58 protein-coding genes and 1 pseudogene (1 of these 59 cut by a window edge) are annotated in these 56,824 nt (G+C 45.7%); 27 read left to right on the top strand and 32 right to left on the bottom strand.

The window, feature by feature from the left end; all coding sequences use genetic code 11:
* A protein-coding gene (locus R2Q26_RS09465; protein WP_317536048.1) for a hypothetical protein crosses the window boundary here: on the bottom strand, positions 1-776 show its 5' portion. The gene continues 37 nt to the left of window position 1, outside the view; 776 of the gene's 813 nt are visible here — the first part of the coding sequence; the start codon lies at positions 774-776; the stop codon falls past the left edge of the window.
* 283 nt (positions 777-1,059) lie between these two features.
* Entirely contained in the window at positions 1,060-1,512 is a 453-nt protein-coding gene (locus R2Q26_RS09460; RefSeq protein WP_317536047.1) for a very short patch repair endonuclease, read from the bottom strand.
* Positions 1,513-1,630: 118 nt separating this feature from the next.
* Here R2Q26_RS09460 and R2Q26_RS09455 point away from each other — a divergent pair, with 118 nt between their 5' ends.
* Together R2Q26_RS09455 and R2Q26_RS09450 are read left to right on the top strand one after the other, a co-directional pair.
* The gene (locus R2Q26_RS09455; protein WP_317536046.1) at positions 1,631-1,849 is read left to right on the top strand and encodes a helix-turn-helix transcriptional regulator; all 219 of its coding nucleotides are present in this window, start codon (positions 1,631-1,633) and stop codon (positions 1,847-1,849) included.
* Between the two features lie 2 nt (positions 1,850-1,851).
* Positions 1,852-2,613 (top strand): hypothetical protein, encoded by a 762-nt coding sequence (locus R2Q26_RS09450; RefSeq protein WP_317536045.1) that lies wholly within the window; start codon positions 1,852-1,854, stop codon positions 2,611-2,613.
* On the opposite strand, the gene R2Q26_RS09445 is transcribed toward R2Q26_RS09450, so the two are convergent.
* Both R2Q26_RS09445 and R2Q26_RS09440 read right to left on the bottom strand, forming a co-directional pair.
* Complete coding sequence (locus R2Q26_RS09445) at positions 2,529-3,785, bottom strand: DNA cytosine methyltransferase (protein WP_317536044.1); 1,257 nt, start codon at positions 3,783-3,785, stop codon at positions 2,529-2,531. The two genes, R2Q26_RS09450 and R2Q26_RS09445, sit on opposite strands and share 85 nt — an antisense overlap.
* Before the next feature lie 136 nt (positions 3,786-3,921).
* On the bottom strand, positions 3,922-5,637 hold the full coding sequence (locus tag R2Q26_RS09440) for an AIPR family protein (protein ID WP_317536043.1): 1,716 nt from the start codon (positions 5,635-5,637) through the stop codon (positions 3,922-3,924).
* A 1,011-nt stretch (positions 5,638-6,648) separates the two neighbouring features.
* Between R2Q26_RS09440 and R2Q26_RS09435 the strand changes: the two genes are divergently transcribed.
* Genes R2Q26_RS09435 through R2Q26_RS09415 form a run of 5 tightly spaced genes read left to right on the top strand, consistent with a single transcriptional unit; the run spans position 6,649 to position 13,514 of the window.
* On the top strand, positions 6,649-7,977 hold the full coding sequence (locus R2Q26_RS09435) for an effector-associated domain EAD1-containing protein (RefSeq protein ID WP_317536042.1): 1,329 nt from the start codon (positions 6,649-6,651) through the stop codon (positions 7,975-7,977).
* Between the two features lie 31 nt (positions 7,978-8,008).
* Positions 8,009-9,289, top strand: a complete 1,281-nt coding sequence (locus R2Q26_RS09430) for a GTPase-associated system all-helical protein GASH (RefSeq protein ID WP_317536041.1) — start codon at positions 8,009-8,011, stop codon at positions 9,287-9,289.
* Positions 9,282-10,247 (top strand): TRAFAC clade GTPase domain-containing protein, encoded by a 966-nt coding sequence (locus R2Q26_RS09425; protein WP_317536040.1) that lies wholly within the window; start codon positions 9,282-9,284, stop codon positions 10,245-10,247. The genes R2Q26_RS09430 and R2Q26_RS09425 overlap by 8 nt, the downstream gene beginning before the upstream one ends.
* Entirely contained in the window at positions 10,234-11,079 is an 846-nt protein-coding gene (locus R2Q26_RS09420) for a hypothetical protein (protein WP_317536039.1), read from the top strand. Before R2Q26_RS09425 ends, R2Q26_RS09420 begins: the two co-directional genes overlap by 14 nt.
* Positions 11,076-13,514, top strand: coding sequence for a hypothetical protein (locus tag R2Q26_RS09415; protein ID WP_317536038.1), 2,439 nt, complete (start codon positions 11,076-11,078; stop codon positions 13,512-13,514). Before R2Q26_RS09420 ends, R2Q26_RS09415 begins: the two co-directional genes overlap by 4 nt.
* Before the next feature lie 88 nt (positions 13,515-13,602).
* Here the strand turns inward: R2Q26_RS09415 and R2Q26_RS09410 are convergent, their stop codons facing one another.
* Entirely contained in the window at positions 13,603-14,568 is a 966-nt protein-coding gene (locus R2Q26_RS09410) for a tyrosine-type recombinase/integrase (RefSeq protein ID WP_317536037.1), read from the bottom strand.
* 407 nt (positions 14,569-14,975) lie between these two features.
* On the opposite strand from R2Q26_RS09410, the gene R2Q26_RS09405 reads away from it, so the two are divergent.
* Positions 14,976-15,209, top strand: coding sequence for a hypothetical protein (locus tag R2Q26_RS09405; RefSeq protein WP_317536036.1), 234 nt, complete (start codon positions 14,976-14,978; stop codon positions 15,207-15,209).
* Between the two features lie 35 nt (positions 15,210-15,244).
* On the opposite strand, the gene R2Q26_RS09400 is transcribed toward R2Q26_RS09405, so the two are convergent.
* Together R2Q26_RS09400 and R2Q26_RS09395 are read right to left on the bottom strand one after the other, a co-directional pair.
* A complete protein-coding gene (locus R2Q26_RS09400; RefSeq protein WP_317536035.1) occupies positions 15,245-15,415 on the bottom strand; it encodes a hypothetical protein in 171 nt (56 codons plus the stop codon).
* Positions 15,416-15,713: 298 nt separating this feature from the next.
* On the bottom strand, positions 15,714-16,121 hold the full coding sequence (locus R2Q26_RS09395) for a hypothetical protein (RefSeq protein ID WP_317536034.1): 408 nt from the start codon (positions 16,119-16,121) through the stop codon (positions 15,714-15,716).
* A gap of 350 nt (positions 16,122-16,471) precedes the next feature.
* Between R2Q26_RS09395 and R2Q26_RS09390 the strand changes: the two genes are divergently transcribed.
* Positions 16,472-16,690: a hypothetical protein gene (locus R2Q26_RS09390; protein ID WP_317536033.1), complete on the top strand. Its 219-nt coding sequence runs from the start codon at positions 16,472-16,474 to the stop codon at positions 16,688-16,690.
* Between the two features lie 76 nt (positions 16,691-16,766).
* Here the strand turns inward: R2Q26_RS09390 and R2Q26_RS09385 are convergent, their stop codons facing one another.
* The 11 genes from R2Q26_RS09385 to traJ form a co-directional block, all read right to left on the bottom strand.
* Complete coding sequence (locus tag R2Q26_RS09385) at positions 16,767-17,141, bottom strand: type II toxin-antitoxin system VapC family toxin (RefSeq protein ID WP_317536032.1); 375 nt, start codon at positions 17,139-17,141, stop codon at positions 16,767-16,769.
* Between the two features lie 2 nt (positions 17,142-17,143).
* Positions 17,144-17,398, bottom strand: a complete 255-nt coding sequence (locus R2Q26_RS09380; RefSeq protein WP_317536031.1) for a CopG family transcriptional regulator — start codon at positions 17,396-17,398, stop codon at positions 17,144-17,146.
* A gap of 15 nt (positions 17,399-17,413) precedes the next feature.
* Positions 17,414-17,656 carry a hypothetical protein gene (locus R2Q26_RS09375; protein WP_090572403.1) on the bottom strand — a complete coding sequence of 81 codons (243 nt, stop codon included), beginning with the start codon at positions 17,654-17,656 and terminating at the stop codon, positions 17,414-17,416.
* 767 nt (positions 17,657-18,423) lie between these two features.
* Positions 18,424-18,858 (bottom strand): hypothetical protein, encoded by a 435-nt coding sequence (locus R2Q26_RS09370; RefSeq protein ID WP_317536030.1) that lies wholly within the window; start codon positions 18,856-18,858, stop codon positions 18,424-18,426.
* Between the two features lie 15 nt (positions 18,859-18,873).
* Positions 18,874-19,959, bottom strand: coding sequence for a JAB domain-containing protein (locus R2Q26_RS09365; RefSeq protein ID WP_317536029.1), 1,086 nt, complete (start codon positions 19,957-19,959; stop codon positions 18,874-18,876).
* 52 nt (positions 19,960-20,011) lie between these two features.
* Complete coding sequence (locus tag R2Q26_RS09360) at positions 20,012-22,933, bottom strand: zincin-like metallopeptidase domain-containing protein (RefSeq protein ID WP_317536028.1); 2,922 nt, start codon at positions 22,931-22,933, stop codon at positions 20,012-20,014.
* Positions 22,930-23,142 carry a conjugal transfer protein TraD gene (locus R2Q26_RS09355; protein WP_317536027.1) on the bottom strand — a complete coding sequence of 71 codons (213 nt, stop codon included), beginning with the start codon at positions 23,140-23,142 and terminating at the stop codon, positions 22,930-22,932. The genes R2Q26_RS09360 and R2Q26_RS09355 overlap by 4 nt, the downstream gene beginning before the upstream one ends.
* A gap of 20 nt (positions 23,143-23,162) precedes the next feature.
* Positions 23,163-23,699 carry a conjugative transfer signal peptidase TraF gene (traF, locus tag R2Q26_RS09350; RefSeq protein WP_317536026.1) on the bottom strand — a complete coding sequence of 179 codons (537 nt, stop codon included), beginning with the start codon at positions 23,697-23,699 and terminating at the stop codon, positions 23,163-23,165.
* On the bottom strand, positions 23,696-25,525 hold the full coding sequence (locus R2Q26_RS09345) for a type IV secretory system conjugative DNA transfer family protein (protein ID WP_317536025.1): 1,830 nt from the start codon (positions 25,523-25,525) through the stop codon (positions 23,696-23,698). The genes traF and R2Q26_RS09345 overlap by 4 nt, the downstream gene beginning before the upstream one ends.
* Positions 25,525-26,781, bottom strand: a complete 1,257-nt coding sequence (traI, locus tag R2Q26_RS09340) for a TraI/MobA(P) family conjugative relaxase (protein ID WP_317536024.1) — start codon at positions 26,779-26,781, stop codon at positions 25,525-25,527. The genes R2Q26_RS09345 and traI overlap by 1 nt, the downstream gene beginning before the upstream one ends.
* A 27-nt stretch (positions 26,782-26,808) precedes the next feature.
* Entirely contained in the window at positions 26,809-27,177 is a 369-nt protein-coding gene (gene traJ, locus R2Q26_RS09335; protein ID WP_317536023.1) for a conjugal transfer transcriptional regulator TraJ, read from the bottom strand.
* 288 nt (positions 27,178-27,465) lie between these two features.
* Here traJ and R2Q26_RS09330 point away from each other — a divergent pair, with 288 nt between their 5' ends.
* From R2Q26_RS09330 to R2Q26_RS09305, 6 genes are all read left to right on the top strand, one after another.
* The gene (locus R2Q26_RS09330) at positions 27,466-27,819 is read left to right on the top strand and encodes a TraK family protein (RefSeq protein WP_317536022.1); all 354 of its coding nucleotides are present in this window, start codon (positions 27,466-27,468) and stop codon (positions 27,817-27,819) included.
* Positions 27,819-28,550: a conjugal transfer protein TraL gene (locus R2Q26_RS09325; protein WP_317536021.1), complete on the top strand. Its 732-nt coding sequence runs from the start codon at positions 27,819-27,821 to the stop codon at positions 28,548-28,550. The genes R2Q26_RS09330 and R2Q26_RS09325 overlap by 1 nt, the downstream gene beginning before the upstream one ends.
* Entirely contained in the window at positions 28,547-28,987 is a 441-nt protein-coding gene (locus R2Q26_RS09320; RefSeq protein WP_317536020.1) for a hypothetical protein, read from the top strand. The genes R2Q26_RS09325 and R2Q26_RS09320 overlap by 4 nt, the downstream gene beginning before the upstream one ends.
* A gap of 590 nt (positions 28,988-29,577) precedes the next feature.
* Complete coding sequence (locus R2Q26_RS09315; RefSeq protein ID WP_317536019.1) at positions 29,578-30,936, top strand: replication initiation protein; 1,359 nt, start codon at positions 29,578-29,580, stop codon at positions 30,934-30,936.
* A 662-nt stretch (positions 30,937-31,598) separates the two neighbouring features.
* Positions 31,599-32,492: a hypothetical protein gene (locus tag R2Q26_RS09310; protein WP_317536018.1), complete on the top strand. Its 894-nt coding sequence runs from the start codon at positions 31,599-31,601 to the stop codon at positions 32,490-32,492.
* A 555-nt stretch (positions 32,493-33,047) separates the two neighbouring features.
* Complete coding sequence (locus R2Q26_RS09305) at positions 33,048-34,124, top strand: hypothetical protein (RefSeq protein ID WP_317536017.1); 1,077 nt, start codon at positions 33,048-33,050, stop codon at positions 34,122-34,124.
* A gap of 305 nt (positions 34,125-34,429) precedes the next feature.
* On the opposite strand, the gene R2Q26_RS09300 is transcribed toward R2Q26_RS09305, so the two are convergent.
* From R2Q26_RS09300 to R2Q26_RS09285, 4 genes and pseudogenes are all read right to left on the bottom strand, one after another.
* Complete coding sequence (locus tag R2Q26_RS09300) at positions 34,430-35,218, bottom strand: hypothetical protein (protein WP_317536016.1); 789 nt, start codon at positions 35,216-35,218, stop codon at positions 34,430-34,432.
* 2 nt (positions 35,219-35,220) lie between these two features.
* On the bottom strand, positions 35,221-35,715 hold the full coding sequence (locus tag R2Q26_RS09295; RefSeq protein WP_317536015.1) for a thermonuclease family protein: 495 nt from the start codon (positions 35,713-35,715) through the stop codon (positions 35,221-35,223).
* Positions 35,716-35,774: 59 nt separating this feature from the next.
* On the bottom strand, positions 35,775-36,140 hold the full coding sequence (locus R2Q26_RS09290) for an ATP-dependent RecD-like DNA helicase (protein ID WP_317536014.1): 366 nt from the start codon (positions 36,138-36,140) through the stop codon (positions 35,775-35,777).
* A pseudogene (locus tag R2Q26_RS09285) lies at positions 36,061-36,552 on the bottom strand (SOS response-associated peptidase). Before R2Q26_RS09285 ends, R2Q26_RS09290 begins: the two are co-directional and overlap by 80 nt.
* 67 nt (positions 36,553-36,619) lie before the next feature.
* Here R2Q26_RS09285 and R2Q26_RS09280 point away from each other — a divergent pair.
* From R2Q26_RS09280 to R2Q26_RS09270, 3 genes are all read left to right on the top strand, one after another.
* Positions 36,620-37,090 (top strand): translesion error-prone DNA polymerase V autoproteolytic subunit, encoded by a 471-nt coding sequence (locus tag R2Q26_RS09280; RefSeq protein ID WP_317536013.1) that lies wholly within the window; start codon positions 36,620-36,622, stop codon positions 37,088-37,090.
* Positions 37,091-37,092: 2 nt separating this feature from the next.
* Positions 37,093-38,406: a Y-family DNA polymerase gene (locus R2Q26_RS09275; protein ID WP_317536012.1), complete on the top strand. Its 1,314-nt coding sequence runs from the start codon at positions 37,093-37,095 to the stop codon at positions 38,404-38,406.
* A gap of 142 nt (positions 38,407-38,548) precedes the next feature.
* Entirely contained in the window at positions 38,549-38,722 is a 174-nt protein-coding gene (locus R2Q26_RS09270) for a hypothetical protein (RefSeq protein WP_317536011.1), read from the top strand.
* 201 nt (positions 38,723-38,923) lie between these two features.
* Here R2Q26_RS09270 and R2Q26_RS09265 read toward each other — a convergent pair whose 3' ends face one another.
* Positions 38,924-39,223, bottom strand: coding sequence for a type II toxin-antitoxin system RelE/ParE family toxin (locus tag R2Q26_RS09265; RefSeq protein WP_317536010.1), 300 nt, complete (start codon positions 39,221-39,223; stop codon positions 38,924-38,926).
* On the bottom strand, positions 39,213-39,473 hold the full coding sequence (locus tag R2Q26_RS09260) for a type II toxin-antitoxin system ParD family antitoxin (RefSeq protein ID WP_317536009.1): 261 nt from the start codon (positions 39,471-39,473) through the stop codon (positions 39,213-39,215). The genes R2Q26_RS09265 and R2Q26_RS09260 overlap by 11 nt, the downstream gene beginning before the upstream one ends.
* Positions 39,474-40,006: 533 nt before the next feature.
* On the opposite strand from R2Q26_RS09260, the gene R2Q26_RS09255 reads away from it, so the two are divergent.
* Positions 40,007-40,162, top strand: a complete 156-nt coding sequence (locus R2Q26_RS09255; RefSeq protein WP_317536008.1) for a hypothetical protein — start codon at positions 40,007-40,009, stop codon at positions 40,160-40,162.
* Positions 40,163-41,069: 907 nt separating this feature from the next.
* On the opposite strand, the gene R2Q26_RS09250 is transcribed toward R2Q26_RS09255, so the two are convergent.
* Together R2Q26_RS09250 and R2Q26_RS09245 are read right to left on the bottom strand one after the other, a co-directional pair.
* Positions 41,070-41,192: a hypothetical protein gene (locus R2Q26_RS09250; protein ID WP_317536007.1), complete on the bottom strand. Its 123-nt coding sequence runs from the start codon at positions 41,190-41,192 to the stop codon at positions 41,070-41,072.
* Between the two features lie 344 nt (positions 41,193-41,536).
* On the bottom strand, positions 41,537-41,875 hold the full coding sequence (locus R2Q26_RS09245) for a hypothetical protein (RefSeq protein WP_317536006.1): 339 nt from the start codon (positions 41,873-41,875) through the stop codon (positions 41,537-41,539).
* 680 nt (positions 41,876-42,555) lie between these two features.
* On the opposite strand from R2Q26_RS09245, the gene R2Q26_RS09240 reads away from it, so the two are divergent.
* Positions 42,556-43,203 carry an AAA family ATPase gene (locus tag R2Q26_RS09240; protein WP_317536005.1) on the top strand — a complete coding sequence of 216 codons (648 nt, stop codon included), beginning with the start codon at positions 42,556-42,558 and terminating at the stop codon, positions 43,201-43,203.
* On the top strand, positions 43,196-43,498 hold the full coding sequence (locus tag R2Q26_RS09235; protein WP_317536004.1) for a hypothetical protein: 303 nt from the start codon (positions 43,196-43,198) through the stop codon (positions 43,496-43,498). Before R2Q26_RS09240 ends, R2Q26_RS09235 begins: the two co-directional genes overlap by 8 nt.
* A gap of 282 nt (positions 43,499-43,780) precedes the next feature.
* On the opposite strand, the gene R2Q26_RS09230 is transcribed toward R2Q26_RS09235, so the two are convergent.
* The gene (locus R2Q26_RS09230) at positions 43,781-44,341 is read right to left on the bottom strand and encodes a recombinase family protein (protein WP_317536003.1); all 561 of its coding nucleotides are present in this window, start codon (positions 44,339-44,341) and stop codon (positions 43,781-43,783) included.
* Positions 44,342-44,471: 130 nt separating this feature from the next.
* Here R2Q26_RS09230 and R2Q26_RS09225 point away from each other — a divergent pair, with 130 nt between their 5' ends.
* Positions 44,472-47,468 carry a Tn3 family transposase gene (locus tag R2Q26_RS09225; protein WP_317536002.1) on the top strand — a complete coding sequence of 999 codons (2,997 nt, stop codon included), beginning with the start codon at positions 44,472-44,474 and terminating at the stop codon, positions 47,466-47,468.
* 58 nt (positions 47,469-47,526) lie between these two features.
* On the opposite strand, the gene R2Q26_RS09220 is transcribed toward R2Q26_RS09225, so the two are convergent.
* The 5 genes from R2Q26_RS09220 to R2Q26_RS09200 form a co-directional block, all read right to left on the bottom strand.
* A complete protein-coding gene (locus R2Q26_RS09220; RefSeq protein ID WP_317536001.1) occupies positions 47,527-48,324 on the bottom strand; it encodes a glutathione S-transferase family protein in 798 nt (265 codons plus the stop codon).
* Between the two features lie 166 nt (positions 48,325-48,490).
* Positions 48,491-48,925 (bottom strand): helix-turn-helix domain-containing protein, encoded by a 435-nt coding sequence (locus R2Q26_RS09215; RefSeq protein ID WP_317536000.1) that lies wholly within the window; start codon positions 48,923-48,925, stop codon positions 48,491-48,493.
* Positions 48,926-48,991: 66 nt separating this feature from the next.
* Positions 48,992-49,564, bottom strand: a complete 573-nt coding sequence (locus tag R2Q26_RS09210; RefSeq protein WP_317535999.1) for a hypothetical protein — start codon at positions 49,562-49,564, stop codon at positions 48,992-48,994.
* Between the two features lie 154 nt (positions 49,565-49,718).
* The gene (locus tag R2Q26_RS09205; RefSeq protein WP_317535998.1) at positions 49,719-50,528 is read right to left on the bottom strand and encodes a methane monooxygenase/ammonia monooxygenase subunit C; all 810 of its coding nucleotides are present in this window, start codon (positions 50,526-50,528) and stop codon (positions 49,719-49,721) included.
* 131 nt (positions 50,529-50,659) lie between these two features.
* Positions 50,660-50,815, bottom strand: coding sequence for a hypothetical protein (locus R2Q26_RS09200; RefSeq protein ID WP_317535997.1), 156 nt, complete (start codon positions 50,813-50,815; stop codon positions 50,660-50,662).
* Positions 50,816-50,989: 174 nt separating this feature from the next.
* Between R2Q26_RS09200 and R2Q26_RS09195 the strand changes: the two genes are divergently transcribed.
* From R2Q26_RS09195 to R2Q26_RS09175, 5 genes are all read left to right on the top strand, one after another.
* Entirely contained in the window at positions 50,990-51,895 is a 906-nt protein-coding gene (locus R2Q26_RS09195; RefSeq protein ID WP_317535996.1) for a LysR family transcriptional regulator, read from the top strand.
* A 164-nt stretch (positions 51,896-52,059) separates the two neighbouring features.
* Positions 52,060-53,724, top strand: a complete 1,665-nt coding sequence (gene gshA / locus R2Q26_RS09190; protein ID WP_317535995.1) for a glutamate--cysteine ligase — start codon at positions 52,060-52,062, stop codon at positions 53,722-53,724.
* A 91-nt stretch (positions 53,725-53,815) separates the two neighbouring features.
* Positions 53,816-54,817 carry a glutathione synthase gene (gene gshB / locus R2Q26_RS09185; RefSeq protein ID WP_317535994.1) on the top strand — a complete coding sequence of 334 codons (1,002 nt, stop codon included), beginning with the start codon at positions 53,816-53,818 and terminating at the stop codon, positions 54,815-54,817.
* Positions 54,814-55,737 carry an ABC transporter ATP-binding protein gene (locus R2Q26_RS09180; RefSeq protein WP_317535993.1) on the top strand — a complete coding sequence of 308 codons (924 nt, stop codon included), beginning with the start codon at positions 54,814-54,816 and terminating at the stop codon, positions 55,735-55,737. The genes gshB and R2Q26_RS09180 overlap by 4 nt, the downstream gene beginning before the upstream one ends.
* Positions 55,734-56,489, top strand: coding sequence for an ABC transporter permease (locus R2Q26_RS09175; protein WP_317535992.1), 756 nt, complete (start codon positions 55,734-55,736; stop codon positions 56,487-56,489). The genes R2Q26_RS09180 and R2Q26_RS09175 overlap by 4 nt, the downstream gene beginning before the upstream one ends.
* Positions 56,490-56,824 lie beyond the last annotated feature (335 nt).

Raw genomic sequence — 56,824 nt, 5'->3', positions numbered from 1 at the left:
CGCCGATTTTTTACTTCAGGTGGAGCAACTTCTTTGATCCACTCATATACCGTTTCATCCTCATAATGTTCTGCGCCACCATATTTCTGAATTAAACCGTCTTCTACAATGGATGGTATCGTTCTATCCGTATCATCTTTCCAAATAACGGAAGCGATTTGTTGACAGGCCACTTTAATACGCTGATTTATCCGAAGAACTCTTTCTTTTTCTAAGGAGTTAGTAGAATTTTGTGATAGAGCACTGTCAACTTGACTAGCTATATTAGCTTCATTCTGCAGCTCTTCAAGTTCATTTTCTGCTAGACCAATGCGATGATACTCAATACGAACGCTTCCTTCTTCTTCTGGCTCTACATGTATCGCCCTTAATGCGAGTGTGCCAAATTCAGGCATTTCAAAATCAAGCTTCCACCCCGATGGAAACCAGAATTCTGGCAAAGGAATGCCTCTCCTTTCACACCACTCATGAAAATCCATCCTGTTCAAAACTGCCCATTTGAGTAATTCACGACTGAACCGCTTACCATGGATACAATCGTAAACGTCATCTATATAGGTACGAATATAAAAGCGAGGATCAGCTTTTGAATCATACGGACGTTTGGCGAGTGTCAAATTTTCGCAGATAATTTCACCATGCAAGATGGCATGCATTAACAAGCTAGCGTAATCTTTAACCGTTAAGGGGAGCCTAAACCAGAGCCGACTCGGATCATAACCTGCCCAGCGAAAAGAAATGTCCCAGATAGTTAGTTCATTAGCAATTAATGGCATATTTTTCTATGTTGCAGTGACTTTTTCAGAAGATTAAATCTTTCAATTTCATATAGTCTCCTAAATATTAATTAGTAGTTTAATGAAAAAACGGCGAATTCACGTTCTTTCTTCAGAATGGGCACAACAGCTTCGCTCTTGTGCAAGAAAAAGGACAGCCTGGGGACGCCAGACTGTTGAGAAGCACCGTGCTGCTTATATAGAAAATTGGTTATTTTTGTATTGCAATGATTCAGATCAATGAATTGATCGGGTTTGCAGTTACTGAATTCTTGGCTCGATACTACAAAAGAAAAATTAATTTGTCATGGTTTTGGACGCCTTTGCACTTAATTTTCTCCTCTACGCGACGGATTGTTTCGTTAATCTTCTCTTTCTCTAATGAACATTCCCAAACAACTATCACCCTCCACCCCATTGAAAGTAATTTCTCGTAATTCGCTCTATCTCGGAGCTGATTCTTCACGATTTTATTTTCCCAATATACTAAGTTGCTTGCTGGTAATCTGGAATGTTTGCAACCATGCCAATGCCAAAAGCAACCATTGACAAAGAGCGCAACTCTATAGCGGGGGAATGTTAAATCTGGTGTACCAGGTAAATGTTTAGCGTGCAGGCGAAAACGAAAACCTAAACTAAAAAGTGCTTGCCTCAGCCTTAACTCTGGTTTGGTATTTTTTCCTTGAACCTTAGCCATTATTCGACTGCGGGTATCTTTATCAACTCTGTCAACCATATGCTATTTAAGATGATGCCTGTAATAATCTCGTCGAGTTCAAAAAGAGTAAATGAAAATCAGAAGTGTTACTTATAGTCTATAGACTTTTAAGTGACACTTAAACGATCATGCGCCTATGAATATCAAATTACTTCTGGGCGCAAATATTAGACAAACTCGTGAAGAAAAGAATTGGTCGCAGGACAAGCTTTCCGAAAAAACAGGACTTCACCGTACTTACATAAGCGGAATCGAGCGTGGTGTAAGAAATCCCACTATTGAAATAGTTCAACAAATCGCTATTGCCTTGGAAGTTCCTATAGCGGACTTGTTTAAGGATAAAAATCAGAAGTGAGCATGTACTCCTCGAAAGAGCAGCTTGAAAAAATTGCTCATTATCTTACAGCCTATATGAAAATTCCTTATTTTCAGGATGATACTATTCCAGGGAAAGTGCTGGAAAAAATTATTTCATTAGTTCATGGTGGAAAACAATTACCGACTTATGACTATGTGGACGTGTGCATACCAGGAAAGATAGGTTGGCAGGTCAAATCAACTAAAGAAGATACACCTCTAACATGGAAAAGAGCAAAAATCGCAAATTCTGAATTCTTGATTAAGAAATCAGAAGAAATAGGAAAAACAAAAGAGCTAGGGGATGCCATCATCGATTTTTGTAACCACCACGCATCCCAAAGTATCAAGCTATACAATTTAGAGGAAATTTGGTATTCAAGGCTGATTATGTTCAAAGACAATACAGCTATTTATTTTGAGAGGCTTCTTTGTACAAAGGACAAGACGAATATTTTCGATAAGGAAGATTATGAGTGGCGCTGGTCAATACAAAAAAAAGCGATCAAAAAGGAACAGCTGTCTGCTTTTCATGGTGTAAATAAAAAGACAAAAATAAAAGCTTTTGCCTGGCACGGAAAAGGAGAGAATCAACTTCACTTTAGTGCTGAAAAAAATTGGTGGCCTGAAGTAGAGAAGCCGTCGAAGGTTGGTGAAATTCGATATTCAAAAGATGGTCACGCAATAGCTTTCAAGCTACCTTCAGAATCAGAAAAAGTTTCTTGGGATGAACTAACCTCTTTCTTAAATCGTACCATTTGATTTTTCATGCTTTGAACAATAGCCTGTGCCAGCAAGGGAGGAACGGCATTCCCTAATTGTCCAGCTTGATCAGTATAGCTTCCGATAAACTCAAAATCATCGGGAAAACTTTGTATTCTTGCGATTTCCCTTATTGTGAGAGTTCTAATATCTACAGGATGTCCCCATCGACCCGAGCCAGGATGAAAAACCCATCTTGTGATTGTCGGAGCAATCATATCTTTAGTCAATCTTCCATAAGCACCGCTATACCCCCCTCTAGTCTGCAAGTGTACAGGCAGGTCCTTATGACCTTGTCCTGGGCCAATTGAAGAAAGTCTTGCATATTGCTTGTCCGCCAGTTTTCTAGCGATATGATTTCTAACTTCAGTCTTGGAAGATCGCATTAATTCTTGATATGCATTCTGTGGTGGACAGGCATAGCTAGTCAATTCAAGACCTTCTCCATGCTCTACACTTGGCAAATCTCCAATTGCTTCCCATACCGTAATATGGGAGGGTTCATTAAATAGCCCGTCCATCTGCTTATTTTTTTCCTGGGCTATATGTGTAGGCATAGGTGACGCAAAGGAAATGCCAAGTCTGCTTGCCATAAAAAAAGCTCTTCGTCTTCTTTGTGGTACGCCATAATCAGCCGAATTTAAAACGACGGCAGTAACGGTATAGCCTTTCTCCTGTAACCTGGTAATGATCTCCTGAGAATAGGTTTCCTCAAAGCCATTCTTCATTTCCGCAACATTTTCCATCAATATCATTTTAGGCTGGATAGCTTCGCAGTAATTAAGAAACGACTTTACAAGCAAATTCTTGGGATCTTCGAGATACCTATTTCTCCTAGGTACGTTCTTGGAAAAACCTTGGCAAGGAGGTCCCCCAACCAACAAATCAAGCTCTCCACGAGAAATATCCACTGCCTGCATGAACTCTACTGGGGAAATGCCTGTAATATCGATGTTCAGAGCTTTCGCGCTAGGAAAATTATGCTTAAAGCTAACGAGGTATTTCTTTTCAATGTCAATCCCTGCAATAACATCAAAACCAGCTTTTTGAAGACCGACTGTAATTCCACCGCAACCGCAGAATAAATCGATTGCTTTTGGATTGGACGCTATAACCATTCGTACACTCACTATAAAGCAAAGAAATGTGACTAATAGTATACAAATAGACAAGTAAAATCAAGAAAACGATAGTTGTTTGGCCTACTACACTCAAAAACACGAACCATATCAATTCAATTGATAACTATCGAATTATCAAAGCGAATATCTGATTACCGCGGAAAGTTCCCCCTCTCAAACGTACTTATTATATTTTTAATTCGTTTACCTGTGCGATTAGGCTCTTAGTTTTTGATAGAAGTTTTATATCTTGTTTATCAGATTTATCGAAATCTGCATCGTCAATTACTTTTATACATTTTTTAAAAGCCTCTAAAGCTTTGTTCTCATCGTTAAGAACATCTAATAGCTTCTGGCAATAAGTATCCATCTTTTTGGAGTTAAACTCTGGAAGCGGACCCGTTCCATATATTATCCTAAAGAGCATCAATATATGAAATCTTACTTTCTTATATGAGGCATCAATGTACTTTCGTCTGAAAATTGTTTCAAGCCTAAAATAGGCAAAAGCGCTTGTGTAGTATGGCGAATATACATGATCTGGTGTGAATATCTGGGCTTTTCCCTCATTTAATTTATTGACAATCGTTCCAAAGAAACTAGTAACTTGGTGTGGGATGTCAAGAAACATTGCAGCGAATGATTTAATCTGATAAGGAACCGTAATAATTCTAGTTTTTAATACCGAACTGTCAGAATTATATTGTTTTGACCTGCGTTCGTAATAAAGCTTTGAGTCCCCAGTATAAGAATTGTAATACTGCTCTAAACTCCTTTGAAAAGAAGTTAGTGAAGCCAATTGTTCTTTCTTAATTGGAGTCTGATTATTTGTTGCCAAGGTAATTCTGTTCTTCACCTCATCGTCGTCAGTAGCAATGATCTTTATGGGAACATTAACGCTATTGATATATTCACTGTGTCTGCTATTAAATAGTACGTTACTAGTCTGGCACCCGTTTACGATTTGATAGTCCCGAATAGTGAAGTTGTCTCCTGTAGGAGATATAGAGCTTGCAACAATTGTTACCCCATTATTGAGAACACAAAACAGGTCAGAATCAGAGTTATTTAATGTATTTCTAATACCACTATTAACATCATTATTCTCGCCTTGAAAGTCTCTAACGTTATCTTCAAAAACATTAATTAGATTATCATCATCATCTGATAGAATCTTCTTAAATTCCTCAAAAGGAAGAAGGCCAATATATGCTTCCGATATTCCAGTGATTGAAGGTAAAGTTATTCTATTCCTAAAGCAAATGGTTGTTGATGTTGTTTCCTTTGTTTTTCTAAAGTATGCAGAGATACCCTTTGCATCAATTGGACTGAAGGACACTTTCTCAAACAAGTTGGTCTGCTCTAAATCTGAAACGCCAATATTTATAACACCTAACAAATTTTGGTCGTCAACCCACTTCCCAGTTGTACAGTAGTACAATTTTAACGTTGGATTATTTTTAAAGTGAGGAGCTTTATCGTAAATATGGTCTGAGATTTCCGCCAACTTATTAATATCAGAATTACGCACTAGAGATGGTTTTTCAGAAAAAAAATCCTTTACACCAAAAATAAACGTATTGATCTCCCCACCACTATAGTTAGATGATGTTTTTGATTGAATAAATATATATGTTACTTCAAGAAAATTATTTCTTTCGAGAAGACCATCTATTTCATCTTTATCTTCAATTAATTGCCCATTTACAAGAATAGCTAAACCATCTATCCCAGTATCACCACCCTCTGCAACTGTTATTATTCCAACATCAAAGGATTTGGAGTACTCATTTGATACGACACAGTAGTTAACAAGCTTTTCAAAATCCTTAGAAATACCTTCAGACTCAAGCTCTTGATTGGCCAGCAGTTCGGCTATTAGACTCTTTGTGATTCTGTCCATCGTATATTTACTTTCCAATAAGTATTAAAGAGTTCTCCATCTGGATAATTATATCTTGCATTAATCTTTTTGCTGAAATGGAACTTTATCGCACGTCGACATAATTATTATATTCATCTTGCATACAGTTATTAACAGAACTCGTACTCCAAGAATAGAACGTGACAAATCTGACATTACTGGCGGGTATTGGCGAGCACTGACAGATTAAATATTAATGAAAACAGTTATTTATAACACCTGTTAATCCGCAGGTCCTAGGTTCGAGGCTTGGTTGGGGAGCTAAACAGGTAACAAAAAAATGATTGTGTCAAATTTGTGCCAAATTCTCCTAAAAATCCCATTGCTTGGGACTGTGTGACACTGTTTTTATACTTGGCAAGCATTGTAAGTGATTGATCTGTAACTAACTAAAATTTGAGACTACGTTTCGTAATCAGTAGGTCGGAGGTTCGACTCCTCTCAACAGCACCATAAAATCAATTAGATAGATATATTATCTACAATAAGCAAAATTCATGTAGACAATATGTAGACAGTAAAATAAAAATGAGATGCAGATAAAATTCTGTGCTTTGAAAATTGACTGTTAAGCTAGTTTGATTTGTAATGAGCCGGTTGCGGGTTCGAGTCCCATCGCCAGCTCCAAAATATCAAAGGGTTAGGTATTATTGCCTAACTTTTTTATTGCCTTAAAAAAAATGTAGAAGCAATGTAGACAATGAAAATTTTTATTTTGTCGTGCATTCGTGTTGCATAATTGATTGTCTCCTGGCGAACCATTATGGCTGATAGGCTAATTCAATTGAGTGCGCCAATTTAGCCTATAACATTCGCATAAAATAAATATTTTTAATTGACTTGATATTTACCAAACAGCCCATGTTATGGGAGTTAGCCTGTTCGAAAACATTATTGGAAAATATAGTGTACATGCGCATTTTTATATAACTGAACAGGTACTATTCGTATCCTTTCGTGGTATTAACGTCACCAATTCGCCAGAAAAATATGCTTGAACCGCCACAAAGAACAGTTGAAATTTTTTTAATTTGCGCCTTGAAAGACGAGTACGACCAAGTACTGAATGTTACAGATGGCTTAATTGATCCCTGGCAAGAATATTCTCTAAATGATGGCTGGATTGTTGCTGATGCTTCTTTCTTAGACTCTAACAATCAAAAACTAAATATTCGTGCAACCCATGCCAGCTACATGGGACGCGAGAACGTCCAAGCAATTGCCAGTAAGCTTATCAACCAACAACCGGCTCGTTGTATCGCTATGAGCGGTATCTGTGCGGGGAGACGAGGCAAAGTGTCTCTTGGCGATGTTATTTTTGCAGAACGACTGTGGTCTTACGATGCCGGTAAAGTAACGGTTGAAGACGGTGCATCAAAGTTTCAAGGTGATCAACTGCAATATCGACCTTCCCTGGCTTGGGTACAACGAATGCAGCATATTGCCGCGCCATTAAATGCAGCATGGTTAAATTCACGTCCCCTATTGTCATTAGAACAACAAGAGGATTGGGTTATGCTGCGTTTGCTTGCGAACGAGGACCCTCGCCAGCACGCCGACTTCCGAACGGCATGCCGAAATTGGAGTGACGTTTTACAGCGTCTTTGGAAGCGAAATTGGTTAAATAAACCGTTGAACTTGACAGACAAAGGTAGGCAATACGTCGAAGAATTAGAATTACTGCATCTTGGTGAACTCCCACCAGCGCAACAGTTTCAAATCTTTGCAGCTCCTATAGGAACCGGCGCTGAGGTCCGAGAAGATGAAGGCATTTTTCCTCGTTTGTCAGACTCGATGCGCAAGGTTCTAGGTATTGAAATGGAAGCTAGCGCTTTGGGCGCGTTAGGTGAGATTTATAATATCCCGGTTTTAATTGCCAAAGGTGTATCAGACTATGGCGACTCGTTTAAAGATGACCGTTATCGAACTTTTGCCGCCAGAGCTTCTGCCGAATGCTTGATTGCCCTATTGCGTGATAGTAGCGATTTATTGCTCAGTCAACCAGAAAACAACGCCAATTCCAAAACCGATAATCAACCTGTCATAGATTTAAATCTTCCGCATGAACTGATCAAAATACTAGCCGAAGAGTATCCTGATGCTTCAAATGCACGCGCGTTATGGCAGCGTGCCGGCGGTAAAGCCAGCGAAGTTGAAAATATCAATAGACCGCGTGATCTTTGGCAAAGACTTTGGCAGCGGAGTATTCAAGGCGCGGCGGCACGCCCTGAAAATTTGTTACAAGCTGCTTTAGAGGATTTACCAAACAATGGTGTGATTCAACAACATCTAAACGCATTGGCTGCATTGCGTTGTTAAATAACCCATCTCTTTTCCCTCGGAGTTTTGAATGACGGATTTGTTAACAGAGCTTTTAAGCGTATGGCATATTGAAAATATCAATGGTCATGATGAGCGGTTTGAAAAAATTCAACACGCTTCTGAAGCGCTTGCAAACACACTTCGCCAACAACCCAGACAATTGGTTCCGGCTATATTGTCGGGTTTATCACCCAATATAGTCGCCGAAGCCCCTGCAATTTTACAAGCAGAGGAAGCTTTGATTTCCGAGTGGAAAACTGTACGAACCGTTTTTACAGATTCTCCTGTGAATTTGCTCAGAGCGATTTTACTGGCAGCGTGCCAACAAGCAGCGGAAGATCAACATAATGCTGCTATTTTGTGGCTGACAGCGGCGGATACGCTGCCTTTATTGAAGCTGGGTAAAGAAGAGCCGGTTATTCGCAATTTGCTGAAAACTTGGGCAACGTCGACTGAGGAATTAGCTTTTGTCGGTTTTTTATTGTCTGATGAAGAACAAATTGAAGTTCAAAAATTAGATTTGCCAAAACCAACAAAAGCTGAATCGCTGAAAGTTGATAGAGATGCCTTGCTGCAACAAATAGAAGCCTCGGTAGGGCCCAGTAGTCAAAATGGGTATCAGTTAGTTAATCCAAATCAACATTGGTCAAATCAGCAACAGCATTGGTCTTATCAATTTGCGCCAAGAATGCGAAATCTATTGGCGGATGTATTAGATGGTTTGACTACCAAATTACAAAAGTCACAATCTGAATATCTAATCAAGCTCGCCAATAGTGTCAGTGACATTTTGTACTCTCAACAAAATTGGATTATGCAAACAAGGCAAGCCGAACAAATTCGCATAAATGCCTTATGGTGGTCCGAAGCATTGTATTCGTCCTCCTTGCAACATGGTTATCGAGAACTTTCACCAACCATTGCCAGTGCGGTCATGGCAATCGACTTACTCAATACCGTAAGTGCACCCACCCCCGCCAGCGTGAGCTATTTACTCGCTGAAACGGTCAACCGTTTACCAGCAGCAGGTTTTGAACAGAAACTGCCACTCACGGCATTATTTGAATCGCTAAAAAATCATTCATTGCCAAATAAATGGCTAAAACCGTTTACTTCGCCGCCGGAAACAGGATGTTTAAGTTTGCGTGACGCAGCGGTTCTGATTCTAAATGGCCAAGAAACCCAAATTGATAACGTCATACAACGAATCGGCACAGAGGGCACATTTGAACTCAGTTTGCCGCGTTTTGCCCAGGCACTGTTTCGACAAGAACAAGCAGTGCGGTTAGCGGAAGTGGCCCATGAATGAACGTTGCTCTAATCCTAATTGCTTTGCCCATGATGGTGAAACCTGTCATTTGGGGGAAATGGAGCATACGCGCTGCGCGTCTTGGACAATGCAAAACACCGAAGAATTATCAACTGAAAACGCTTCATCGACAATTTCCGCACGAGTACCGTGGTCAGGTAGTGCATTAGGGCTTGCTGATTTAGCCAACTTAACGCCGCGTGGACGATCGATTCTGGTGGGTGTGCTAGGCGCACATGATGCAGGCAAAACTACCTTGCTAACCGGTAACTATTTACAACTGCTACGCGGGTATTCGCTACTGGATGCACAATTTGCAGGTTCACAAACTTTGGGCGCATGGGAATCTTTAGCCGCTTGGACACGCTTTGATGATGCGGCACGACCACCATCTTTTCCGCCCCATACACCGCGAGGCACGAGCCGTGTCCCCGGATTATTACATATCGCTTTGCGCAATGCGCAAAACGAATTTAGAGATGTGCTACTCACTGATGCCCCCGGCGAATGGTTTACTAAGTGGGCTATTAACGAAGACGCGCACGATGCCGCAGGGGCTAAATGGTCGGTACAACACGCGGATGCGTTTTTGGTCTTTGCCGATTGCCAGAGATTAATGTCAACTAGTCCTAAGCGTGGAACGGCAAGAAATGAATTGCGCCAACTTTTAGAACGACTTAGTAATCATGTCGAGAAACGTCCAACTGCTTTAATCTGGGCTAAAGCCGATATTGAACCCCAACCAGACATCAAAGCAGCCATTCAACAGACATTAAAGCAGCAAATACCTCATGCGGTTGAAGTGAAATCGACTACTAATCAGCCGGAGTCATTAATCAAGGCCTTAGAATCTGTTCTTCGCCATAGCTGGACATCGCCTCACGCTTTGCCAGTAATAGAACCCGTTGTGTTGCATCAATCGTTTACTGCTTTTCGAGGTCATTATGCTTACACCTGAAATTGTATTACTTGGTGGGCCCAACAGTGGCAAAACACATTATGCAGGACAACTTTACGGGCGTTTGAAACGCAGTCCCAGTCTTCTGAAATTGCGTGGAACACCAACGAATTTAAGTGCCTTGGAAGAGGTGTTGCATAGTTTAGAAGCCGGTCATGCTGCCGGTCACACAGCCTCAGGTACTTGGGCAGAAGTGTTGTTTCCTCTGGAAGATACAAACGGTCATCACCTGGATTTGTGCTGGCCGGATTATGGCGGCGAGCAATTAAAATCGGTTTTCACTCAGCGTGAAGTTTCAGACACTTGGCGCACGCAACTTTGTAAAGCCAATGGCTGGTTATTACTGATTCGTTTAAAAAATGAAAGAACTTACCCTGATAGACTGGCAGAACTTGCGAATCCTCCACGAGCAAGCCATCACACTTCACCCACAACCCAAAATGATGCCTGGGATGCTAATGCGTATTGGGTGGAGTTATTGCAAATTTTGTTGCATGTTGCCGGTTTAAGCATGATCTCGCGCTTGAAGGAGCCTCGGCTTGCTGTACTGCTGTCTTGCTATGATGAATTAGAAGGCACAGACAGCCTAAAGCCTAAACAGATTTTTGCTAACTATTTGCCGTTAGCAGCGAATTTCATTCAAAGCCTTTGGGCGGCTGATGGCGTTAGCATTTGGGGTTTGTCTGCGTTAGGTCGTCTTTTACAACCTGATAGCGAAGATGAAGATTTCATCAATCAAGGGCCTGAATATCAAGGCTGGATTGTTACACCGGAAGGACGGCAAGAGTCTGATTTAAGTCTTCCATTGGCTTGGCTGTTAAAAACGTCATGAACTATCCATTGAGAGCGCGATATGGCGCGAAAGATAATAGGCATGATTTGCTGGATTGGCAAGGACAACCGGCAGAATTACCGCCGGAATTGTTTGGTTTAACCGACAAGCCGCCAGGTCATCTAAAACCCAGTGACAATTGGTGGCCGTCGGTAGGCTGTGGCACTGTCGGTAATTGGTGGGCTTTATGGTGGACTGTGCCGGATGAAGCAGCCAAGCGCGGCGGCATGGTGCGTAGCGAAGTAGCGTTATGGCCTGTAGCTGAAATTGGCAAGGTAGATGATTTGCGACCGGTTTTGACTGCGTTATCTGGCGCACCAAATATTCCCACTGCTTTGCCGGAAATCCTGCAAGCCATTGCAGAGACTTTAATTTCGTCCGAATCTAACTATCCTATTGTGCTTCCTGCTATATATGACTGGCCAAGTCTTCTCGCCGATCTATGGATGCGATTATGGCCGCAGGCAAGGCAGAATTTTTCTGCACGGATGGCCGTTGTGCCGCCGCAAGGTGGTGAGTCAATCAGCCCCCCCTTGCTTTTTTGCATTCCCTCGCAACGCTTATCTGAATGGTCAACACATCCTGTAATTAGGCCGGAACTCACTTCTGATAATCGTGCCGCTACTTGGTTAATGGGTAAAGACGACACGACTTTTCAAGAGATTTTAGAATTGTGCGGCTATCCTGAAAACTTAAAAGGGCTGGGCAAAATAGCGCGGGCAGCTAAACATTTAGATGAATTACGTTCTGATTCTAGACGGGATAATGCCCTGACCTTATTACGAACACTTGAGACTTTAATGCCAAATCCTGATGCAGGTATTGGTTTAAAAAGCGAAGCGTTGCGAGCATTAAAACAAGATTTTCAGTTTGCATCGCTGCAATTTGTACTTTCTTTGAGAAACTTGAATTTGGGTTTTTTGCCGTCAAATATTGATTTAGACGAAGAACTTGATGCTTGGCTAAATGATCATGTTTTTGCATTGCCGCATAAGGAAGGGGAAAAGCTGCTTTCCGGTTTGGCAAATAACCAAGCCGAATCTTGGTGGCAAACAAGTGTGCGTAATACGCTTTCCAGAAACTTTACAGCACCTGCTCAACAATGGGCTAGATTGGCGTTTCATTGGCTAACTCAGTCTGATTGCAGCGAAATACTCAAAACACTTCTACCGGTAGGCAATGCTGTAGAGGATAGACTGCTTAATATTACTACTGATGTGACATTAACTTCAACCGAATTACAGCAGCTACAAAAAGAAACTCAGGATCGTGAGTGGCCACGATTACATGCTTGGGCGGTGATGAGGGCTTTTTTACCTGCCGAGGCGTTTCGTTTACAGCGACAATTTCCAAAAAATGCCTATTTGGGATTGCATTACCTCGTTGAGCACTTACCAGGGCAAGATGTGATTGATGAGGTAATCGCGAGAGGCGATAGTCAATTAATTACGCTGATCGCACAGCGCACAAAACAAGAACCAGCGTTGTTAAATACTTTGGATGTCAGTAATGAGGTTTGGCTCTCCTTATGGGCTAAACATATAGCTGCCGGTGGCGTCCATTGGCCACCTAATGCCGACCATAAAATACTGGGTTCCAAGCTTCTAGAGGTTATCCTGTCGGAAAAAACAGAACTGTCTGGACTTATCAAACCGCTTGCAAACGATTTAGCGGAGATCGCGTTTCAGCATCCTGAAAGGGCAAATCTTTGGGAAATTCTGAAACCCGATAGCCGTGCAGCTTTACTACCAGTAGTCGCTGATAGATGGATTCTAACATGTGAAACAAAGCAAACAATTAACCCCCCAGAATCACAATTAGCTCAAGAAGTTTCTAAAAAACTGCATTCATCAAGATGTTCAGTTAAAGTATTTGTATTGCTAATTCCGACTAATGCTATTCTGACTGAGCAAGATTTAATCGGTTGCTTCGCCAATTCTAATGAAACAGATTGGGATATGAGTCTCGCCGACACCATTGGGAAATATATAAATGTTAGAAAATGGGAAAGTGCAGCAGAAACTCTTTATCGAATGTTTGATAGCCGGAAAACTTCTGAACTCCAATTTGCCCTAGATATTTGTAAAGATCAACTATCCATTTTAAAAAAATGTTTATTTAATATTACCCGAAAGCTACAAACTTCTGGGGCTATTAGAGATGGGAATAATCTGGTTCTTGCCATTGCTGATTTAGGCGCTAATTTAGCCCCTGATCGATTAGATTATTTATGGGAACGTGCAGGTGGAAATCGCAAAGATTTAAAAGCAGAAGGTGCTCACTCAAGCCGATGGTTAGAGGCAGTTAAGATGGCGGAGAATGGCAAAATTAAAAAAGGTGCATGTGCTATTGTTGAAGAGTTGAAAAAGGAATATCCCAACCATAGTGATTTAATAAAATTATCGTCTATTTGTTTTCAGAGATTGGAAAAATAAATAGTATTGCAGTTGTCAATTTTCATTATTATGTTCTAAATAAACAAGGTAGAGTTAATTCCCAGTCTAATGTATCTACTCCGTAGTGTTAATAACTCACTTTGAATGTCGGACTATCTTCCGGTCTCGTTTTACGGTGGTCGTATATCCTCGTGGTAGAAATATTGGCATGTCCCAACCACTCCTGCACCTTGGCAATATCCGCCTGGTGATCGAGCGCATTGGTTGCAGCTGTGGCCCGCAGCGAATGGGCCCCGATCCTGAACCCCAGTTTTGCGGAGTAAGCTTGCACGATCTTGTAGACGGCATCTGGAGTAATCGCTTTTTGTGCATTCTTATGCCGGTTATTGCTGAGGGAACGGAATAATGGGCCGGTATATTCTTCTCTATGGCCGGCAGCCTCTAGATAATCATGCAGCAATCCGCCCACCTGGGGATGGATGGGCAGGTAACGGACCTTGCCCCCCTTGCCAGATACTCTCATGTGGAGTACCCCGCGTCGCTCTTGTTTGATGTCCTTCACCTTCAGTTTGCAGAGTTCATCGCGGCGCAGGGCATGGTAAAGCAAGATAGCGAAGATGGCGCGATCCCGTTTTCCTTTCAGGGAGGCGCCATCCGGCGCATCGAGTAGCGCGCGCGCCTGATGATCGCCCAGTGCCGGGGATTTGCCCTCATAGCTTTCCACGCTAGGGCGCTTCACCCCCTTGACCGGATTGTGTGTGACCGCATTCTGTTCGCACAAGTATTCAAACAATGAGGAAAGGGCTGCCAGGCTATGACGGATGGTGGCACCCGATAAATCACGATTTCTGAGCTCATCCCGGAACGCGATGATATGGGCGCGAGTAATTTGCCTAAATTCTTCCGGGCGGGCGATACCGGTAAATTGCATAAAATGATGCAGTGCATTTTTATAAGCACGCCGGGTGCAGACATTTTCTAGATTGGCAAACCACTCGATCTCGGGAGGAACTTCTGCCAGCCGATAAAAATCAGCCACGTCTAAGAGTCGATGTGAGGAGTGCTCGATGGCAGGTAAATTATCTGGGTTCATAAAAAATATTTTACTATTGATAAAATACGTTATCAATAGTCAATAAGAAGGAGAGACGCAGGTATTACCGCTATGCTTCGGTCGAAAAAAACGCCTGCTTGATTCAGGCGCCCCCTCGACAGCCCGCAAGCGGGCGCTCAGTTAGGGCACCCTGTGAGATACCCTGCTAGTCACCTCTAAACCCCCTTCTTTTCTTCTTTTTGGTTTCTCTTTGTTACAGTGTAACTCTTTGTATGTGGTTATAGTGTAACTGTCCCCTGTTTTAAATTAACTGTGTTTATCTGAAATAGTTGGCTAGTTTTCATTAATTAGCGATTATTTTGCACTTTCTTATTAATATCTTGCTTGCTTTCTTATCGTTACAGCGATAACATTATGTTACAGTGTAACGATATGGAGTTGATAAAATGGCAATGACGAATGCAGAAAGGCAAAAAAAATTTAGAGAAAAAAACATAGGTATGAAAGATAAAAACTTTAGGCTACAGTCAATCATCGACCTGAAAACACATGCAGAGCTTGAAAGATTGGTTTTGAGACTGAATCAATCTAAACAGGATGTTATTGCACGAGCTATCCACGAGCTGGCGGAAAAATTGGGGTGTGAAATAGACGAGTGGGAAAAAGAACAGTATCAATAATTACACTGTAACGTATTGTTGCTTGTTATGTGTAACTAATTAGCCGTCCCTGAAATACTTCTGAAATTATCATAAATATTGGCATCACGGGTGCCAACATGCCAGCATGGAATAAGTTTAGTTTCTGCATCAATCGCAGTCCAAGTATAAACATCACCAATACCGAATTCACCTTGCTGCTCTATAGGAACATTCTTTTGTTTCATTCCTACAAAAGATCAAATTTCACCGCATTCGATCTGAGTTAATTTCAGTGATCTACGTTTTTCATCTTGATAGATCGCACATGCTTGCCCGGTATCAGCTAGCAGTTTAAGCACGGTGTTTTTCTGCGTTGGTTAAAGCCATGTTTATATCTCCAATAGTTACACTGTAACCATGTAATATCATGGTTATACTGTACCCACAAGGAAAAATCATTGACTAGCAGAAAATCTCACAGGGAACCCTGTGAGATACTCACTATTTAGTGTTGATTCTCTTATTTTTATCTTTGACCGCAGATTAACGGCTATATTGTGCGTCAGATGACCAACCATACTTAACAGCTTTTTGACAAATTTCATTTGGGATATCAAGCCGCTCTGATGATTTTCCGTAACAGATGCAGTTTGTTTTATTTGATATACAAGAAGAGATGATTCTAGATCCGTTTATTTGATCTGGCTTCGGTTGAATCACAATATTACTGGGTAATCTATATTTGGTTTGAAGAAATGCCCTTATCTGAGATTCATAGTAGCTGATAATCAATACTAATATTAAAAAAAGGGAAAAATAAATTAAAAATTTTCTAATTAAACTTCTTAATGGTCGCTTAAGAGAATAATCAATCACAAATTCATGATTTTCTCGCATTAAATCACTGTAATCACGTTTCTCACGATAGTAGTCGCGATCATGTATACCCATTCCTCATCTCGGTAAATTTAATTAGATGCAGATAACAACGGTATTTCATAATTAAAACTTAAAATATTGTGCAATTTACCTCAGTAGAAAATCAAGATACGATCAAGGCTAAATGAATAAAAAGTGTTATGTAAGATATAGGATAGTTGTAGTAAGTACGATATTTCTAACATAGTGGTTTTACCCGCGACGGGTACTCACCGCCCCCTCGACAGCCCGCAAGCGAGCGCCCAGTCAGGGAACCCTGTGAGATACCCTGCTAGTCGTTGTTAACCCCCCTTCTTTTTTCTTTCGGTTACAGTCTAACCATGTTATCATTTAGTTACAATGTAACTATTGGAGAAGTAGACATGACTTTAACTAATGCTGAAAAACAACGAAAATACAGGGAACGCGCTTTGAAAGACCCTGAGGGGCATAATTTAACAAGAGTTCAAGTTCTAATAGAACCATGGCCGGCAGGTTGTTTAAGACGCATGGTGAAGGCTACAGGCAAGACAAAGAAAGAATTAATCGAACAGGCTATTCTCGATTTAGCAGAAAAATTAGATTGCAGGTATGGTGATTAGGGTTACAGCGTAACGATTCAATCTCGGGTATTTTGTAAGATGCCCTGCTAATAACCTGTAAAAGCGATATCTGAAGTTAGTAAGGACAATAAACATTTTCAGTCATAGGAAAATGTTTTAAATTACGTGTTGCAAGTATCAGGTTATTGCATTCGGCAGATGCTGCAAGTAATCCGTCAACAATCCCAACACCATGACTTTTGCCGTATTGTCGGCGATATAGACCGCCTTTCACAGCGGCTTCATCATTCAGTGGGATTACAGGGAGATATTGCAGTAGATTATCAAGCATGGTTCGCTCTTTCCCTTCTCGAACACCTGCATACAATTCTGCAACGGTAAGGGCTGAAAGATAAGGTGGATCATTAAGTCCTTCCAGAAATTGAGCAGCTTTTTCATTTCCTCGAAAGAAGTCAATGAGGATGCAAGTATCCAGAAGATAGTTGGCCATTTTTAACGGTCGAATTCGTTACGGATATTCTGCATGCGTTTAGCAGCTTTTTCATCCTTGGCCCACATGCCTTTCATATTATGCAAGGCTTGCTTCCATTGAGTGTGCATTACTTTTTTTTCTGATAGTAATAAGTTAATTGCTTCACGAATTAATTCACTTCGATGTCTGCCAGATGTAAGGGCAAGAGAATTGAGCGCTTGCTCTTGCTCATTAGATAAATAAACTTGGGTGCGTTTCATTAAGGTTTGTTTCATATGAACACCTATCAGTTATTTTATTGACACTTTTAAACCGTTAACTTTAATACCTAAATCTGACAGCGTGTTTATTGCAGCATCAGCAGTTTTAAAGACACGGCGGGCACCGCGGGCTGATTTAAGGGTGTAGGAGCGATCTTTTCCGAAGAATTCAAGACTATAGCCGGGTTCGTCCCATGGTTCACGCATTATTGATACTTCATTAATAACACCGAGATCAATATATTCACGAACTTGCTGAACATTCAAAAACATGTTTTCCTCCCAACATTAGAGAGGGATCATCTTAACAAGAATGCTATTTTGTATCAACAAAATGTATTTTTTGCATGAACATTTTTATAGATTTGTTGCTATGGCTGCATTACTTTTGCCCGGCCAGCCATGTTTAACGGCCAGACAGCAGGTTTCTGCAGGAATAACGAGCCGTTCGGCGCTGTGGCTATAGCAAACACATTGTGTTTGGTTAGATATGCAGCTAAAGACTTTCGACCAGTCTACCTGATCAGATACAACCGCTTGAGCCATTGGTGCAAGCGGTAAGGAAACAGGTTCAGGCTTTATCGGCTAGTTTACTGGTATGACTTGAGGTTTCTCAATTTCTGCTTTTGATGCATCAGCGACTGTTTGTTCCTGCGGATCAAGGCGAGACGATGCACCGCCTCCGTCGTGCGGGCGCTTCCGTGCAGTATCTGTCCCATAAATCCTCCGTCAATAGCTGGCTGTATATTGCTCCAGTACACCGTGGGACTAAACATCTAGTAATTGATTAATTTCGCCACAATCCATTTTAAATTACAACTGTGTTGTTGCCCAAAAAAGAATCTGAGCATGAATCGATTTTACGCTTCAAAAATCCAGAGAGTACGTCTTCCCTTCAGAAGAACCAAAATTATCAGGTTCGGTTAGCGTTGCCTATCATTTAGGCAACGCTAATTTTCATTTACCCTGCACAACATAGAACAGTTATCCACAGTCTTACCCCCTATATTTGTGAGTAATCGGCTAACGCTATTACCTGATCAATCATTAATCGTTGCTTCGCGCTGATGCGGCAATTTAACCAACCGAGGCCAGCGATCATGTATCCAGTGATATTCAGGCGGCGTGTTGACCGTAACCACATAGACTCGCTGCTCCCCGTTTCTTTCTGCCAGAAGCCCTTGAATCACCATTTTAGTATCCAATGGTATCCAGTGAGTTTGCTTCTCATGGTCTTTTTCCATGAAACTATCGGCGGTTATGAGCACTGGTCTTGGATGCCAGGGTTTCCATTTGCCTATTCTTATGGATTCGATGCTTGCCCAGCCTCCATTGGGAAAGCACTCTGGATCCTGATCTTTACGCCTTCCCCAGATAATCCAGGTCACTCCGCCATTTCGCAGCCTGATGGGTAACCGGGCATTCAATTGCGGAAAATATATTTTTTGATGCTGGAATTCAATACCACCACACATAAACTAATTGCTATGCTAACGCCCACGGCCTCTAAGGTTTATCCACCCGCCATCTTCCGTAATCGCGCCTGTTCTGATTTTCCCGAACAAACTGTCCTGATGTCCTCTAAAATGAACATATCCCTCCTCACAAAGTGTGAAGGCTTTTTCAGAACCATTCATAGCGATGACATCCCGTAACACCCCATGTTCAACTGCGCTTATCAATTTAGAGTGTCTGACATTGCTCCTATCCGTCACTGCAAAAACCGAGGCTATCCCGGAATTTCTGGCAAAACGCCGCAAATGTCCATGCAGTAGGTGATCCGATCTTTCTAGAATGGATAACGGTACTTCTCCAATCGCACAAACCCGCCCAGGGGAGCTTATTCCAATTAAAACCAGGTGCTGATCTGGAAGTTTTAATAATTGCCCAACCTGGGCAAGCTCAAATGGACTTGTAATGATCCTATCCAGTGCAGCATGATCTTTATAGGGATTATTTTCATATCCCCCAACCAATCCTGCCACATCACAGAAACGCTCAACCTCCCCATTCTGATAAATCACACTATATTCATTGGTATCAATCACCGTATGTCCCCTAAAGCCAGGAATACGCGTGTTATATTGAGCTGTTAAGGCTAAATCACTTAGTGAAGGGGTGGAAATGCCTGATGGGTGATTATGCAAGAGCCAGTAACCATCTGCTTGCGCTCTTTCCCAGGTGCTTTTTATGTAATCCGCAATCCAATCACTCAAAAAAACTGCACCGGGCAACCGTGAGCTGATAGCCGTGTGATGCACAATTCTGTCCTTCTGTGTATAGAAAACCCTGAATGTTTCAAACCGGGGATCCCGCAGCACTTGCGCCAGCACCGCAAGATCGCGAGCTGATCTGACTCTTTTGCCTAAGAGGACTGATCCCCCTTTTTCTCTGAAGTCACGCGAGAGATTACTACCAAGTAGGGAGCCACCCGCCCATCGAGCATGAAGTTTAAGTCTGTCGGTATAGACGCTTCTTCCTGTTTCTTTTTGTTGCTCAGTGGTACCTTCACGCGTTTCAACTTTTTCGTAAATATCGTCTTTCTTTAAGGAATCAGGTTGCGCCTTATCAAACATGGAGTGCCTCCCTGGTTATATTAAGAAATTGAGAACTTTTGAGCTGATACAACTACCGGGTTAACACTCGTTTTTGTCTAACCTCTTGTTTAACCTGTTCAGGCTGCACCTTTGCTTTTAATACCTGCTTCTCACGAATCAAGCGTTCCACAAGCGGCGCTACCTGCCGTTTCACCCCTTCTTCACCCAGTCTGCTGTTATTGGCCAGATCATTGAAGTCAGTAAACGCTTCTGGTCTTGCTGCCTGCTCCCCTGGTGCAAAGATCGGAAAGATCACCATTCCACCCACAGCTTCTACCGCCTCGGCGGCCTTTAACCGCCCTGGATTGATGCCTAGGGTGGCCTCTCTGTGCTTGTCGTCGTCACCAGCAATCACAATAGGTTTATCTGGAAACTTATGATGCAAAGCCTTGGTAACTGTTACCAAATTTCCTGAATCAAAAGCGGCTACAGTGGCAAAACCAAGCGCTCGCGACAAACTGCTGGCTGTCGCATAACCTTGAGCTATCACCAGGACAGGAACTCTCCTCAGGGTATCCTGACCACCGACAACATGGAAACATCCTTCCTTGCGGCTATCTTTGGCAAACCGCTTTACCCCATCTTCCAGGATAGTTTGCATCGTCCACAGCTTGCCAGCTGTATCAAATGCTGGAATATAAGTAGTCCGCCCCTCTTGATCGGTCATCACGCCCGCCTGGACTGTTACACCCTTAGTCTGCAGATAAGGCGTGATGCTCCCCATACTTTCGATAGAAACCAAGCTCTCCAGTTTCTGCTGTAACCGTTGTGCAATCGCCTCATGCATTCTTTCTTGCTCCGCTACTCTTTCAGCCCGTTTTATCGCGACATCTGCGAACAGGCTGGCTTTCTCCTCTGGTTTCAGTGAATAGCCTTTTACTCTCCATTTCATTTCAATCCCGGTGCGATTATTCTTAATGTAACCGGCTGGGTACCCATCCAAATGACCGACATAAAAACCAGATTTCTCGCCCCTCTTATCCCCTTCAGTTGTGATGCGCTGTTTCGTTCCATCCATGATGGGATGCTCACCATCAACCAGACAGCCCAATGAGCGAAGTGCGTCAGCGAACTCCTGCCTTGGGTTGATAGCAGACGCTTGTTTAACAGACATGCCCTTATTCATCCAGCGCTTCAGTTTTACCTCGTCACCTTTAGGCCCGATGTACCAGGCCTTTGCTGCTTTGTCCCAGAGCGCTCCGGCAGCCTTGGCAGCTATACGCTCTTCATAGGGCACGGCAAGATAAGTGCGCGCCTGTTCTGGTGTAGCGTTAGATGGTGTTGGCATCTCGCGCACTTCTACCGTCTGCTGCTGCCGATCGTAATTGACAATCCGCTGCTGCAAATCCTCATCCTTGAGCATGGCATTAAGCTCTGCCGTTTTCCGTGCTTCCTTGGCCTCCAGAATATCCTCATCACTGCTGTTGGGATCGCGCCGCACTCGTTCCTCGTGGATACGTGCAAATTTAGCTGCTTTTTCGTATTCGTTCGTTTCAAGAACGGCATCTACCAATGCCAGTTTCCCGGAAATCGTCTCGGCCTGCTGCTGATCCGGAAAATCGGCAAGCCATTGATAAGTACCGTCTATGCGCTGCGCATACACACCCCAGAATTCGGGTTGAACGCCAATAGATGCGGCAGGTACAACAAGTGGTGTATCACCCAAATCATTCTTCTCCAAGATGTTGCCCTGCACCTGGACATGACCACTCCAGTCAAGTGGAAGGTGCGCTATGCCCAGTGCCCGCTCTGTTTCAGCTGCAAACGTAACCGTATCCATCTGGCCTGCTTGATATTGTCGATAGGCCATTGCTGCCAAATCAACCGAAAGACTTTCCTCCAGGGAGATACCGGCCAACAAGCGCTCTTTTTCCCGGATACTGACCGCTTTTTCCTGCACGGCCATACTCGCCTCCTCTGTCACAATTGGACCAGATGCCTGCTTGAGGCCCTCAGCATATCGCGCTTGCAGTTCAGGGATTGGGCTAGACTCATTTCTGGTTAGCAAGTGGGCCTCCAGCTGGGTTGGTTGCACGGTCTTTGTGTGTTCCTGCTTCTGCTCAAAAGCCAGCAGGTATTCCTGAATTTTCTCGGCATCGGCGGCCGCTCGAAAAATCTCCAACGGATCATCCTGCAGTACCTTGATCCAGGACCCGACATAAGCCGCATGCTGTCCAGGGTCATAGCCTATCCCCAGTCCATCTCCCAGGATCATGCTAGCGATCTCTGCTCGCAATTCTTCTTTTGCGTAACCTTCGCTGCCAAACGGGTTGGTGAGATCGCGATCCAGGCGGGAGGAATGACCTGTCCAGTGGCCCAACTCATGGAGCGCCGTTGCGTAATATCCGTCTGCGGATGGGAATTGTCCTTTATCCGGTAAATGAATGCTGTCAGTTGTTGGGCGATAGAATGCGCTGTTTTGCCCGCCATGCAGAATCCTAGCACCAGATACCTGTAAAATATGCTCGGCTCGCACCAAAGCATCCCATTGCTGTTCTTTTTGCTGTCTGGGTGGCAAACCCTCAATCTGTTCTGCATTGAACACAACGGCATAGAATACTCGGGGACATTCTAGCTTGATTAACTCCTTGATCGTTTCGCCCTTGTCATCAAGAACAGTCTTGCCGTTCTCGTCAACCTTGTTCCGTTCATGAGTAAATTTCCAATACTGAATGGTTGTACCTCTCTCGCCTTTGCGTACTTGCGCTCCGGCTGCAATCGCCTGTTTATAAGTCATCCAGCGCTGATCTCTGTATTCAACTCGGCTAGCCCGACTCATCAGCACAAGGGCGTTGATACCCCGGTAGCGCTTGCCTGTGGACGGATTCATCGGGAATAAGGAGTCTGGGTTACCAGGTTCCCATGGCACTTGCCAGGGTGCCGTCCCCTGCTTCAATTGCTCGATCAACTGTTCAGCCACCTGCTCAGGAAAAGGTTTGCTAGTTTTATTCATCGCTTGTTCTCCTTGGCAGCAGACGGCATCATCAGGGCATCGATCAGATCCACACTACTTTCAAGCGCATCCTGTTCACTTAGGGCATCTTCAACAAACGCACCGACCTGCTCCGCTTCCTCGGGATCAAACGTCACCTGATAGCCAGGTATTGCTACATCCTCCAGCTTCTCAAAAATCGCTTCATTTGGCTTATCATGATTGCCCATACCTTCTCCTTATACTTAAACTAATTCCAGATAATCAGTGGTCGCACCACACTTTTAATCTGCTTTCGGTTAATCAATCCAAAATACCTGGCATCAAAGGATTGACTGTTGACATCAGACATCAGTAACAACTCCGAATCTGTAAGCTCACGCGGTGGTAATTCATAGTGTGGAAGTGCCTTATTTTTCGGGTCAAATGCCCTCTGTGCACTATTCGGCAGCCATTGGCCGTTGATGTAAACACCGCTGCGACCAATAGCTACCGTATCGCCGCTCATCGCAAAAACGCGTTTCAGTAACAAGCCGTAACCTCCTGGACAAGCTCCGCTATTGATATAGTGACGCTCTCGCGCCATGTCAAAAACCGGTTGCTCTGGTGGACAAAAGAATACATACGCATTCTTACTGATGGGCGCATTGATCGCTTGGTACAGCCCCCGTGGCAGGCTGTTCGATGTGTTGATATACACATCATTGATGCGAAAAATGATACTCAGGAGAAACAACAGAACACTCGTCCATAGCATGACTCTTGCCAGCCACTTCAAAATGCTCATCTGTCGCTATTTCTCACAGTGATATCACTTCGTGTCGGCGCTGGAATAGCCGCACGCGCCTTGAAGATCTCATCCTGGAAATACAGAGGCTGCTTGCCGTAAATAGCCGGATACCCTGCTACATAAACAATCATGTCACCTGCCTTAATGATCTCGCCATTAGCCGATTTCGTCGCACCTGTCATTCTCATGCATTCGTCAGGCGTCAGGAGAGCGCGTTGTGATTCCTGCAGGGTGCGTGTCACGTTTTTATGCATTACTCCCATCCGCTGCCCGCTGGTGGTAATTTGCTCTTTGACGACCGTCGTCTGGCCGGTCAATTTTGAAAGATGTTCGGCGGTCTCGATACGATTAGGTGGAAACGCATTCTGGATATGGCAATTGGAAGTAATCGACTCATCATGACCATAGCCGATTTCACGGCTTTTAAGCTGGTTGATGTCCTGGCAGATGATATAAGCCTTAATGCCATAGCCAGCCAGAAACGCCAGCGATTCCTGCAAAATTTCAAGTTTTCCGAGACTAGGAAACTCATCGAGCATCAGCAGTAATCGATGTTTGTACTGGGCAACCGGTTGCCCTTCATTAAAATGCAGCTTATCGGCCAGCAGCCGGACGACCATGTTGAGGAGAATCCGCACCAAAGGACGCAATCGAGTTTTGTCGTTCGGGTGGGTCACAATGTATAGGCTGACCGGATGATCATAATTCATCAAATCCTTGATCCTGAAATCCGATCGGCCGATATTCCTACCAACTAAAGGATCCCGGTATAAAGACAGATAAGATTTGGCTGTTGATAAAACCGAACCCCCTTCCTCCTCTGGTCGATCCATCATGTCTCGCGCTGATGCTCTTACTACGGGATGAGCATTCCCTTCCAAATGCGGAAACGTCATCATCTCCATCCAGAGCTCGCTAATATCGCGATCTGGATTGGACAGTATCGCATCAACCTGCGGTAGCGTTGCCTGGCTCTGTTCACTGACTGCCTTGTATAACACATGTAGAATGACACCAACCAGCAGCGCCTGGCTGGTCTTCTGCCAATGATCATTCAAACCTTTGCCATCCGGATCAACGATCAAAGTAGCCAGATTCTGCACATCCCCCACTTCATAGCCTGTTCCTATTCTTACTTCATTCAATGGATTCCAGCAATCCGATCCGGATGTGGCAGATGGTTCGAAGCGGATCACCTTATTATTGGCATGTTGTTGCCGCCATCCTGAAGTCAATGACCACAATTCACCTTTCAGGTCAGTAATGACCGCGCTCTCACCCCATGCTAACAAGGAGGGAATGACCAGGCCAACGCCCTTACCCGAACGGGTCGGCGCATAACACAAAATATGCTCTGGCCCGCTATGTTTCAGATAATGGGTTTTTCCTGTTGGGTCTTGCCAAGCTCCTACATACACATAATCATTTCTCGCGGATTTTCTGCCAAACAGCTTTTCTGCAGGTAATAACCCCGCGCTCTGGATATCTTTTTTCTCTGCCCAGCGTGCTGATCCATATAGTTTTTGATGTACCTTGGATGAGTTAGTCAGTACGCGCTCCACAATGAGTAAAGTCAGCAAACCGGCTGCCGTAATGAACACGCCAACGCTTCCTGCCAACAGGAATTGTTCAGGATATTGTTCATACCACTTACTCGCCCACCCAATAATGGCCCACGGCTCATACCACTGGAAAAATGATGTCCCAAGCCGTGGATCAAAACCAAACAGATAAGCAAAATACTGAGTTGCGCCCTGCAATCCCCCTATCAGAGCAAGCGCGGCAAGTGGTTGAATGAATTTCTGTTTGCGTAGTTTGATCATCAAATCCTTGCTCTTCCTATTTTGTGTACTTTCTTATGTACTTTCTTGTCTTTGTCATTCAGTTGTTTTGTCGGACGTTTTCTTGTCTTCAGAATCCTCATAGCCTCAATATCCCCTTCTCTGGCTTTCATCTCCAGCCACCTTACCCAGTTGGTTCGTTGGTATTTCTGGTTTATCTGCTCCCGTATTTTCTGGTACTCCAGATTGATACGTGCTTGGCTACGGTTGTAATCAGCAGATATCGCCCCATACATGAACCGTTTACCCAAGCCCTTCCAGCCGTATTGAATTAACTTTCTCTTGAAATCAAACTGTTCTTTTGCTGCTCGGTGTAGCCGAGCCCTCCCCGTCTTGGCCCACCCTAACTCCTCCAGCCGTAACGCTCTCAGGGATTGCTGCTCGTTGAGGTATATCGTGTAAAGTGTAGATGCTGAGGACTCCACAGGCCGTTTCTGGTACTGCTTCGCGCTTGACTGAGGAAGATTTTTGTCAGCCGGTACCCATCTACCCAATCTTTCTGTCAGATATTTCTTGGATAACGCTCTGTCGACTGAACTTGCCTTGACGGCCAGCCCATCCTGGGTAGCCACGACAAATCCATTACCCCGCTCCTGTATTACCAGACCGTGATTTGTTAGCACGGCATGCAAACCTTCCCAGGAGTCCGCCTCTTGCAGTTGCGTCAGCAAATTTCTGCGTATCCATGAAACGAGGCTTTCCAGTTGCGCTTTATGCTCCAGATCAGATGCTTTGTTTTGTGCGCCGCGATGATGTGTGGTGTGATTGGTGATAGCCAACCCATACTGCTGTTCCAATCCCTCACATAATCTGGCAAGGGTTTTAAAGTCCCGGATAGGATCATGGAGTGTGTGCTTAACCGGATGAATCTTATTAATCGCAATGTGCATATGAAAATGCTCTGTATCCAAATGGGTGACGCTTATCCGTTGATGGTCGCCAAAACCCAATCCTTCGCAAAGGATTTTTTCAATATCCTCCAGAATGCTATCTTCAGGCCGCTCACCTTGATTGAAACTCACCATCAGATGGTAGTTTTTATCGGATACAGCACGCTGATTCATTTGCTGTGTATTGAGAATCTCAATGACCGCCGCCTCAGTAATATTTGAATAACAATTCGTTATATTCACTCTACCAACTCGCTCTTTGTCTTTCTGCGTATGGGTTAGATAGTTGATTAATCGTGAAAAACACCCTTTCTGCACCTGCTTAATAAGAATATGCTTCGCTATCATCGAAACAGGTTAGCCGCTAACAAATGATCAGCCCCCGTGCCGGATGATTCCGGCCATGATCTTAATCATTTCATGCTGCGTATCATTTATTTTCCCAAGTACGGCATGCAGCGTTTCTTTTCCCAACTCCTTTGTGCGCCGGTCATTACTTAGCCACAGCTTAATCAGTCCACCCAGTCGTCCAAGATCACCGTTGATTTTTGCCAGTCGTTCAACTTGCTGATTGTCAACAATGCCAGTTACCCGATAATTCATGCCGATCTTCAATAGATAGGAAGACCTGGTTAGCCCTGTCTTTCTAGCGTTAGCCTCGATTTGCTCGCGCTCAGCGGGCGTGCAATACACTTTGATTGGCGCGCTGCTTCGTCTTGTGTCTTTTCTAGCCTTTTCTGACATTTAATCGTTCCCTGGTTTTTTGACCACTCACCTCGTGGAGCAAGATTTCCGTTGAGCAGATACTGCGAATAAGGAAGTGTGAAGTAGTCCCATTTTTGCAAATGTGGGCCTACTTCACCTATCTTGCCCGCTTCGATGGATTGTTTGCGCCAGAATAACACTATATTCAATGTTTGCAAACGACTATATTTCGATATATCATGTTTTTTATTGATTGTTCTGGGTTGTTTTTGGTTTTTTTCAGTTATTTTTGATTGTTTCCAGAAAATAAATATTTCCTTTTTGAAAATGAATCGTTCCCTTTCAGAGCGTATCGCAGCCAAAGTCGGACAAAACAGCACCAGACGAGGCAAGCAAAGTTTTTCCACATTCCTAGCGCTGCGCACGGAGATCAAACAGGCAATGGATGATGGATGGTCGATCAAGCTGATTTGGCAAACGCTGACCGATGAAAAGAAAATCAATTTCAGCTACCAGCGGTTTTTGTTGCTGGTAAAGAAGCAAGGACTAACGCGAAACGTGGTTGAACAAGTCAGAAACACCCCCCATCAAACCTTTCCCAGCCAAATTCCAGTGACAAAGAACGATCAAGCTGATGGTTTTGTTTTTAATCCTTCAATCAATCAAGAGGAGCTTATCTAATGGCAAAAATACACATGGTGCTGCAAGGAAAAGGGGGGGTTGGTAAATCGTTTATTGCTGCTACCTTGGCACAGCACAAACTAAGCAAGGGATTACAACCGCTTTGCATTGATACCGATCCGGTCAATGCAACCTTTTATGGCTTCAAGGCCTTGAATGTTAGGAAACTTAACTTGATGGATGGTGATGAAATACATCCCAGAAAATTCGATGATTTGATAGATATCATCGCCTCTGCCAAAACCGATGTCATTATTGATAATGGCGCCAGCACTTTCATCCCTTTATCGCATTACCTGATCAGTAATCGCGTGCCCGCATTACTTATGGATATGGGGCATACGTTGGTGATTCATACCGTGATTACGGGTAGTCAGGCTTTACTGGATACGGTGAATGGATTTTCTCAATTGATAAGCCAGTTTCCAGCGGAAGTCCTCTTTGTAGTCTGGCTCAATCCGTTCTGGGGAGCAATACAAATGAATGGCAAGAATTTCGAGGAGATGAAAGCCTACCTTGACAACAAAAAGAGAGTGTCAGCTATTGTGCGTATACCCTCTCACAAAGAGGAAACATTTGGGCGCGACATAAGCGACATGTTGCAGGCCAGGCTTACCTTTGAGGAAGCCATTGCAAAAGATAATCTAACCATCATGATGCGTCAGCGGTTAAAAATCGCTCGATCACAATTATTTATTCAACTTGAGAACGCAGCAGCTGTACTGGCATGACGGACGATGAACTGGATGCGCTAATCAAAGATGTAGCCATCAAACACGGCATCGGTCTATCGCGTGATGACCCTATCCTGATCACACAAACTCTCAACAAACACCTGATGAAAAGCAATATTTCCGCTATGGAAGACATCATGGAGAATTTCAGGCAGGAAATAGAAATGGGAATAACAAAGTGGTCTGATACGTCAAGAATCAATGCAGAGCGTGTGATGAATGCATCGGTCCATTCAAGTAAGGCGATAACAAACCAAATCATTGAGAATGCTGTAAACGCCATAGAAAATGAGCTGGTAAAAAAAATTAACATTGCTCAAACAAGAATTCTTGATGTCTCACGCCCAATCAAATTGATCAGTGTACTTAATATCCTCGCTTCTTTTGTCACATTGTTATCAGTTTTTATTCTTTTCTACGCAAAGTACGCATAAGTAAATGACAAGATATTTATACAAAGCAAGAAAAATTCCTTTTGAATATCCGCTTGTGACTTGTTAAATAGGCCCTAGAAGAAGAGATCGAGATTAAGGTAATACTTAGGAATAGAATTTACTAGAAAAATGCTTATAAGGGCCTTAAAACGATTTTTTGGTGAAGTTATGTTTTACGCAAAACAGATGGCTTGTATTTGTTGTTGTTCTTTTAAAAACAACAACAACATATTTAAAGATCTTTAGATTCTGGAAATGCCGGCCAGTAAAGGGATACAGACGAGAAAGGTGAGGGTTTAGGGTATGAAAGGTGAGGGTTTAGGGTTAATAGGTGAGCGTTTAGGGTATGAAAGGTGAAGGTTTAGGGTTAATAGGTGAGGGTTTAGGGTATGAAAGGTGAAGGTTTAGGGTAATAAAGGTGAGGGTTTAGGGTATGAAAGATAAGGGTTTAAAGTTTGAAAGGTGAGGGTTTAGGGTATGAAAAATGAGAGTTTAAGATATGAAAGGTGAGGGTTTAGGGTACAAAAATAACACAATGGTGATGGTTTAATACGTTGACAAACATTCACCTTTAGATTAAGAATACAATCATGAAAAAAAATATCGTTTCTCGCTCTCCGAAATTAACAAGTGAACAATTAAAAAAAAATGTGGCTGCGATTCATACCAACGGTGATCTCTCTTTGTTAGAGCGCAAAATGGTAAATGTTCTTCTGTTGAATGCCTATGATGAACTTTTGTCACGCCGGACGCATACCTTGCCTGTGAATCATCTATGCGCAATGCTTGGATGGGATGAAAGCTTCAATATTGCGCTGCTCAAGAGAGTACTTCGCAATCTTGCTGTAACTCCAATTGAATTCAATATTTTGGAAAATGGCAAAGAAGTCTGGCGAGTGATGTCAATGATTTCCTTTGGTGAAATAAAGAATGGTATTTGTACTTATCGTTATGACGAATACCTTGCTGAACGATTTTACGATCCAGAAATCTATGCCATGATCAATATTGGGGTGCAGCGCCGCTTCGAGGGGGGGTATGCTCTTACTCTTTACGAAAATTGTCTGCGTTATAAAACGGTGGGCTCTACAGGATGGTGGGACATCGAACGATTCCGGAAACTAGTAGGGGCCGCCGCATCTATTTACGATGAGTTTAAATATTTAAAGCGTGACGTTATTACCAAGCCAATAAACGAGATTAATCGAGTTTCAGATATATGGCTTGTCCCAGAATACAAGAAGGTGGGACGGAAAGTGAATTACCTTCGATTTATTGTTACTGAGAATCCTCAAAAAACCCTTCTACAGCCAGACCTGAAAGATGACCATGCAGTCTTGCGTGAATCTGATACATTCAAGCGCTTGCGCGAGCATGGGATAGGGGAGCGCCTTGCAATAGCTTGGATATTGCAGGATAAAGAACGCGCCCAAGCTGTTGTGGATTATGTAGAAGAAAAAGATAGAAAAAAACAGGTTAAGGGAACGACTGCTGGTTACATCCGCAAGCTTATCGAGGAAAAAGCTGAAGTTGGTATTAAAACAGCCTATGAGGCGAAAAAAGAAAATGCTTCCAAGGAAGATATAGAAAAAGCTAGGCGCAACAAACTAGCCGCGCGAAGAGCTGAGCTTGAAGCTGAATATAGAAAACAGATGATTACAGATCGAATAAAACGACTTACGCAGGAGGAACGAAGAATTCTTGTCGAACGCTATAGCGTGGTAGAGGGGGAAGGGAAAACTAAATCCTACAATCCAAAAACGACCGAATTCCAAGATACTATTGAGCGTATTGCTTTCATGGCATGGCTTCGGTCCCAGTTTTTACCTGAAACACATATAAATACAAAAGAGTTTGCCCAATGGCTAAAGGAAAAAGGGAGCGAATTAAAGGAGTCTGTAGAGTGTATCTCGTCAGTCCAATCTAGACAAAATAGTGAGATTGCCTAAGGTGTAGAAAACGGACTCGGAGTCCGGCGCTCACCCCGCCACATTCATCAGAGTACGTTGATAATATCGCTATAGAACATCGGGTTATCCATTAATAGCTCCTCCCATCCCTGTCTCACACCAGTGATACGCGGATTAACAGGTGTTATAACTAGCTATATTTATTAATTTAATACTCGCCAGTGCTCGCTAATACATGTCAATGATCGTCAGTTTTGTCACGTTATTATTTTCTAAACAAGTAATTGGAAAAGAGTATGATTCGCAAAATCAAGCCAAGCTAGCAGGCTGGCTTTAGCCAGTCTACTTTTCTGATATATGCACAATAGGAAAACTTTTGTGCACACTAAATTTTAGTGTTGATGACATTCTGATTACGAAACGTAGCTAGAAATTATATTAGTATATAAATCAATCACTTGCAATGCTTGCCAAGCATAAAAACAGTGTCACACAGTCACAAACAGTGATATTTGTGGTGTAGTTTGGCACAAATCTGACACAATCATTTTGTGATCTTTTTGGCTTACTAAATTCATATTAATCTGGAAACTGAATTATTAAAATTTCAGTTTGATATTTTAAAAACGCGCTTGCTTTAAACATCCGCATCAGCCATGATTTTGGGTTGGATACAAAATAATCATTAAATAAAACACGCAATGAATGCAACTAAGTTTCGCTCTATTTTCACACCTGCATCCAAACAAGAACGAATCAACAATTTTGAAAATTATTGGCTCTTTACTCAGCATCACAATGGGCAACTGCTAGAAGAGGATAAGGATTTAGTAAAGAAACGTAATAAATTGAAATCTTTTAAAGATAATCCGATTCAATTAAGGATACCACTAGCTAACCCTGATGCTTTCTATCGCAATTATGTTGATATGCAAGATGATCCCAAGACTCTGGATAAAATGACTCTAATGTTAACTGGCATGTATAAATTCGCCCGGCATGAATGGGTTGGCATTAAAGGTGCTTGGGATGCAGTGCCAAGTATGGATAATTCACATTCAATTGAAGACAAGATTAGTCGCGTGCATTTGGCAGAAGAGTTTTGTCATATTCGCTTGTTTGATGAAATGTTGCGTACTTGCGGTCTGGATAAAGTAGAGTGGGTACCGTTAAGTCCTATTAAAGAAAAAATTTATGAGCAGTTTCCTAAGTTTCCTGATTTTTTACTGGACACACCTGCTTTTGTGACGGAATTAATGGGAGTTACTTACTATTGCCACTTAAATCGTTTGATTGACGAATTATTTGTAGATGAATCAGAAGTACGAATACGCCTAAAAGAATTGCTAGATGAAATTACCATAGACGAAATAGCTCACGTTGGACAGCGTAGAAATTTTATTGGCTCTATCGGGATACGAGTTTCTAAATGGTTAATTAAACCATTTTACACAATGTTTTTTAATGATATTCCAGAAATTGGCATACTATTTGACGTAAAGCAAATGATTAAAGATGGCGAGTCTTTTGATTTCAATCAATTACCTGATCACATAATCGAGAAAAGCTGGATTCCATCTTACTGTAAGATTTAAAAATTTGTATTTGATAGCGAATATACTTACTCACAGAGCTTGAATTAAGTTGTATATAGCTCGTCTTCCCTGGACATGCATTTTCTGATTACAAAACGTAATTAAAAATTATAGTTGTATAAAAATCAATCACTTACAATGCTTGCCAAACTTAAAAACAACGTCATATAGCCTCAATTAATAGTGTTTTTTAGTGTAATTTGACACAAATTTGCCACAATTGTTTTTGCAACGTTTCGGACCCCTGATTACGAAACATAGCTGCAAATTTTAGATAAATATAAATTGATTGCATGTAATGTATGCCCGAACATAAAAACAGTATCACACAGTATGTCTTAGCCAAAAGATACCTTTCGACCGACGAACAAAAGGGCGTTGAAGAAGGATGCTATGTTGGCGTTGTGTATTGGACGCATCAGAACAATGTGCAGTTGTCGCAAATCTCACAAGAGGGCCAACGAGTAGCTCAACCCGACGCCGGAACGAGTTGCGCTTCTTGACGCTTCGGAAGCGGCGTGGGTTAGCTAATCGTTCGGCGAGGGAGGATACTGAGTGACGGACGCTAACCGGCACGGTCTTAGCCGCTATATTCCTGCTGATGTCCGCCGCGTGGTGAGGCAACGCTCGAAGTTTGGTTGCGTCATCTGCCGGCGGGGTTTCTACCAGTATGAACACATCGATCCGCCATTCGAAGACGCCAAGGCCCACGACCCGGATCGAATCTGTTGCCTTTGCGGATCTTGCCACGACTCGGTGACCCGCGGCCATCTATCCAAAGCAAAGGTCAACGCCGCATATCGGGCTATTCAAACCAAGCCTCCTGAGGAGGTCAGCCCTCCCGTTGGGCCGCTCGATTTTCACGACGGTTCAGCCGAGTTGATGATCGGCGGCTTGCTCTATAGCCCCGCCGTCCAGACGGTGCTCCGCTACCATGGAGTTGACCTCATCCGTGTGATTCCTGGTCGGCAAGGCGAACCTGGTAGGATTTCTGCCGTTTTCACTGACGAGGACGGGCGCCAGGTGCTCCAACTGGTAGAGAACGAGTGGGTGGGTGTGCTGGAGAATTGGGACATCGAAGTGGTCGGACAGCGGATTACTGTGCGACGAAGGCATGGGGAGGTAGCACTGCAGCTGCGTCTCGATCCTCCGAGCCGAATTGTTGTAGAGCGTATTGATATGCGTATTGCGGATGGCCATGTCTTGGCCACCGAACAGACCTACGCTGTTGGCCGGCACATCACAGACGGGTCTGTACATTGGGTCCATGCTGGAATCCGAATCCGGAGGTGTTCTTCCCTCGGCGCCGCCATTGAGTTTGCTGACGTGGAGTCCCTCCAAATCCGAGATGAGCGGTTCCGGGGTACAGGCCAAGAACTGGCGACGCGAGACTGGCAGATCGTGGTGAACTCCGACGCAGGGGTCATGGTGAAACCGCTGGGGATTGTGATTGCGAGTCTGTGTGGCGCATTCGATCTTCTCGAGTTGGCTGTTGGCAATCAGCCCCTCGACGAAATGCGCCGGGTGATGCTTAGCCATCCCGACGAGCTGTGCAGGTTTATCAGCACAAGTAAGACCGCCGAACCATCGGCTACAGCTGACCGGGGCCGCAAAGCCGACCCAGGCAGCTGAGCCGGGGCGTTATCTTCGTTAAAAAAGAATTTTGCACTATCTGACTGTCTGGTTTGGGTCGATTTAGTCAATCAATGTCAGATTGAATGGAAACTAATTATTGAAGCTGTCAGCTCAAGTTTGAGCTACTACACTTTACCCCAGATGCGAAAACTACTGCACGTAGCTCTCATGTTCATGTAGAACTTGTTGATCTAAACCGTCTTATTACCCTATGGCAGGAGTTTTATCATAAACTTGCAGATGAAGATAAAGCACGACTTCCACTCATTCCTATTTTTTTCTATGCTCCTGTGGTATAAGAATTACTCACATTCCCAAAGAATAGCTCCATCAACGACACCATTTATCGTCTCGTATTTGGAAGCATTAAGCAAAGAGATCAAGCTCTGATTGATAAGACTAACTGTCTTCTGCTCATTAGAAGAAATGAATCGATTTCGAGTGTTACAGGTTTTATCCTGCCAGATTTGCGGATAGGTTTTAATTCGATGCCCTTGAGACACCAGAATCTCTGCAACATAAGAGAATGCCTTGCTCATGGGCGTTTTCCAATCCACCTTTTTCAGAGTGTGCAGATTCCCCAACAACGCCAATATCGGTGTCTTGCTTATTTGCTTCGCCAGCTTTTCAGCCATCCATTCGTCCCGATTCACGCTTAGCCCCACTCCTCCATCAATGGCAATCAGTTTCAGGCAATTGCCTCTCCTTTTCATTCTGACCAGATCATCAATCAATGAACGGAAGGAAGGGTGGTCGATCATTGGGGGAATTTCGATATCCGCTACAGTTGCCCTATCCTCTACGATCTCATCAAGAATTGCCTGTTGATTACTGGCAATCTCCAAGGCAACAGACAGACACTTATCTTGCTGTAGATATCTGGATATTAGCTCCTGGAAAAATTGGATAGATTCAGTTCGCTTATGACGTTCACCAATGATCGTAATACTGTGGGGTTCCAAGCCTTTCACGATCCATTCATGAACCTCGGTTGAATGAGCAGGAAATGAAAAAAACAGGATACCCATGAAGAAAAGGAGGCAAATAATCTTTTCTTTCAGATTTGCAAATGGAGAGTAACCTGGCTTCATGCTTACCGCCTCGCTTTTCGCCACTCCCAAGGTGGGACTTGCTGAGCTTCCGGTAAACTCCATAACCCTACTCTATTTTGCCTTGCCCGCTTTTCCAAAGCATAGAGAGCTTGTTCGCTGGCATATTTCCGATATACCCACGCTGCACCAAGTCTTACCATTTCAGCATTTATATCGATATCGTCCATATATACACGTCCAACTTTACGACCATAGCGATCTGTATCCTGTACTTTGACGATTACGGTTTTTCCATAGACAAGTTGGGATAATTCCTGCTTGGCTCGCGCCCCATAAGGTTGTGCTGATTCAGGTGTATCGATCTCTGCGAGGCGCACTTTGATTTGCTGCTTTCGATCATCCAGGATAGTTATAGTGTCACCATCCGATACACCGACTACACGTCCAATATGTTCCTGAGCCACTGCAAATAACGGCAAGAACGCGATGCATAGTAGGGCCAGAAATAAAATTCTTTTGAAATTTTTGAGGCTCAACAAATTCTCCTATTCATTTATTTTATGCAGATAGAGGCTATTTTTATTACTATCGATTTTTAGCCATTAGTTGAGAGACGGGATATTAAATTAGTTACCCTGCGTTGTGAGCGTTGATTCTTGACTGCCATTACCAATGCTTTTGGTTGAGCAATGATTACGACCAGCTGCTTGCCACGGGTAACTCCTGTATAAAGCAAATTTCGTTCCAAAAGCATGTAATGTTGCATTGCCAGAGGGATAACCACCGCAGGGTATTCAGAGCCTTGTGCCTTCTGAATACTGATAGCGTAAGCCAAAGAGATTTCATCGAGCTCATTAAACTCGTAATCCACGATGCGATCATCAAACTTGATCTGTAACAAGTTCTCCTCGATATCGACAGAAAGAATCACACTGATATCTCCAATCGATGACCACTTCATCGACCGTTGCAGTCTCCCATAAGCCAGCGAAGGAGAATGTGTTGTCATCTTTGGCAGAAACATAAAAAGGCTGTTTGCTTCTTCCATTTGCCAATTGTTTCCATTCATAGAAACCGGAAGCGGGAATGAGGCAGCATTGCTGTCATAAAACGTGCTTGAACATTGATTTTATCGCCAACGATTCAGCATGTGCATTGAAGAGTAATGGCAGTTTCTTGATGTTCTTTACCCAATGGGGAATCAGACCCCAGCGCATCATCAATCCTTCCCGGCCATTGATACTGTCGCGAATGACCAAAATATCGGTGGTGGGTGCGATGTTATAGCGCGGCTCAATCTCTGGCATCGTCACTGCATGATACCAGTTGATTAGATTTGCACGGGGATAAGCCAGAGCAAAACGTCCGCACATACTTCATTGTTATCCGCTAAATGAGTATTTTATACTGTACTGCTTATCATGTACTAAAGCGTTCGCCATGACAACTATCATACCATTTGACTCATCAAACTCATCGACACTGTCTTTCCTGCAGCCCGCCGCAATCGATCCAGTTGCTTGTACCTTACCGCTGTTACAGTATCGCGTTCCTGCCGGATTTCCTTCCCCCGCAGACGAATATGTTGAAAAGGGGCTGGATCTCAATACTTATCTGGTACGCAATAAAGCAGCAACCTATTTCTTTCGTGTCGTGGGCGATTCTATGACCGGCGCCCAAATTCACGATGGTGATATGCTGGTGGTGGATCGTTCCATTGAACCCAAACATGGCCATATCGTGCTGGCAGTGGTTAATAATGAATACACCGTAAAGCGGCTCTATGCCTGTAATGGTGTTGTCGAGTTGCACGCGGAAAACCCAGCCTACCTACCCATTCGTTTTCGGGAAAATGAGGAATTGCAAGTGTGGGGTGTCGTGGTAGGAACGGTATCACGGTTTGCCGTATGATCATGACTACAAGCAGCGCTTCCATCAGCCAACCGATGTTTGCGTTGGTAGACGTAAACAACTTTTATGTCAGTTGTGAGCGTGCCTTTAATCCTAACCTGATCAATCGACCGGTTGTGGTTCTCTCCAATAACGATGGCTGTGCTGTGGCCCGTTCCAATGAGGTTAAGGCGCTCGGTGTCAAAATGGGGACACCATGGTTCAAGCTCAAGGGTTTGGCAAAGCAGCATCACATCATTGCACTCTCGTCCAACTATACACTTTACGGCGATATGTCGGATCGGGTGATGACGATTCTGCGTGATTTTAGTACTCATGTTGAAGTCTATTCCATTGACGAGTGTTTCCTCGGTTTGCAGGGTTTGGGTAAGCTTTGGTCGACCCCTACAGAAATGGGTCAATCCATACGCCAACGGATACGCCAGTGGACCAGTTTGCCAGTTTGTGTGGGCTTTGGGTCAACCAAGACATTGGCCAAACTTGCCAATCACATTGCCAAGAAGCAACTAGATTTCAATAGTGTATGCGATCTCTCATCTATACCATCTACCCAATTGGAAGCGCTGTTATCTGCTATCGAAGTGGATGAGGTATGGGGTGTCGGACGTCAAATAAGCCAGCATCTGAATACAGTCGGAATTAAAACTGTGAAAGCTTTACGCGATACGCCACCCTCGTGGTTACGCGCAAAGTTTGGGGTAGTGATGGAGCGCTTAGGCTACGAGTTGCGTGGTGTATCGTGTCTGGCACTGGAAGAAGTGTCGGCACCTAAGAAACAGATCATTTCCTCCAGATCATTCGGCCAACTCATTTATAGCCTGACCGAGCTCAGTGAATCCGTTGCAAGCTATGTGAGCAGTGCAGCAGAAAAACTGCGTCGTCAGCGCTCAGTCTGCAATGCGATCCAGGTATTTATCCAGACCAATCCCTTCCGTGAGCAGGATGAGCAATACAGTAACTGTATTACAGTACCACTACCCAATGCCAGTAGCGACACGCGATTGCTGGTGCGTGCCGCATTATTTGGACTCAAGCATATCTACCGGAAAGGTTATGCTTACAAGAAAGCCGGAGTGATCCTGACAGGCATCGATCCTGTCACGCTGTACCAGGATTCATTGCTGACACAATACGGCGCAGATGAGAAATCGGCAAGATTGATGAGTGTGCTGGATCAGCTAAACCAAAAGTATGGGCGCAATACTATTTCGGTGTTTTCAGTGAGAAGCAAGAAAGCCTGGAGCATGCGACGAGAGATCATGTCACCCTGCTACACTACGAACTGGAACGATGTGCCAATCGCACACGCACATTAATCATACTGAGTGATTACATGACTAACGGATCCGACTAACTACAGCGAAAACTCAAGCATAAGCTGCGAGTTGGCGCATAGAAGGGAAGTATTCCTCAAAATCGCCCGTCCAAGCCAACCGAAGGAGTGCTGGATGAGAGGGTATGATCTCGACTCCAAACAGCTCCATTGCAGCCAACTATGCATGCGACGGCGGGCAGTTTGCACACCGTCCATCCCCGGAATCCCGGCGGCGGGCCGAGTCGATCATCACTTACCCCGGAGCGACTCAGGAATCTGCTGAGACTTCTTCCTTGGGTTGCATAGCTCTGATTTAGCTGTTGCACTATTGGCTGCTTCTTGCAATGTTTTCGTCAATAGATGGACGTAGCGCTGGGTAACCTTGCTATCCGAATGACCCAATATATGCTGCACCGTGAAGAGGCTTTCATTACAATTTCATTTAAAAAAATCCGTCACCCTGACGCCCATTTTATTTCCAGGGGGTGAGATAGAAATGAATAACTTTAATTTCTTGTTTATTCTTCAATATATTGCTCTATATCCATGCGCTCGTGAAGTACTCTGACAATAGTCAGAATTTCAGAGGTAATCTTGTAAAAGATGACATGTCGTTCAATCTTGAATCGCCTATATCCTTCTCGAATATCATCACAGGTCGCTCCAATATCCGGATTTTTGGCCAGTAAATCTATGCCCTGAACCAGCGCATCATAATATCTGTCTGCTTGTGCTTCTCCCCATGTTTCAAAAGAATATCGCCATATCTCTGCTAAATCATCTTCTGCTTGGACTAGTTTATGAATTTTAAGCATCATTTATAGCTAACCCAACATTCCGCTTGACTCTCCGTCTGATTTCTTCCATATCTAGTTCCCCCGCATTGCCGCTTTCTTCTCCTTCGATCAGGGCTTGACGCAATGCTTTGAGTTTTTGTTCATGTTCTTCAAGCAAGCGAAGTCCTGCTCGTATGACCTCACTGGCTGATCCATACCGCCCCTCAAGAATTTGCTCATTGATAAAACCTTCAAAATGCTCCCCTAGGGAAATACTCGTATTCTTTGCCATTGTTTTAATCCTCTCGATATTACCAATAATTACCAATATTTGGTAATTATATCAATAAAAAATGGAGATATAAAGTAGAGGTACCGATGCTTTCAAACTCGGTTTGCTAGAATTGCTTGCCTTCCCTAGTCAAAAACGTACGAGCATAAACTGTACTTGGCTACGCGATACACATATCCATGAGAGTTTCACCTAACTGGTTACTGACATTGCTGTTCGTTCTCTGTTCTATAACGTCGCTTTCCTTGCGCATCTCAGTATGTGTTTCACGCAATTGTTTGAGATTTCCCGCTCACGTCGATGACTTGGCGTTTGACGTAGATTTGGTGGACGAAAGCCGTCAGGCCTTATTAGGTATGAAATGATATAATATGGTATTATTCAGTATTGCATGAGGTTGCCGTGTATGAACTCACTAACCGTCCTCACCTAACCCATCGTTGGGTTCCTGCCCTCTCTGCCAGACATGTATCCAGATCGGCTCGAGAAATAGACAATGCCTTTTGATACCAATATTCAAGTGATGACGAAATATGGACAAAAAAAGAGCCCAGCAGAAGAATCGCCTTGTTCAGCGAACGATCGATGATTTTGCTTCGGAAAGCTTAGGCAGGATAAAAGTGATCCTAGTCGCTGAGTTGATGATTATTGTCGTGAATCTGCAATCTCGGCAATACGGCATGCAATAAGAAGTATGATGCTATATCATATGAAATGGAATCATATCATATGATATGTTTGCCGAATGATTGAAGGAATCAAAATAGCTACCGGCTGGTAAACCGGCATTGATCGAACTACTCTGGATACCGTACTAGAAGATGGCACTGACCGCGGCAACTGATACTTAGAGGAAAGATTGGCGGAAGACATCGTTATATCCTCCCACTATTGTCTCACGTGATTGAAGGCGTCTTTATTACACCGTTCGAACATTACAAAATGGCATCATACTTTGTTTGAATCAGAAACAACCTTATTTGCTGATCAATGCGACTGAATAATGCCATCGAGCAAATGTGCAAATTTATGTTCGAAAATGATCTTATATATAGAGTGCACAGGGACTTAACGGTGCGGGTCTACTAAGGTCTAGTACTCATTCGATATGATATGACATGATTTCATTTCGTATCATATTGCTTAATTAATTCATTGATTTCCTTATCGATCATATCCTTTTGCACGTTCAAACAAAAAGTTTGCATACAGTCCGGAGTATTATCAGCGATATTTCGGTCAAAGTTATCGGATCGAAATTCAGCAACGATTGACCTTCCTGAGGTAGGTAACCAAACCATAAGCTTCTCACGAAGCGCAAGAACAATTATTACACTCGTTTTTTTCTGGAGTAATGGCTCTGCAAGGCTAGGTGCTGATCCCTCTAACGCTACGTCTCGGATAACTTATTGAATCCGCAAGGATCGTACGGGAGGCGTTGCACGCTCCAATCCAGCGAGCCACGCAACCAGTGGTTCGGAAAAGCTTACGTACACAATACGGCTTATCACAACCAAGCTATGCGAGCAGCACACATTGGGTAAAGTTCGCCCGAAGTGTAAACGGTCGCTGCCACTCACTCCACAAAGTTCATGTTCATCGTGGCCCAGCGCGCAAGCTCGGACTACCAGGTGGCAAGGGCAGTCCCATTTCAGCGGCGAGCATGGACCCGAACGGCTCAGCGCCTGTTTCCAAGGCTCGTTCGCCATTTTGAGGCATCGGATCTGGTGTTACAAGTCGATGTTAGTCAGCATGATGATCTCCTGAAATTAACCTCTATACCTTTACCTTTGTCTGAGGCGAAGAAAATAATAATGAACTTGAACGGCGTCCCTCGTGTACTCTTATATGATATGAAATGATATGGTATGAATCCATATTACCTCATATCATATGAGATTGCCGTGTATGAACTTACTAACCGTCCTCGCCTAAGCCACCTTCTCTTCCCTGTCCTCTATGCTAGACATGAATCCAGATTCAGATCGAGAAATAGACAATATTTTTGGAGCTGTAGTAGATTAGCTTATCAACTAAACTAATCTACTACAGCTCCCAGAATGTTATTTCCCTCTTTGCAGATTAATGCCAATTAGTCTCGGTCGGCCATTTATGCAATCTCCTGGTTTATTGGAAATCGTTACAGCTATTTGTGAACGCTCCATAAATGCCATTAGGGCTGCAGCATAGTATGTATAGTATCCTTTATGCGAACTGTCCGCGACATATCCATCTGGTTTGAAACATCCGGCAGGATTTTGGTATTGCTCATTGGTCACAATGGTAAATTGTTCCGAATTCAATCCCGTACGAATCGCCTTGATCGTGCCAACTGACATAGTTTGTGAAAACGTTGATACGGAAAAACCTATTAGCATTAAAAATAAAATAAATAATCGCATAATAGCTCCTTGTGTTGATATTAAAAAAGGGGCTGTAGTAGATTAGTTTAGTTGATAAGCTAATCTACTACAGCCCCATATTTTTTGATACGACTATTCATTATTCAAGTGGTGGCGAAACATCGGCATTGACGAAAAATCAGCGTCAAGTAAAAGGATCGCCTTTTTCAACGAACGATTGATAATTTTGCTTTGGAAAGAAGCGTAGGTAGGATAAGAGTGATCTTGAATCGCTTAGTTAATGATTGTTGTCATGAATCTACAATCTCGGCAATACGGCATACAATCACCAATATGATACCATATCATATGAAATGAAATCATATGATATGGTATATTTACCAAATGATTGAAGGAATCAAAATGGTTACCGGCTGGTGAACTGACGTTGATCGAGCTGCTTTTGACACCGTACTAGAAAATGTTACCAATTGCGAAGACTGATACTCGGAAGGAAGATTAGACGAGGATATCGTTACATCTTCCCAATATCTTCCCACGTAATTGCAAGGCGTCTATTACACCAGTTGAACATTACAAATGTCGCAGACCCGAGAGTAAGCAGAGAGGCATTGGCTTATATGTTTCAAGCAGCAAACCTATCTCTATAAAGTTTTAATTTATAGTAGTATGATATGATTTAATATTATACGGTATAACATGAAATAGGATGACATAATATGATTGTTTTGATTGGTGGAGAGAAGGGAGGTACCGGCAAGACGACGTTGGCCACAAACCTGGCAGCGATGCGAGCTTTGTCTAGTCGCGACGTGTTATTGGTAGACACCGATCCTCAAGGCAGTGCGAATTATTGGTCGCAAAGCAGAGACGATGAAAGGGTGACGCCAAGGGTGGCTTGTATCCAGAAATTTGGCAAAGGTTTATCGGCGGAAGTTAAAGACCTTTCTTGCCGTTACCAGGATATTATTATCGATGCAGGTGGACGCGATTCTGTCGAACTCCGTTCAGCGCTAGTCGTTACCGAAAAGGTTTATATCCCGATTCAGCCCAGCCAATTTGATATTTGGACATTAAACCAAATGGACGAGTTGGTTGAAACCGCGAAAGGCTTTAATCCAGATTTGCAAGCCAGGGTGATTATCAGCCGCTCATCTACCAATCCGAGTGTTCATGAGTCCGACGATACTGGCAAGTTGCTGGCTGATTTTCCAAATCTTGATTTGGCCAACGTGATAATTCGCGACCGAATCGCTTACCGCAAAGCAGCAAAAGATGGTTTGGCCGTGATTGAATTAAAACCAAAAGATCCCAAAGCAGTTGAAGAAATAGAGGCTCTGTACAAAGAGGTATTTGGCAATGAGTGAATTAAAAAGCAGACCACCGGTTAAACCCAGGCAAGATTTGGATGAATTTTTGTCTGGAGCAGAAAATAAAGCTCAGACTAAAACACAAACATCGACAAAAGTAGAATCTGCCCTTCCATGGGAAGAGGCCGGCATCAGAGAAGATGTGACTAAGGTTTACAATCTGAGATTGTCCGAGCCTTATTTGCTGAAACTGAGATACATCGCTGACCACACTCCGGACAGCATGCAAACCTTTTGCTTGAGCGTGCTAAAGGATGCGATCGATAAGAAGATCAATGAATTAATTAAGTAATATGATACGAAATGAAATTATATCATATCATATCTCATGAGCGCTAACTAGTCGCCCCTGAAATACTATAGAAACTAGCATAAATATTGGCATTGAGGGATACTCAAAAGGTATGGAATTTGCCAGAATTAATACTATTGACCCCTAATTTCTGGTGAATTGATGAAGCCAAAGAAGCAAGAACCCACCCCCTGTGATGATCTTTTTCGCATGAGACTGGAGCAGATGTTGGACCAGCGCCACGAGCTAGGGGTTTAGGGAGTAATGGAACGTAAAACCCGGTTAAGGCCCCCTGTTACCCTGCAGGAGACGCGACACGGTAGCTGGATGGACGTTGAATAGTCTGGCGGCATCCGCTGCGGTCTTCTGTCCGGAACTGACCAAGTGCATGATCTCTTGCTGCTGGTGCGTCTTGAGTTTTGGGCGCCGGCCTCCGACACGCCCTTCCTTGCGTGCGGCATCCAGGCCATTGCGAGTACGCTCGCGTAGCATGGCGCGCTCGAATTCGGCAAAGGCACCGACAATCTGCATCATCATGCGGCCACCGGGCGAGGTGGTGTCAATCGCTTCGGTCAAACTCTGGAACCCCGCTCCGGCCTGCTGGACTTTTTCCATCAAAGTTAGCACGTCTTTTAAAGAGCGTGACAGGCGATCCAGCTTCCAGGCTACCAACACATCGCCCTTGCGCAGCTGACCGAGTAGGCGATGAAGTTCAGGCCGCTCCCAGCGACCGCCGGTGGCCTTCTCCTGAAAAATAAGTTCACACCCGGCAGACTTGAGCGCGGCAATTTGCGCTGCGTTGTCTTGATCCTGAGTGGAAACCCTTGCGTAACCGATGCGCATGATTGCAAAAACCTGTTGCCAATGGATGTAATAATGCAATATATTTGCGCAACACGCAACACCTTTATTTCAGAGGCGATTCGCTTTGCTGCACAAACGTTCGTTTGTGCAGCTGATTCAACTGTGATCGATGCCCGTCCAGTTCCTCACTTCCGAACAACGTACCCATTACGGCCGGTATGTTGACGATCCGAGCGCCGATGAGTTGGCGCGCTATTTCCATCTTGATGACGCTGACCACGCGGTGATCGGTGTCAAGCGTGGCGACCACAACAGGCTGGGCTTTGCGCTGCAGCTTACCACCGCCCGCTTTCTCGGCACTTTTCTCGAAGACCCTCTGGAGGTGCCAGGCGCGGTACTGCAAACGCTCGTTCGGCAATTGCAGGTCACGAAGCTCGATCAACTGCCTCACTATCGCAGCGCAGACCAGCGATGGGAACACACGGCGGAGATCCGGTCACGATACGGTTTCGGCGATTGGATCGACCCCGCTGTCGGTTTTCGTCTGAGCCGGTGGCTCTATGCCCTGTGCTGGACCGGCACCGAGCAGCCGGGCGTCCTGTTTGATCGTGCAACGGCCTGGTTGTTGGCGCACAAGATACTTCTGCCAGGTTGCACGACCCTCGAACGCTTTGTGGCTCGCTTGCGCAACCGCGTCGAAGATCGGCTGTGGAAACGGCTTGGACGCGGCATCACGGACGAGCAACGGATTCGCCTGGAAGACTTGCTGACGGTGCCGCCGCAAGGTCGCAGCTCGTGGCTCGACAAATTGCGATCGGGACCGGTGCACGTCAGTGGACGCGCCCTCGTGCACGCAATCCACCGTCTGCAGACCGTGCGCGATTTGGGTATCAGGCTGCCAGCGACCGGCGTTCCGCCCAGCCGACTCGCTTCGCTCGCGCGCTTTGCTGGCACCGCCAAGATCACCGCCATCAGTCGCTTACCACCGGTGCGCCGCTTGGCTACTCTGGTCGCCTTCGTCCACTGTCTGGAGGCGACCGCGCAGGATGACGTGATCGAAGTGCTTGACATGTTACTCCACGAGTTCTTCAGCGATGCCGTCAAAGCCGACAAGAAGGCGCGGTTGCGTGGCATTAAGGATCTCGATCAGGCTGCCACCGTGTTGGCAACAGCCTGCCGAACTTTGCTCTATCCGGCGCTCGCTGATAGTGATCTGCGTGACACAGTGTTCACGCGTATTCCGCGCGAGATGCTTACGCAGGCGCTGGCAAGCGTCGATGCGTTGGTGCGCCCGCCAGACGACGTGTATTACCGCGAGCTTAATGCACGCTACCGTGCCGTGCGAATCTTCCTGCCGACCCTGCTGCAGCATATTCAGTTCGGCGCCAGCCCGGCGGGCGAGCCTGTCGCGGCTGGCTTTGATTGGCTGCGGACTCAAGAGATGCGTGTCAAGTCGGAACCGCAAGCACCACGGGATGTGATCACCAAGCCGTGGCAGCGCCATGTTTTGTACGAGGACGGCAGCATCGATCCCCGCGCCTACACATTCTGTGTGCTTGATGGACTGCGCAAGGCACTGCGTCGCCGAGATGTCTTCGTCAGCCCGAGTTGGCGCTACGCCGATCCGCGCGCTGGATTACTGACGGGCGTGGAATGGGAGACCACGCGCCCCATCATTTGCCGCAGTCTCGGACTGTCGGCCGACCCGGCACCCGCCTTGGCCGCACTGACCGCAGAGTTGGACCAGACCTACCGTGCGGTTGCCGCGCGCCTGCCCAACAACCCGGCGGTCCGGTTCGAGGCCGTAGGCGACAGGAAGGAACTGGTCTTGAGTCCATTGGACAAATTGGAAGAGCCAGCATCACTGGTGGCGTTGCGGGAGGCGGTCGTCGCCAGGCTACCAGAAGTCGATCTGCCGGAAATCCTGCTGGAGATATCCGCCCGCACAGGTTTCGCCGACGCCTTCACCCATCTCACCGAGCGGACTGCACGGGCACAGGATCTGACCACCAGCCTGTGTGCGGTGCTGTTGGCCGAGGCCTGCAACACCGGCCCTGAACCGTTGATCCGTCATGACGTTCAAGCGCTGCGGCGCGAGCGGCTGGCCTGGGTCAATCAAAATTACCTGCGCGACGACACCCTGGTCGCCGCCAATGCCATTCTGGTGGCTGCGCAGAACCGCGTTGCGTTGGCACACGCCTGGGGTGGTGGTGAAGTGGCGTCGGCCGATGGGTTGCGCTTTGTTGTGCCGGTGCGCACCGTACACGCTGGCCCCAATCCCAAATACTTCGGCTTCGGCCGAGGCGTTACTTGGTACAACCTGCTGTCCGACCAATGCTCGGGCCTGAACGCCATCACAGTGCCCGGCACACTGCGCGACAGCCTGATTTTGCTGGCGATCGTTCTGGAGCAGCAAACTGAATTGCAACCAATGAAGATCATGACCGACACCGGTGCCTACAGTGATGTGGTTTTCGGACTGTTTCGGCTGCTGGGCTATCGCTTCAGTCCGCGCTTGGCCGACATCGGCGGCACGCGCTTCTGGCGCATTGATGCAAACGCGGACTATGGTGAACTTAACGCGATCGCACGACAACGCGTCTCGCTTAGCCGAATTGAGGCGCATTGGGACGACTTCTTGCGCCTGGCTGGCTCCCTCAAACTGGGCCGGGTGCCAGCTACTGGCATCATGCGCACCTTGCAGGTGGGCGATCGGCCGACGCAATTGGCTTTGGCGTTGGCTGAGTTTGGTCGAATCGAGAAGACGCTCCATGCCGTGAACTACATTGATGACGAGAACCGGCGTCGAACCACCTTGCTACAACTAAATCGCGGCGAAGGGCGCCACAGCCTGGCGCGCGATGTATTCTACGGTAAGCGTGGTGAGCTACGTCAACGCTACCGGGAAGGGCAGGAGGATCAGTTGGGTGCCCTTGGTCTGGTGGTCAACATCATCGTGTTGTGGAACACGATCTACATCGACGCGGTGCTCACGCAGCTAAGGCAGGAAGGCTACCCGGTACGGGATGAGGATGTCGCGCGGTTATCGCCCTTCGTTCATGAGCGACATATAAATCTGTTGGGACGCTACTCCTTCGCAGTACCCGAGGCGGTTACTCGAGGCGAGCTCCGGCCATTGCGCAACCCCAACGACGCAGATGCTTAACCGGGATTTACGTTCCATTGCGCCCTAAACCCACATGATCAGCTACAGTATGTATGGATCAGACTTCACGCCCGAATATCCCTCCAAGGATTTTTCTGTCGATATGCTTATTAAGATAGGCCGCACCAAACCCCCCGAAGAGTTCCTTCTTCGTAACATCCAGTTCTGATTCTTTAGCCGCCAGTATTTCACGGGTAGAAGGACGCTCGCACATTGCATCGTAAAACGTCTGTAATGCAGGATCGTCTCGAAACAGATGCATCTCGGGTATTTCGAACAGTTCGGAAAACATTTGGCTAAGCTCGAGCGTGTAGAACAACTGGAAATCCGGCAAAAAAGGCTCTTTGCCAAGCAGGAACGGCCCCATTTTCGAGCCATTAACCAATCTGGGTAGCCACATTTTGCTTAACAGAACAGAGCAAAGATTATAGATATGCCCTTCTTTTTCGATTTTGAGTTTCCATGCTTTTGGAAAATATGCACTGACAACAAACCAGTTGAAGAATGGACCCGCAATGGAGAAAGTGATGAAGTCATTCTTGGCATCGACCTCTGCACAGAGCATCGGATCATCAACAGGATAAAACTTTCGTGCTTCTGGGTAGATTCTCGCGAGATAACGACAGATCGCGTGACTTTCTGAAATATCAACACCGTTGACATCCCTGAGAGTGGGAATTTTCCCAAGAGGATTTCGTTCTATATGCTCTGGCGTGAGCGTGCTCCCCTGAAACGGAGACACTCGTTCATAACGATAAGGTAGACCGGTTTCCGAGAGCACGTGGGCAACCTGACTCATATAAGGTGAGAGCCAGAATCCGTACAGCGTACGCTCGACATTTGATTGATTGGACATGGAGGATTCCTTTGCATTGCAGTTTAATGTTAAGTAGGTGCCTTATTAGGGGCATGGTACTGATGTGCCCCGGTAATAATGCCAAGGGCATTCCAGTAAAGTTCAGTTAAAAATTAACTTTCATCTCTCTCACAGCCTTGATTTCCTTTTGCATCATCTAATCCCGCTATTCTTTATTCGCTTCATTCTCTTTACGTAGAGATAATCGTATTTCGGCCATGAATTTCATCGGATCCTGATCGAATCGTTGAACCAGATTCTCGTGCGCGTTACTTCCAGGAGCATGTTTTGCACCCCAACGTATCAGCTCCATGATTGTAGGCACCAGATCGAGGCATTTTTCAGTAGGCATATAAATAACCTTGCGCGCATTAGCCGGATCACGGCGTCGTGAAATGACGTGGCCTTCCTCCAGCTTTTTCAGTCGATCAGAAAGGATATTGGTAGCGATTTTTTCTGGGGAATTCTGAAAATCCCCGAAGTATTGCTTACGGCGGAAAATGAGATCACGAACGACAAGCAGCGTCCATTTATCGCCTAATATGTCTTTAGCACAGCTGACTGGGCAGGAGGAACGGCTGATCTGGTTTGATGTTGTCATAACTTTGAGTATAGTAAAAAGGTAAAAAAGTATCCCTCTTACGGGCCACAGATTCCCAACCCCCTATTATTTTGGGCGTCTCGAAGCGCACCAATTCTGTACCTGCTGGGATTTCATAAGCTTGTAGCCAAGCAGGGTAAGCAGCAGCAATGCAATCAGCGGCCCTATAGCAGCACGAAAAATATTCGCATAATTGATCATCTGTACGCGCAACGCATATTCATAACGTACCGGAGGTACCGCCTCTCCAGTAATAAATACCGTATATAACCCCTTATCCAGACTGGTCTCTCCCCTCATTACCCCGTCGGGATGATAACTCGGACGCAGGTATGCCACCGTTTCATCATCAACCTCGCTGGTTCCCCGTACTACGCGTATCCCTACGGGAATGCCGCGCAACGCCTGATCCGCAAGGTCTATTACCAATAAAGTATTCCCTTCCCGGGGTATTTCTGTGCAGTATTGATTGCTGGGTTCATGTTGAGGCTGGTAGGCACTCAAATGCACCATGCTGTCATCATCAAGCCGGCGAGTGCATGTATCTTCATCCATCGACACCTTCCCATGCGCCCCAGCCATGCCACAGTAAAGCGCTGCGCTGACAATAATAGTGAGCTGTATCACTTGCTTGATCATTTGATTGCTCCTTGAGGTAGGGTTCAACTGTGTATTCGTTATCCTCTGCATGCTGTTTTACTGTGGCTTATTGCAAATCGCCCCATCCCCCTGTAATGCGGGAGCGGGGCGTTCAGGCACGTCAGGCCACTGCTCAGATTCCCCAGTTAGCCCTTTACGGTACGATACGGTTGTTAAGGATGACTTTGCTCTGGCCGTTCCAGATGACGTCGGTCAGGTTGGAGTAGCGGGTGATGATCTGTGCCGCAATGCCGCCGGCAAACAGGCCCGACCAGCCCAGTATCACAAAGCCCCAGTGCAGCGGTGCGCTGAATAGTTCTTCCATGAACCAGAAGGCATGGCCCCATTCGTTCAGGCCAACGTTCGGCAGGATCATGAGCGGACCGGCAATGGCCATGACCAGCGGGAACGAGGTGCCCCGGGCGTACAGCGGCAACCGGGTCATGGCATACAGGTAGGTGGCCACGCCGCAGACGATGTACATCGGGAAGGAGCCATAAAATACGACTACGTGGCTCGGGGTGAAGCTGGTGTCGCGGATGATGACCTGGTGCCAGGATGCGTCCTGCTCGGTGAAGAAGCTGCCGCCCCAGTACACGCCAAAGAGATAGACGCCCAGCCACATCAGAAAATAGAAATAGCGTTTGACCTCAAGCTTGGGGTCGAGGTTGTCCAGGTTGGTATCCCGTGTTTTCCAGATCCAGCTCCAGGTGACCAGGGCAAAGATCGGCATGACGATCATGTGTACCCGCCACAGTCCCATCCATACTTTCTCAAACTCCGGCTCCATCGAGTCCATGCCGTGCGAGTAGGCAAAGGTCCGCTGATACCAGATCCAGAATATCGCGACCCCCAGCATGGTGATGAGCCCAAATTTGTACCACTTTGAATCGTACCACTCCGACATGTTATAGTCGCGGCCGCGAGACTTGGCAGCGCTTGACGTTTCCAGTGTTGTTGCCATTTTCAGTACTCCTTTAGATAACTAAACTACCTGTTACTGTTTGAGCGATTTAACTTCATTCCCCATAAATATCAAACGTTTTATGGGAATAAGTCGCGTTACATCATTCACTCTTGCAAATACTTCGCCTATCAGGCAAAGATTTGAAAGCCGTTCCAGAATAGTGCTATTCCAAGCAGACCCAGCAGGCCAAACTTATACATCGTTGATTCGTGCAATGACGGCATGCTGGAAGCACGAACACCTGCTTGCGGATAACTGTGCAACCTTCGATGTTTTGTTGCCATTTCAGTACTCCTTTTGGTTAACTCACCACTTCTTCCAGGACCTCTTACTAACGCAGTTAGCAAGTATTATGCTTGCAATGAGCAAGTGGTTAGAGCATAGACCTGGAGACGGATAGGCGGTAGTCTGCTAAATTAGTTATCAGAGTTCTATTATTGAAACGATGGGTGGCCCCTATGCAAGATCTGAATGACCTCTATTACTACGTCCAAGCCGTGGATCATGGCGGCTTTGCTCCGGCAGGCCGGGCCTTGGGCATGCCGAAATCGAAGCTTAGCCGCCGCATCGCCAAGCTGGAAGAACGCTTGGGTGTGCGCCTGATCCAGCGCTCGACACGTCACTTTGCAGTTACCGACGCCGGCGAGACTTATTACACGCATTGCAAGGCGATGCTGGTGGAAGCTGAGGGGGCCCAGGAAGCAATAGACACCTTAAAAGCCGAACCTCGGGGTGTAATCCGGATGACATGCCCCATCCCGCTGGTGAATGCTTATGTAGGAGTGATGCTGGCTGATTTCATGGTGCGCTATCCGCACGTCACAGTGCAGATGGAGGCGACCAACCGACGTATCGATCTGGTCAGTGAGTCGGTCGACGTCGCCCTTCGTGTGCGACCACCGCCCCTGCAGGACAGTAACCTGGTTATGCGTGTTTTGACTGATCGAGGCCAATGTTTGGTAGCCAGTCCTGCCCTTGTCCAGCGGCTCGGCTTTCCTGCTGCACCATCTGCTTTGAGCAGTTGGCCTAGCCTGGGCCTGGGGGTTCTGCAACAAATCCACACCTGGGTGCTGCATGGGCCAGATGGCGCACACGCAACACTTCATCACACGCCACGCTTCGCGACGACGGACATGATTGCGCTAAGAGATGCCGCTGTGGCCGGTGTCGGTGTAGTGCAGCTGCCGGTGGTCATGGCGCGAGACCAACTGGCGGCTGGTTCATTGGTTAGGCTGGTGCCAGACTGGGCGCCGTGTCGGGAAATCATTCATGCGGTGTTTCCGTCCCGGCGCGGTCTTCTGCCATCTGTGCGGGCGTTAATTGATTTTCTTGCACAGCGTTTCGAGATACTGCATGAGGACTAGGCTAGAGCGCTACCGGGACTTGCGCAACGCACCCATCTCTGCCACTGCGCCGCTCATAGGTATCAAAAACAGGACTGTGATAACTAATTTAGCAGACTACCGCCTATCCGTCTCCAGGTCTATACTCTGATCACTTGCTTATTGCAAACAATATCGGAGGATAAATGTCAAGACAATTATCTTGTAGCGAGCGCACAACACCCATCAACGAATCTCTTCAGCCGTTATTAATTCATGGCTTGAAAGGCATCGAAAAAGAGAGCCTCCGAATTAACCGGAAGGGATCAATATCATCATCACCTCACCCGGTTCAGCTTGGAGCCGCGTTGACTCATCCGAATATAACAACTGATTATTCTGAAGCCTTACTTGAGTTGATCACGCCAGCATTATCGGATGGAACGGAAGTGCTGGATTCCTTGACGGACTTGCATAAATATGTCTGCGCAAATATCAATGACGAATTATTGCTGGCGGCAAGTATGCCTGTCGGCAATTTACGGGACCCGGCAATTCCCATCGCCGAATATGGTTCATCCAATCTCGGGAGGATGAAGCACATCTACCGGCAGGGTTTAAGCTATCGCTACGGCCGTTGCATGCAGGTCATTGCCGGAATCCATTTCAACTACTCGCTTCCTGAACAATTCTGGCCCGAATACCAGCAGTTCGTGAAACATACGGGTGATCTGCAATCGTTCACCACCGGCGCTTATATGGGAATGATCAGAAACTTGCAGCGTTATGGCTGGCTTATCCTGTATTTATTCGGCTCGTCCCCGGCAGTGGGCAAAAGCTTCATCGATAGCCGCAATTCTGTTTATTCCGATACCTTGCAGAATTTTGATGAGCATTCCTACTACAAGCCCTTTGCCACCTCTTTGAGGATGAGCGAGATAGGCTATTTGAATCCCGTTCAATCGATGTTTCATATTTCCTTTAACAGCATTGAAGAATATATACGGGATTTGGGCAGCGCAACAACGATACCTTATCTCGGATATGAAAGAATCGGGGCAAAGGTAGGCGACCAGTACCAGCAGTTGAATACTCATTTCCTGCAAATTGAGAACGAATATTACACTCCGGTGCGGCCAAAACAGCCCACGAGGCCCGGCGAGAGGCCCCTGCAGGCACTGGGAAGCCGAGGGATCCGATACATTGAAATACGATCTGTGGACGTCGATGTGTTTGAACCTGCTGGCATTGCGATCGAAACCATGCGCTTTCTTGAAGTGCTGAGTCTTTTCTGTCTATTCCAGCCCAATGTGGGACATGACTTGAAGCAGCATGACGAGACCAGCAATAACGCATTGTCGGTGGCCAATCGCGGCAGGGATCCGAGACTGAAGCTGCTGGACAACGGGCATGAAATCCCGCTGCGGCAGTGGGCGCTGACGCTGTGTGAGCAGATGCGGGAGATATGTGAGATCCTGGATAACGGCAATGCCGATATCCCCTACACCCACGCATTGCACCAGCAGATCGAAACAATTCGCCATCCTGAGTTGACGGCTTCAGCAAGAATGCTGTCGGCCATGCGCGCGCAAAAGATGTCAATTACCGAACTGGTATTGCAGAAGTCCCGTGAATACACTCGTTATTTCCAGAATGCCGCACTGGATGCGGCGGTAAAGAGGAATTTTGATCTCCAGGTCAAGACATCGCTGGCGCAACAGAAACAGCTCGAGGCCACGGATGAGATCCCTTTCGATCAATACCTGAGCAACTATTTCTCGCAAGGCGCCACAGCCAACATCGTTCATTCCCAGGAGCTGCGCTTGTCTCAAAACTTGCCTGGCACCAGAGTCGAAACTGCTGCTCGTTGAATTGCGTAAACTCATGCAAACAACGCAAGAACCCGCAAGGAATGGCCATGCTGAAGCGCATTCCTATGTAACTGGATAATCACTCTGCTCAATGAAACTTGCCTTCATTCTCGATCAGCTAGACTCCATCAAGACTTCTAAGGACTCAAGCTTTGCCATGATGCGCGAAGCAGCAGCCCGCGATCATGAAATATTTACCCTGCAGCAAGGCGACTTGGCATGGAAGGGCGCGCAAACCGTGGGATTTGCACGTGCGTTGGAGTTAACCGGCCTGGCGGGTGACGATGGACACCGCTGGTACCGGACAAAGGAGCCACAGGAAATCCCGCTGCGGGAATTCGATGCTGTTTTGATGCGTAAGGACCCGCCATTCGACATGGAATACGTCTATACCACTTATCTGCTGGAATTGGCGGAAAGCCAGGGGGCCCGTATCGTCAATAGTCCGCGGGCGATACGCGATCATAACGAAAAACTTTCCATAGCCAGGTTTCCACAATTTACCCCACCTACCCTGGTGACTCGGCAGGAATCCCTGATTCGCAATTTTCAGGCCGAACACCGCGACATTGTACTCAAGCCGCTCGACGGCATGGGAGGAGCCAGCGTATTCCGCATTCACGGTGCCGATCACAACACCGGTGTGATCCTGGAAACCCTCACGCACTACGGCACGCGCACAATCATGGTTCAGCGGTACATTCCCGATATCGCTCAAGGTGATAAACGCATCCTGCTGATTGCAGGGAAACCGGTGCCTTACTCGCTTGCCCGCATTCCCAAACCAGGCGAAACACGCGGCAATCTTAACGCAGGCGGGATAGCTGTGGCGCAGCCGCTCACCCTGCGTGATTGCGAAATCGCTGAAACGCTTGGTCCCGCGCTGTACGATGAAGGCTTGATGCTGGTGGGGCTGGACGTGATCGGTGATTATCTCACCGAAATAAATGTTACCAGCCCTACCTGCATGCAGGAGATCGCCGACCAGACCGGTTTCAACTCTGCGAAAACGATGGTGGATGCGCTCGAAAGCCATATCCCCGAGCGGCACGAATTTGTCATTCCTCCGCTTGAAACAGAGCTTTCTTCATGACTCCGGCAGTCGAAGTCAGGCAGGTGCACAAGCGGTTCGGTGCATTGCATGCCTTGAACGGCATTGATCTCGAAATCCATACTGGCGAATTCTTCGCTTTGCTTGGCCCCAATGGAGCGGGAAAGACGACACTGATCAATATTATCGCCGGTCTTACCCTTGCCAGCAGCGGGAGTGTCAGGGTGAAGGGGCATGATGTCGTCGCCGGGTACCGTGAAGCACGCCGCATGTTAGGCGTGGTGCCGCAGGAGTTGGTATTTGATCCGTTCTTTACCGTTCGGGAAACACTTGTGTTTCAATCCGGCTATTACGGCATGAAGAAGAATAACAGCTGGATAGACGAGATAATCCACCATCTCGACCTTGCCGATAAGGCCGATACCAACATGCGTTTGTTGTCAGGCGGCATGAAGCGGCGCGTACTGGTAGCGCAGGCATTGGTCCACAAACCCCCGGTAATCGTTTTGGATGAACCCACCGCAGGCGTAGATGTGGAATTGCGCCAGGCCCTTTGGCGTTTTATCAAGCAATTAAACCGCAACGGTCATACCATTGTGCTCACTACGCATTATCTGGAAGAAGCAGAGGCTTTATGCAACCGCGTGGCAATGCTCAAAAATGGCAGTATCGTTGTGCTTGATAGCGTCAAAAATCTCATCAGCAACATTTCCGGACACCGGATACGATTGCGGTTATCTCCCGATACGCTGCCGGCGGCGTTACAGCTACTGATAATCGGCCACGACCAAGGCTACTACGTTCTGGCAATCGAGGAATACTCCCAGCTTGAAAATGTGATGACAGCATTACGCGCAACCCAGACCCAAGTCCTGGAACTGCAGATATTGCAACCTGATCTGGAAGAAGTGTTCGTAAAGATCATGCACGATGCAGAGAGTCTGGAACCTGCATCGGTATGAATGGATTTCTTACGCTGCTCTACAAGGAACTGCTACGATTCTGGAAAGTTGGGTTCCAGACCGTATTTGCACCCATGCTGTCTACCTTGCTCTATCTATTGATTTTTTCTCACGCACTGGAAGAACGGGTGCAGGCATATCCCGGTGTAACCTACACAGTTTTTCTGATTCCGGGACTGGTGATAATGGCCATGTTGCAGAACGCTTTCGCTAACTCCTCATCAAGCCTGATTCAATCGACGGTCTCGGGCAATCACATCTTCATGCTGTTATCGCCGCTTTCTTACCAGGAAATATTCACTGCTTATGTACTGGCATCGGTAGTTCGCGGTCTCGTGGTAGGACTGGGTATCTACGTGGTGACGCTGGGGTTTTTTGAACTTCCCCTGTACTCGTTCGCATGGGTATTCGCATTTGCCTTGATGGGCACCGCGTTGCTGGGCGCCTTAGGCATCATTGCGGGAATCTGGGCGGAAAAATTTGAGCAGCTTGCTGCGTTGCAAAATTTTATCGTCCTGCCACTGACGTTTTTATCGGGGGTTTTCTATACGATCCCCTCGTTGCCTCCACTTTGGCAAGGATTATCGTATCTGAATCCGTTTTTCTACATGGTAGACGGGTTTCGCTACGGCTTCTTTCGCGCCTCGGATGTTTCACCCTACCTCAGCCTTGGGACTCTGATGGCATGTTTCCTGGCAGTATCGTGGTGGACATTGCGAATGCTGAAAACAGGGTACAAAATCCGAAAATGATCCGATCCACGACTTCCCCTTCAGCCCCGCAACATTTTGTCGAGTAGTTCCGCCGCACGCGCGTGACGTTCAATGTGTTGCTGAAAAGCGCCTTAATCTCGGCAGGTTTGGGGTCAAACTGCTTGTAATCCTCGAACCAGTGAGCAAGCTGTGCCATTACGGTTTTTGCATCGGGACGATTAGCTACTGTGTCGCGTCTCCTGCAGGGTAAACAGGGGGCCTTAACCGGGTTTTACGTTCCATTACTCCCTAAACCCCAGCTATACCGACTGGCAGGGAAGATTGACTGGTCGGTAGTAGAAGAGCGGTTTGAACGACTGTATTCAGATGAAGGC

The sequence above is a fragment of the Nitrosomonas sp. Is37 genome, assembly GCF_033063275.1.
GTDB lineage: Bacteria > Pseudomonadota > Gammaproteobacteria > Burkholderiales > Nitrosomonadaceae > Nitrosomonas.
Note: the sequence above shows the minus strand (reverse complement) of the source record. Positions and strands in the feature narration are given on the sequence as shown.

What these genes read in the sequence shown, in the direction of transcription:
- R2Q26_RS09310 (WP_317536018.1), top strand. Translation starts at nt 31,599, where the DNA reads ATGAATGCAACTAAGTTTCGCTCTATTTTCACACCTGCATCCAAACAA.
- R2Q26_RS09320 (WP_317536020.1), top strand. Translation starts at nt 28,547, where the DNA reads ATGACGGACGATGAACTGGATGCGCTAATCAAAGATGTAGCCATCAAA.
- R2Q26_RS09205 (WP_317535998.1), bottom strand. Translation starts at nt 50,528, where the DNA reads ATGGCAACAACACTGGAAACGTCAAGCGCTGCCAAGTCTCGCGGCCGC.
- R2Q26_RS09450 (WP_317536045.1), top strand. Translation starts at nt 1,852, where the DNA reads ATGTACTCCTCGAAAGAGCAGCTTGAAAAAATTGCTCATTATCTTACA.
- R2Q26_RS09215 (WP_317536000.1), bottom strand. Translation starts at nt 48,925, where the DNA reads ATGACAACATCAAACCAGATCAGCCGTTCCTCCTGCCCAGTCAGCTGT.
- traF (WP_317536026.1), bottom strand. Translation starts at nt 23,699, where the DNA reads ATGAGCATTTTGAAGTGGCTGGCAAGAGTCATGCTATGGACGAGTGTT.
- R2Q26_RS09315 (WP_317536019.1), top strand. Translation starts at nt 29,578, where the DNA reads ATGAAAAAAAATATCGTTTCTCGCTCTCCGAAATTAACAAGTGAACAA.
- R2Q26_RS09255 (WP_317536008.1), top strand. Translation starts at nt 40,007, where the DNA reads ATGGACAAAAAAAGAGCCCAGCAGAAGAATCGCCTTGTTCAGCGAACG.
- R2Q26_RS09415 (WP_317536038.1), top strand. Translation starts at nt 11,076, where the DNA reads ATGAACTATCCATTGAGAGCGCGATATGGCGCGAAAGATAATAGGCAT.
- R2Q26_RS09325 (WP_317536021.1), top strand. Translation starts at nt 27,819, where the DNA reads ATGGCAAAAATACACATGGTGCTGCAAGGAAAAGGGGGGGTTGGTAAA.
- R2Q26_RS09280 (WP_317536013.1), top strand. Translation starts at nt 36,620, where the DNA reads ATGACAACTATCATACCATTTGACTCATCAAACTCATCGACACTGTCT.
- R2Q26_RS09420 (WP_317536039.1), top strand. Translation starts at nt 10,234, where the DNA reads ATGCTTACACCTGAAATTGTATTACTTGGTGGGCCCAACAGTGGCAAA.
- R2Q26_RS09195 (WP_317535996.1), top strand. Translation starts at nt 50,990, where the DNA reads ATGCAAGATCTGAATGACCTCTATTACTACGTCCAAGCCGTGGATCAT.
- R2Q26_RS09390 (WP_317536033.1), top strand. Translation starts at nt 16,472, where the DNA reads ATGACTTTAACTAATGCTGAAAAACAACGAAAATACAGGGAACGCGCT.
- R2Q26_RS09250 (WP_317536007.1), bottom strand. Translation starts at nt 41,192, where the DNA reads ATGCCTCAAAATGGCGAACGAGCCTTGGAAACAGGCGCTGAGCCGTTC.
- R2Q26_RS09365 (WP_317536029.1), bottom strand. Translation starts at nt 19,959, where the DNA reads ATGTTTGATAAGGCGCAACCTGATTCCTTAAAGAAAGACGATATTTAC.
- R2Q26_RS09300 (WP_317536016.1), bottom strand. Translation starts at nt 35,218, where the DNA reads ATGAAGCCAGGTTACTCTCCATTTGCAAATCTGAAAGAAAAGATTATT.
- R2Q26_RS09275 (WP_317536012.1), top strand. Translation starts at nt 37,093, where the DNA reads ATGACTACAAGCAGCGCTTCCATCAGCCAACCGATGTTTGCGTTGGTA.
- R2Q26_RS09175 (WP_317535992.1), top strand. Translation starts at nt 55,734, where the DNA reads ATGAATGGATTTCTTACGCTGCTCTACAAGGAACTGCTACGATTCTGG.
- R2Q26_RS09260 (WP_317536009.1), bottom strand. Translation starts at nt 39,473, where the DNA reads ATGGCAAAGAATACGAGTATTTCCCTAGGGGAGCATTTTGAAGGTTTT.
- R2Q26_RS09385 (WP_317536032.1), bottom strand. Translation starts at nt 17,141, where the DNA reads ATGGCCAACTATCTTCTGGATACTTGCATCCTCATTGACTTCTTTCGA.
- R2Q26_RS09435 (WP_317536042.1), top strand. Translation starts at nt 6,649, where the DNA reads ATGCTTGAACCGCCACAAAGAACAGTTGAAATTTTTTTAATTTGCGCC.
- gshA (WP_317535995.1), top strand. Translation starts at nt 52,060, where the DNA reads ATGTCAAGACAATTATCTTGTAGCGAGCGCACAACACCCATCAACGAA.
- R2Q26_RS09225 (WP_317536002.1), top strand. Translation starts at nt 44,472, where the DNA reads ATGCCCGTCCAGTTCCTCACTTCCGAACAACGTACCCATTACGGCCGG.
- R2Q26_RS09405 (WP_317536036.1), top strand. Translation starts at nt 14,976, where the DNA reads ATGGCAATGACGAATGCAGAAAGGCAAAAAAAATTTAGAGAAAAAAAC.
- R2Q26_RS09290 (WP_317536014.1), bottom strand. Translation starts at nt 36,140, where the DNA reads ATGAAGTGGTCATCGATTGGAGATATCAGTGTGATTCTTTCTGTCGAT.
- R2Q26_RS09265 (WP_317536010.1), bottom strand. Translation starts at nt 39,223, where the DNA reads ATGATGCTTAAAATTCATAAACTAGTCCAAGCAGAAGATGATTTAGCA.
- R2Q26_RS09400 (WP_317536035.1), bottom strand. Translation starts at nt 15,415, where the DNA reads ATGAAACAAAAGAATGTTCCTATAGAGCAGCAAGGTGAATTCGGTATT.
- R2Q26_RS09425 (WP_317536040.1), top strand. Translation starts at nt 9,282, where the DNA reads ATGAATGAACGTTGCTCTAATCCTAATTGCTTTGCCCATGATGGTGAA.
- R2Q26_RS09370 (WP_317536030.1), bottom strand. Translation starts at nt 18,858, where the DNA reads ATGTGTGGTGGTATTGAATTCCAGCATCAAAAAATATATTTTCCGCAA.
- R2Q26_RS09330 (WP_317536022.1), top strand. Translation starts at nt 27,466, where the DNA reads ATGAATCGTTCCCTTTCAGAGCGTATCGCAGCCAAAGTCGGACAAAAC.
- R2Q26_RS09245 (WP_317536006.1), bottom strand. Translation starts at nt 41,875, where the DNA reads ATGCGATTATTTATTTTATTTTTAATGCTAATAGGTTTTTCCGTATCA.
- R2Q26_RS09235 (WP_317536004.1), top strand. Translation starts at nt 43,196, where the DNA reads ATGAGTGAATTAAAAAGCAGACCACCGGTTAAACCCAGGCAAGATTTG.
- R2Q26_RS09380 (WP_317536031.1), bottom strand. Translation starts at nt 17,398, where the DNA reads ATGAAACAAACCTTAATGAAACGCACCCAAGTTTATTTATCTAATGAG.
- R2Q26_RS09200 (WP_317535997.1), bottom strand. Translation starts at nt 50,815, where the DNA reads ATGGCAACAAAACATCGAAGGTTGCACAGTTATCCGCAAGCAGGTGTT.
- R2Q26_RS09395 (WP_317536034.1), bottom strand. Translation starts at nt 16,121, where the DNA reads ATGGGTATACATGATCGCGACTACTATCGTGAGAAACGTGATTACAGT.
- R2Q26_RS09375 (WP_090572403.1), bottom strand. Translation starts at nt 17,656, where the DNA reads ATGTTTTTGAATGTTCAGCAAGTTCGTGAATATATTGATCTCGGTGTT.
- R2Q26_RS09240 (WP_317536005.1), top strand. Translation starts at nt 42,556, where the DNA reads ATGATTGTTTTGATTGGTGGAGAGAAGGGAGGTACCGGCAAGACGACG.
- R2Q26_RS09440 (WP_317536043.1), bottom strand. Translation starts at nt 5,637, where the DNA reads ATGGACAGAATCACAAAGAGTCTAATAGCCGAACTGCTGGCCAATCAA.
- R2Q26_RS09410 (WP_317536037.1), bottom strand. Translation starts at nt 14,568, where the DNA reads ATGAACCCAGATAATTTACCTGCCATCGAGCACTCCTCACATCGACTC.
- R2Q26_RS09230 (WP_317536003.1), bottom strand. Translation starts at nt 44,341, where the DNA reads ATGCGCATCGGTTACGCAAGGGTTTCCACTCAGGATCAAGACAACGCA.
- R2Q26_RS09355 (WP_317536027.1), bottom strand. Translation starts at nt 23,142, where the DNA reads ATGGGCAATCATGATAAGCCAAATGAAGCGATTTTTGAGAAGCTGGAG.
- R2Q26_RS09220 (WP_317536001.1), bottom strand. Translation starts at nt 48,324, where the DNA reads ATGTCCAATCAATCAAATGTCGAGCGTACGCTGTACGGATTCTGGCTC.
- R2Q26_RS09180 (WP_317535993.1), top strand. Translation starts at nt 54,814, where the DNA reads ATGACTCCGGCAGTCGAAGTCAGGCAGGTGCACAAGCGGTTCGGTGCA.
- R2Q26_RS09210 (WP_317535999.1), bottom strand. Translation starts at nt 49,564, where the DNA reads ATGATCAAGCAAGTGATACAGCTCACTATTATTGTCAGCGCAGCGCTT.
- R2Q26_RS09345 (WP_317536025.1), bottom strand. Translation starts at nt 25,525, where the DNA reads ATGATCAAACTACGCAAACAGAAATTCATTCAACCACTTGCCGCGCTT.
- R2Q26_RS09360 (WP_317536028.1), bottom strand. Translation starts at nt 22,933, where the DNA reads ATGAATAAAACTAGCAAACCTTTTCCTGAGCAGGTGGCTGAACAGTTG.
- traJ (WP_317536023.1), bottom strand. Translation starts at nt 27,177, where the DNA reads ATGTCAGAAAAGGCTAGAAAAGACACAAGACGAAGCAGCGCGCCAATC.
- R2Q26_RS09270 (WP_317536011.1), top strand. Translation starts at nt 38,549, where the DNA reads ATGATCTCGACTCCAAACAGCTCCATTGCAGCCAACTATGCATGCGAC.
- R2Q26_RS09455 (WP_317536046.1), top strand. Translation starts at nt 1,631, where the DNA reads ATGAATATCAAATTACTTCTGGGCGCAAATATTAGACAAACTCGTGAA.
- traI (WP_317536024.1), bottom strand. Translation starts at nt 26,781, where the DNA reads ATGATAGCGAAGCATATTCTTATTAAGCAGGTGCAGAAAGGGTGTTTT.
- R2Q26_RS09430 (WP_317536041.1), top strand. Translation starts at nt 8,009, where the DNA reads ATGACGGATTTGTTAACAGAGCTTTTAAGCGTATGGCATATTGAAAAT.
- R2Q26_RS09460 (WP_317536047.1), bottom strand. Translation starts at nt 1,512, where the DNA reads ATGGTTGACAGAGTTGATAAAGATACCCGCAGTCGAATAATGGCTAAG.
- gshB (WP_317535994.1), top strand. Translation starts at nt 53,816, where the DNA reads ATGAAACTTGCCTTCATTCTCGATCAGCTAGACTCCATCAAGACTTCT.